The following is a 57,671-nucleotide window of genomic DNA, read 5'->3' as shown; positions in this document are numbered from 1 at the left end:
AACACGGGAAATCTCGTCGTCTATTGTGTTTTGAATTTGTTGGCTGACGCTATCGTCGTTTGCCCACCCTACGGCCATAAGCCCTCCTCGTTACTTGAATGAGAAAATCTACTTACCGTGGTAAGATGGATGATTATATCGATTACAAATAACAAGATAATTAAGGTAAATACGAAAACACTATTACGTTTTAGTAATAATTACTCTGTAATCGATTATTCGGCGCTCTCATGGAAAAGCAATGCAAGGTTACTCATACTCCCTTCCTTGCATTCAAAATACTGTGTTTGCTCAGGCTCTCTCAAGGTAACACTGAGTATCCTCTCTACCTTACCAAACTCCTCGCTAAAGTACTCACTGACTAATATGACGAGCTCACCAATACTAAATTCCAGTGACTTCTCATCTACCAACGCTCGATGGTAATGTTTGATACGATAATCTTGAGGTTTAATGCGCAGTAAAACTGGGCTTTGATTCACAATGAACTTATTAAAGATAAGCCCACCTTTGCCTTGCTCTATCGAAATACTAAAATTCATAGTTTTGTTTACTGAACATTCAAAGACTTTTCTGGGCGAGGTGCTAGCAACGGCAACCGTGCTCATCATGGCAACACTTAAGCCCCAAGTGGCCACAAATCGTTTCATTACCATTCAGCCAACACTTTAAATAGCGCTTGTTCAGACATACGGGTTAATACATATCCGTGTGAAGATGAATATGAGCCACTGAGTACACTATTCTCTTTCTCAATGACGATATCCTCGATGCCGTCAGCGTTGTAATCACCTTTTGCTACAATCGTAATGACTTGAAAGCCATCGGTCGCGTCAAAGTACTCTGCTCTCACTTCACTGGAGACATGAGTTCTTTGGATATGGTCTGCTTCATCCCACGTTGATAGTGTCTTTGCTTTCTCAGCACTTTCGTTAGAAATAACAAAAGCAAGCGCACTTGGAGTCAAACTAGGAAAGCCATCATCTAACTTAAATTTCGATATATATGAGCGCTTGGAGGCGGTTAACTTTGCCATCTCACTCCATGTTTGGCACTGAGTTAAATACGCCTTATACGCGCCGTATTCATAAGCTTTAGCCGCAATAAAGCCCGCAGAGCTTGCAGTAGCTAAGTCTTTGCAATTAGACACCGATTCCGTGTCACCAGACGCACTTGCCAACTCAAGCCCGTATCCCCAGTCGAGTGAATTACGAAGCTGCATATTTTCTTTGGAAGGTTGCGCTAATTCGCGTGCAAAAAAGCGGTCGGTTCGCTCACTATCTAAGTATTGAGGCTGGATAAATTTACTTGCGATAGTACTCTCACTAACAAGTAAGGTAAGCGCAAAAGTTACGAGAAATGAAAGATGATTTACTGGCATAACGTATAACAACAAGGGCAAATGAAGCCATTAGCTTGTCACGTGAGAAACTGCTTAGAAAAATATCATTTATCTCCTACTGCCAGATTCTGGGCGAGCTCGTCACTAATGCGTGTGCAAACTACATAACAACGTATTTTCACTCGACGCAGATAACAAAAAACCCAGCACTAAGGCTGGGTTTTGGTGTTCTAGTGGTTAATGAATTAACCGATGTGCGTTGCGCCTGCCATGTACTTCTGAAGTACTGTAGGGATTGCAATGCGGCCGTCTGCTTCTTGGTTGTTTTCTAGGATAGCAACCATTGTACGACCTACAGCAAGACCAGAACCGTTTAGCGTGTGTACAAGCTCAGGTTTCTTCTCGCCTTTACGACGGAAACGCGCTTGCATACGACGAGCTTGGAAATCCCACATGTTAGAACATGAGGAGATTTCACGGTAAGTTTCTTGCGCAGGAACCCAAACTTCTAGGTCGTAAGTCTTACGAGCGCCGAAGCCCATGTCACCTGTACATAGAACCACTTTACGGTAAGGAAGCTCTAGAAGTTGTAGAACTTTCTCAGCGTGACCTGTTAGCTCTTCTAGTGCGTTCATTGAATCTTCTGGCTTAGTGATTTGTACTAGTTCAACTTTGTCGAACTGGTGCATACGAATCAGACCACGAGTATCACGACCGTAAGAACCTGCTTCTGAACGGAAACATGGCGTGTGAGCTGTCATCTTAATTGGTAGATCCGCTTCGTCAGAAATCGTGTCACGAACTAGGTTCGTTACAGGTACTTCTGCAGTAGGGATTAGAGACAATTTACGTGGCTCTTCGTCGTTTACTTTTTCCGCTAGAGGCTCTGTGTGGAAAAGGTCTTTACCGAACTTAGGAAGCTGACCAGTACCGAATAGGCTGTCAGAGTTTACTAGGTAAGGTACGTACATTTCTGTGTAGCCGTGCTCTTCAGTGTGAAGATCTAGCATAAACTGAGCGATTGCACGGTGTAGACGAGCGAATTGGCCTTTCATCACGATGAAACGTGCGCCAGTGATCTTAACTGCACTTGCGAAGTCTAGACCGTCGCCCATTTCGCCTAGGTCAACGTGATCTTTCAGTTCGAAGTCGTAAGACTTTGGCTCACCCCAACGAGAGATTTCAACGTTGTCGTTTTCATCTTTGCCATCTGGCACTTCGTCTGCTGGGATGTTTGGTACAGAAAGCGTGAATTCGTCTAGTTGAGCCATTACTTGCTCAAGTTCAACTTTCTTCGCATCAAGATCGCTACCTAGCGTACCGATTTGTTTCTTGATCTCTTCTGCGCCTTCTTTGTCGCCAGCCGCCATTTTTTGGCCGATTTGCTTGGAGATGGAGTTACGCGTGGATTGTAAATTTTCTACTTCTACTTGAATGGACTTACGTTGTTCTTCAAGTTTACGAATAGTATCTACGTCTAGCTTAAAGCCACGACGCGCCAGTTTAGCAGCTGTTTCATCCAGCTCTGTACGAAGTAATTTAGAATCCAGCATTGTTAATCCTATGCTTTTTGTTGTGAAATCACGCGCACTTTCCAAGCGTACGCGTTAAAAAAATTTACTGCACAAATGTATCCAAAAACGCCTACTTTTCATAGCGCTTTTGTGGGCTATTTGCGTCTAAAGTAGCCAAGTAATCTAACTTTTCGCCGATTTTGGTCTCTAGACCACGATTTGTAGGCTGATAGTACCTACGATCGCCCATTTCAGGTGGCAAATATTGCTCACCCGCAGCGTAAGCGCCAGGCTCATCGTGAGCATAACGATAATCTGCACCGTAACCCATGTCTTTCATCAAACTGGTTGGTGCATTTCGAAGGTGATGCGGCACTTCATATTCAGGTAAGTTATGAGCGTCCGTGAGCGCTTGTTTCCACGCCACGTATACCGCATTACTTTTTGGCGCACACGCTAAGTACACGATCGCCTGTGCAATCGCACGTTCACCTTCTGCTGGACCAACGCGCGTAAAACAGTCCCACGCGGAGAGTGCCACTTGCATGGCTCTAGGGTCCGCATTGCCGACATCTTCCGATGCTATCGCAAGTAATCGACGGGCAATGTAAAGAGGATCACATCCCGCTGCAATCATACGTGCAGCCCAGTAAAGCGCCGCATCTGGGTTAGAGCCACGAATTGATTTGTGGACCGCAGAGATTAAGTCATACCAGATATCACCTTTGTTATCGAAGCGAGAGACTTTCTCCCCTGCCACTTCAGCCAGCAACTTAAGCGTGATCTCTTTTTCACCTTGCGCATTGTCTTCTGCCATGTCGTAGAGCAGCTCAAGATAATTGAGAGACATGCGAGCATCACCGTTTACCAGTTCTGCTAGGCGGTCTAATACGTTATCAGCGAAGTGTGCAGGTGTGTTACCCAAGCCACGTTCTTTATCGCTGATCGCTTGGTTCAGCGCCAGTGAGATTTCATCTTTATCGAGAGACGTCAGCTTGTAGACACGTGCACGTGACAGCAATGCGTTGTTTAACTCAAACGATGGGTTTTCTGTCGTCGCACCAATAAAGGTAACCGTGCCATCTTCGATATGCGGCAAAAACGCATCTTGTTGAGATTTGTTGAAGCGATGCACCTCATCCACAAATAAGATGGTGCGGCGGCCCGCCATTTTGTTCTCACGTGCTTTCTCGATTGCAGCACGGATTTCTTTCACACCAGACGTTACCGCAGACACACGCTCTACTTCAGCATTGGCATAGTTTGCAGCCACTTCCGCTAATGTCGTTTTGCCTGTGCCTGGTGGTCCCCAAAGGATCATAGAGTGAATGTGACCCGCCTCTAGCGCACGGCGCAGTGGCTTACCAGGGCCTAAAATGTGCTGCTGTCCAATGTATTGCTCGATTGTTTCCGGTCTCATACGAGCAGCAAGGGGACGAAAATCTTCGTCCCCCGAGAAATCTAATGTGTAATTACTCACTACCAATTAATTCCTTTGGTCATCCACTTCCACACCTTTTGGAATTGTGAATGTGAATCTGTCTGCTTTTGGTTTACCCAGCTTCACGTTGTTAAAGGTGAACAAACCTTTTTGACCGTCTTGCTCAACCACGTTGAAGCCTTTCACGACACCTTTGGCATCAATATTAATCTGGAATTGACCTTGTGTGGAGTCTACTGCGGTAGGAATGAGAGTGAACTGGTCACCTTTTTGAGATATTTTGTAGTTATTCCAATCACTTGCTCGGTTACGCGTTAGCAAAACAAATGGCGTTTGCTCTGTTGCTTGCTCTTGCCAGTAGATGCTCACTTGCTCGATGAATGGGCTGTAGTACCACAATGTCTTACCGTCAGAGACCAATAGGTTCTCATCAGGGAATGTTGTGCTCCAACGGAACAGGCTTGGGCGGGCAATTTCAACCGTACCTTCTCCTTCCATAACCGTTTCGCCTTCAGGGCTGATAACCTGCTGAGAGAAATCTGCACTAAAGCCATCATTCATAGAAAGGCGTTTGTTTAATTCATCTTTAGGAGATGCTGCGTGTGCAGTAGAGAAGAGGGAAAAGCTTAAAACAAGCGCGGAGAAAAGTTTCGCTGAAAATAGTTTTTTCATTCAGATACCTATTATTAGAACCACTCACCTCAGTTGGACTGAGGTGAGTAACACAAGTTCATTAATCTTTTGGTGGCGCAGGTGCCAGTACTTCACGGTTACCGTTATGACCCGGAGCACTTACGATGCCCTGCGCTTCAAGCTGCTCTACAATACGGGCGGCACGGTTGTAACCTATCTTAAATCGGCGCTGAACACCGGAAACCGAACCTCGACGTGATTGAACCACGTGCTCAACAACTTGATCGAAGAGCGGGTCTACATCTTCATCCGCTTCCATTTGCTCACCTGGCAATAGACTTTCTGGAGTTTGATCTCCACTGATGATCTCTTCAATGTAGTTCGGTTTACCACGCGCTTTCCAGTTGTTTACAACAGCATGAACATCATCATCTGATGCAAATGCACCGTGAACACGAGTTGTATGACTTGACCCCGGCGGTAGATACAACATATCACCCATACCAAGTAGTGATTCTGCGCCGCCTTGATCTAGGATTGTACGAGAGTCCGTTTTAGTCGATACCGTAAACGCAACACGAGTTGGAATGTTCGCTTTAATTAGACCGGTAATAACATCAACCGATGGACGCTGAGTCGCAAGAATTAAGTGAATACCTGCCGCACGCGCTTTTTGCGCCAAGCGAGCAATCAGTTCTTCAACTTTCTTACCTACCACCATCATTAGGTCAGCAAATTCGTCAACAACAACGACGATGTAAGGCAGCTTTTCTAGCAATGGCGGTTCAGTATCCATGCTGTCGCCTTCCTGCCAGAACGGGTCATGGATTGGGTGGCCCGCTTCTGCTGCCATCTTCAATTTTTCGTTGAAGCCCTTCACATTACGTACACCTAATGCCGACATCAATTTGTAACGACGTTCCATCTCGCCCACACACCAACGTAGAGCATTTGATGCGTCTTTCATATCAGTCACAACTTCAGAAAGAAGATGAGGGATACCTTCATAAATAGAAAGCTCTAGCATTTTCGGGTCAATCATGATGAAGCGTACATCTTCTGGACCTGCTTTATACAGCATGCTCAAAATCATCACGTTCACACCCACCGACTTACCAGAACCTGTTGTACCTGCTACTAGCACGTGAGGCATCTTCGCAAGATCGGCCACCACGGCTTCACCCGCAATGTCTTGACCTAACACAACCGTTGTTGGTGACGTTGCTTGCTCAAACTGAGGGCTACTGATGACATCAGATAAATAGACCGTCTGACGACTCATGTTTGGCAGTTCCAAACCGATGTAAGGCTTGCCAGGGATTACTTCCACGACACGTACCGCCATCGCAGACAATGCACGCGCTAAGTCAGTTGAAAGACCAGAAATACGACTTACTTTCACCCCCGGCGCCAAATCAAGCTCAAAACGAGTGATCACTGGACCAGGATAAATACCAACCACATCGGCTTTGATTTTGTAGTCAGCGAGTTTGCTCTCTACCAATCGAGCGACCTGCTCTAACGCATCACGGTCGATAAAGTTTTCACGTTTTTCTGGATGATAAAGCAACTCGAGCGTTGGGAGTGGCTCTTCCGGAACTGGCAAGTTTTCTTCTTTCTGTACCAAAAATGGGTTCTGTGTTGCAGCGACTTTGGCTTGCGCATTGGAAACCATATCTTGGAATGCGGTAACGTCTTGGTCGTTGTCTTGGACCTCTTCTACCTCCACTTTTTGAGGTGCAGGTTCAAATGTTGTTGAAGGTGTTGCAACTTGCTGATGAGGCGTTGTTGGCTGTACTTGCTGCGCAGGCTGAGACTCCACTTCGTCTTCATCATCTAACACATCAAAGTCAGAGATCGTAGGCTCAATATGTTGGCTCGATTCCGTTTGCGCCGTGATGCTATCTAACACAGCAGAATCAATTGCAGGCTCTTCATGTACAGGATGCTCAATACTTGGCTGCTGTACTTGCTCTGCTTCAAATTGTTCGTACTCCGCATAATCTGGTTCAACACTGATCGGTTCTTCTGTAGCTGTATGTTGCTCTACATAGGAAGAGTAAGTGTCTGCAAATGATGGGGCTGCCTGCTCTTCAGTTCCCCAGTCATCTGCTTGTTGCGCCGCTGCTTCAAGCTCTTCTATCGTAACATTCAGTTGCTCGGTGCGTTCCAAGAGCGGATCAACGTTATCAGTGTTAACCGTATGGATAGGTTGTATTTGAGGCTCAGGTTCAGAATAAACTGGCGCAGCATTAACCGTAGCCTTGCGTTGTGGTGGCGTTGGTTCTACCATCGCCTGTTCCGCAGGCTTATCAGGTTTAGCTTGCGGCATATAAATAGGATACTCATGCGCTGGCGCCGACTCTTTCGGTTCATCGACATCGTACGCCGTTAAATGAGGAAGCGGCTCATCATCAATTTCATGGTCTACATTATGTTTAGGCGTAGAGACTTTATCTTCTACAAACTCATCAAGCTGAGGTTCTAAAACTTCCTGCTCTGAACCTCTTGCCTTATTTGCAAGCGCGGCGATTAGTGCTAATGCACGATCACCAAGCCATTCCACGATGTTAAGCCATGAGATGCCAGTGAAGAGCGTAAAGCCCGCTCCCCACAAGAACAGCAGTACCAATGTGGTACCGAGTACATTTAATGTAGGTAAAGCGAGGCTAGACAACACATCCCCGACCACACCTCCGGATGAAAAATACCAAATGTCATCAAAATTAATATCGGCAAGACCGCAACTGGTCATAATAAGGACGACAAGACCGAGCAGCCTTGTACCCCATAGCATGAAATCAATGGGCTCATCTTCTCCTCGTTTACGGCAAATCACCCATGCAGCCGCCGCTAGCAAGAAAGGGATTGGGTAAGCGAGAGAGCCAAATGTGAAGAATAGAGTATCGGCTAGCCAAGCGCCGAAAAGGCCACCAGCATTATCGATATCCCCTCCCCATGCGGTTTGGGACCAAGAAGGATCGGCCGGACTGAAGGTAAATAGTGCAACCGCAAGCAATACCGAGCTAAGAACGCCAACGATAAAGCAGCACTCTTTTAAGCGTTGGAAGCCATTTAAGCGTGAAGACTGGGGCTCTTCACTGGTTTTGATAATGGTTTCGACTTTCTTTGCGTTCTCTTTGAACATAAATCAACTTGAATATGGAAATGAAATAGGAAATTGCAAAACATTCCGAGCGGCATCAAGCCGCTCGGTAAATTGATTTAACCATATCAAGGAGAAAAACCCAATTACTCTCTGGCGAAAGCGGAAGCATATACCGCTTTCTTTGCAAGAAATTAACGAGTTTTGATCACAAGCTGGTTAGATTGTTTCACTTCTTCCATAACAACGTATGTGCGAGTGTCATTTACGCCAGGTAGACGTAGTAACGTATCGCCCAATAGTCGGCGGTAAGCACCCATATCTGATACACGGGTTTTAAGAAGATAGTCAAAGTCACCTGAAACAAGATGACACTCTTGTATGTCGTCTAGCTTTTGAACAGCTGAGTTAAACTGCTCAAACACATCCGGCGCACCACGGTTTAGCGTAATCTCAACGAATACTAATAGTGATGCATCCAGGAACTGCGGATTCAATAATGCAGTATACCCTGTGATATAACCCTGACGCTCTAAGCGACGTACACGCTCCAAACATGGCGTTGGAGAAAGTCCCACACGTTTTGAAAGCTCAACGTTTGAAATACGACCGTCTTTCTGCAGCTCATTAAGAATGTTGCGGTCGATACGGTCTAGTTCCTTGGACGGCTTTTTATAGTTGTCTGCCATTTTTTATTCCACCTTATTACTTCCTTGCAAAAAAATATACTACAACTTTTTAATATTTGGTGCCAAATTTTACAAATCTATAACTATACTAGTTATTAATTCGACAATAACACCCTACTAACAGTTAATACAACCATTATAGAAAGAGGATACAGGATGATCATTGGCGTACCTAAGGAAATCAAGAATCACGAATATCGTGTTGGTATGATCCCAGCTAGCGTGAGAGAACTCATCTCACATGGTCACCAAGTTTTAGTTGAGACCAATGCAGGTGCCGGCATTGGTTTTTCAGACGATGATTACATCGCTGTCGGCGCATCCATTCTCCCTCATGCTGCTGACGTATTTGCGCAAGCAGACATGATTGTAAAAGTAAAAGAACCCCAAGCAGTAGAGAGAGCAATGCTCCGCGAAGGGCAAATTTTATTTACTTATTTACACCTAGCACCAGATTTTCCACAAACTGATGAGCTAATCAAGAGCAAAGCTGTCTGTATAGCCTATGAGACTGTAACAGATAATATGGGTCGTTTGCCACTGTTAGCACCAATGTCAGAAGTGGCAGGTCGGATGTCTATCCAAGCTGGTGCGCAAACGTTGGAAAAATCGCACGGCGGTCGTGGTCTGCTCCTAGGCGGCGTACCTGGTGTTGAACCTGCAAAAGTCGTTATCGTTGGTGGTGGCGTTGTTGGTGCAAACGCTGCTCGTATGGCGGTTGGCCTTCGCGCTGACGTCACTATTCTAGACCGTAACGTAGACACACTTCGTAAGCTTGACGAAGAATTCCAAGGTCGCGCAAAAGTGGTTTATTCTACTGAAGACGCTATCGAGAAGCATGTTCTAGAAGCGGACCTTGTTATCGGTGCCGTTCTAATTCCTGGCGCAGCAGCACCTAAACTGGTCACTAAAGAGCACATTGCTAAGATGAAGCCTGGTGCAGCAGTGGTTGACGTGGCAATTGACCAAGGCGGTTGTTTCGAAACTTCACACGCGACAACTCACGCAGATCCAACTTACATCGTTGATGAAGTGGTTCACTACTGTGTAGCAAATATGCCTGGCGCAGTTGCTCGCACTTCAACATTTGCACTCAACAACGCTACGCTTCCATACATCGTGAAGTTAGCAAATAAAGGCTACCGCGAAGCACTTCTAGAAGACAAAGGCTTCCTTGAAGGTCTAAACGTTATTCACGGAAAAGTAACATGTAAAGAAGTAGCAGAAAGCTTTGACTTGGAATACGTTGAACCAACTCAAGCTATCGCTATGTTTAATTAATGACAAAATAAAACATAACTTGTCACGTTTTGTTTACAAAAGCCCACTCATAAGTGGGCTTTTTCATATAGAGCGTTTGGCTATAAAGAATAACTAAATCTTATATGCACAAATTAAAATATTTCTAGGTGTGACCGATTTAGGGCAAAACTCTGACAATCTAACACGGTAACCACGTTCTTCAAGATAAAGCACTTTGTCTAATGCGAGCCAGATCTCCAACGGACGTTGAAAAACAAGTTGCACTAAGCTCATTCTCTCCATTTGCCAGAAGCGTTGTTCGCTTAACTTTTCAAAATGAGAGAAATCGATTTCTTGAGGAAGAACAATGCCTTTTTGCTCCGCTGCCCAGCGACATAAAGATTCAAAACCATCACTTAATTGCGACTTACGGATACTCGGCACAGGCTGATACTCTGCCATTCCCAAAGCTTGTCGCGTGATCAAATCAAACCCAAGACGAAACATCATTTCCTGCTGACGATGACGACGCACGCGCTCTCCTCCTGTCACCGTTTGTTGTAATGGGATACGCAGTTCTTGCTTAGACAATGAGAGAGAAGAAGCCCTGCCCGATTCCGACATCGGCTGGTATTGTTCCGACTGAATCAAGTGGTAACAACAAGGTGATATGGTCATCGCAGCAATCCCATTTTCACTGCCGTACTGCATTAGACGAGCGTGAAGGTCACCGCATGCATGCAGTGCTACTGCGTGTTGCGTTGGCTTAAACACGGCTTTCGCTTTGCTATCAAACGCGTCGCCTTGAATAAACGTCATCTTCCAATGATGTTCATTGGCTGCTTGTTGCCCCGAATCGCACAGTGCTTGTTGGTATTCAAAGCTGGTTACAGGCTGATCGGTTTGCGTTGTCAGGATTCGCCCCAAGTAACCTTTACCTGAGCACCATTCTAGCCATTCTTCGCCACAGTGTTGTTGAATTGCAGCTTCACCCATCGAGCTAATTTGCTCCAACTTACGTCCCGGAATACCGTTATCTAAACCACGAGCGAGTTCCAAGCCGTTTAACGACAAAAGCTCTAAATGAGTCAGTTCTGCGAGTTGTTCAAGCTCAGGCAAAAACGGACTAAGTGCTTTTAACGCGAGTTCTGGTGCTGCTTTGTATTCTTCGATTTGAGAGGGAGTAAGAGACGCTAGCCATTGGCACAGTCGAGGATGTTGCTCCTGCCAAGGTAATGATGTGTGAATGCTGCTTTTAAAAGGCTCGAATCGCCACAAAGATTGGTTTTCGATTAAGCAGTCATTAATAAACTGAAATTGCGTTTTCATAGATCCCCCTACAACGAGCGCATTGTAGAGGGAATCGAAACATCAATGAAGTGTTATCTCACCGGAAGCTCGATGTCTTTAAACATCTCTTCGATTTCTGCATTAGACTTCAACGAAATCGCCTGCTCAACCACTGGACGCGTTAAGTGCGGTGCAAAACGCTCCATAAAATCGAACATGTAAGAGCGTAAGAATGTACCACGGCGGAAGCCGATGCTCGTGGTGCTCGCGCCAAACAAATGGCTCGCATCTATTGCAACCAAGTCACCGTCCTGCTCTTCATCCACAGCCATGCTTGCAATCACACCCACACCAATACCCATACGAACGTAAGTTTTAATGACGTCTGCATCAGTTGCCGTGAACACCACTCGCGGGGTTAAACCTTCGCGGTTGAATGCTGTATCCAGCTCTGAACGACCAGTAAAACCGAACACGTAAGTGACTAATGGGTAAGCGGCAAGATCACTGATCGTTACTTTGTCTTTCTTCGCTAGTGGGTGGTCTTTAGGCACAACTATTGAACGATTCCAGTGATAACAAGGCAGCATGATGGCATCTTGATATAAGTGAAGAGCTTCTGTCGCAATCGCAAAATTCGCAGTGCCTTTAGCTATCGCCTCAGACATTTGTGACGGTGTACCTTGGTGCATGTGTAACGACACTTTTGGATAACGAGAAGTAAAACCTTTGATGACATCTGGCAGTGCATAACGAGCCTGCGTATGTGTCGTGGTGATATTCAGCGTCCCCATTTCTGGATGGGTGTGCTCTCCAGCCACCGCTTTGATACTTTCTACACGAGCGAGAATTTCTTGAGAGATACGTACAATTTCTTCTCCAGCTGGCGTCACTTGCGTTAAGTGCTTACCGCTACGTTCAAAAATCTGAATACCTAACTCATCTTCCAGCAACCGAACCTGTTTACTAATACCTGGCTGAGAGGTATATAAGCTTTCCGCCGTTGCAGATACATTCAGATTATGGTTTACAACCTCAACAATATACTTCAGCTGCTGCAGTTTCATCGTAATCCCTTACTTATTCATGAGAGAGTTTATTGGCCACTCAAGCGAGCGATATAATAATTAGTTATAACGCGTTCAAATCGAAATGAACAGCAATTTCTAACTTATACCTCAATCACATACTAATAATCTTCAAGCAAGAAACAATATGCACAAAGTTGAGCCAATAAATGACCGAAGTTCTATGATGTGACTTCTATCAGTAACTAAAACGTGGGAGAGACAAAATAATCAAACAAATAAGGTGCCGAGTAAGATAAGATTCATGTATTCTTTAACGCTAGCCGCAGAAAAGTAAAGCAGACGCAAAGATATGAATATTGGTTTAATAATCGCTTTGGTAGCCATCCTACTGGTGTTAATCCTAGGCTATAACATTATGTTGCAATATAAGGTTAAAGTTGAAACCGCAAAAAGGCAGGAATCAGCGCGATATGTAGCCTTGATAGATGGTACTGAAGAGTTGATTGGTCATGCGCACCATATCCCTTTTAGTAAAGAGCTGTTGCTGTGTCTAAACAATCGTATTCTTGACGCGCTAGAGAGCATGCATGAGCTGGACCCGAAGAACAAGCAACTTGCTCAACGTATCGAAAATATGAAGCAGCAGATTACGCAGCTAAAAGAGAATGGTCCTACTGGCGAGAGTACCACTTTCAAGATGCCGAGTAGTGATAAACAAGCTATCGTCATGCTTAAGCTGGTTAAACGACTTCGCGACACTATCCGTAACGAGCACAACAAAGGCCGATTGGATACCCAGACTTACGTCACCGAAAATGCGCGCTTGGAAACGATGCAAATTCGCATCAACATTGAAAATGTCATCAAAAGAGCAAACGACTCTATCGCTCGTGGCCAACCAGGCACCGCGCTTCAACTGCTGCGTAAAGGTATCGATGCTTTGAGCACTAAGAGCGATCCTTATTCTATTCAAGCGAAACAAAAGCTTGAAGAGATGTTAGGTGACTTAGATAAAAAGCGCCAAGATAAAAGCGATGCCGAAATGCAGCAGATTGCTGACAAAGAGCGTGACAATGACATGGAAGCTCTCTTCGGCGAGAAGAAAAAGTGGTAACATTCCCTTCAGGTCAAAAAAGGCTGCAATTGCAGCCTTTTTTCTATCCGCAAGACAACGGATATGCCCAATAAAAATGTGAAGTACTAAAACTAAAATGATGAATCTAGACACCTATCAAGATCTTCTTGCTCCCATTAACCAATTTCTGCGATGCAGTACACCTGATGAATGGGTAGAGGAAGCAAAGAAACCAGAGAACCTTCAAACCATTTTGTTAGACCACCTACTGTGCGAACTAAAAGCTGGCCAATCTGCCATGTTTTTAATTCGTAAGTATGCCGTTGACCAATCCAGTTCACATGCTCTACTTGACTGGTTTAAGCCCTACGAAGATTTTGCTTACCGTAACGTAGGCTCATTGGAAACTTTAAAAGGCAAGAGCAATATTTCTAAGTCAATCATGGCTAAGTCCGACTCACCATACAGCCAAGATTTGATCGATAGGATGGTGCTTTTGATAAAAGAGGAGTTACACCACTTTTATCAAGTTTTAGAGATCATGGAAAGTCGTGGAATTGAGTACAAAAATATTCCAGCAAGTCGTTATGCTAAAGGACTGATTTCGCATATGAAGACTCATGAGCCGGAAACGCTGATCGATAAACTCATCATTGGTGCGTACATCGAAGCCCGATCTTGTGAGCGTTTTGCCAAACTAGCACCACATATGGATGACGATATCGCAAAGTTCTACATTTCTTTATTACGTTCAGAAGCACGCCATTACCAGGATTATCTTGTATTAGCGGAGCAAATCGCAGGCAAAGATATCAGCGAGCGCATCGCCTACTTTGGACGTATAGAGGCAGATTTAATTTCTACGCCAGATACAGATTTTAAGTTTCACAGTGGTATTCCAGCCTAGCGAGCATATTCTCCCAAGGTTGAGCATACTCTGAACTTATATAGACAGAGAATAAATAAGCCGGACATTTCGTCCGGCTTATTTATTGTAGCAATGAGGTTAGGAATAAAGCTGAAACACAACAACTAGAGCTGGAATGAACCCATTCGAGTTTTCAAGTTGTGCGCTAGGCTACTAATCTGCTGACAAGCCACAGCCGTTTGTGAAGCTCCCTCAGCCATCTCTGTTGAAGCACTATTAATATGCTCCACGCTGCGATTCAGCTCTTCGGATACAGAATTCTGCTCACTGCACGCCGTTGCGATTTGTGTACTCATTTGCGCTATGTTATCGACAGAATGTTCAATTTCTTTTATCTGGCTATCAGCATCATTAACTTGCTCAACACACTGAGAAATACCCTCCTGACAATCACGGCTTGAATGCCCTATTTTACTGCTGCTCTCTTGTAGTTGATTAACAATTTCCACAATTTGTGAAGTGGAGTCTTGAGTGCGTTGCGCCAGAGAACGAACCTCATCTGCCACAACAGCAAACCCACGTCCTTGTTCACCAGCCCGAGCGGCTTCAATTGCGGCGTTCAGTGCTAACAAGTTTGTTTGCTCGGCAATCCCGCGGATCACATCTACGACCACATTGATATTGTTTGAGCTCGATTCAAGCTCACGTGCCAGTTCATCTGATTCTTGGATCGTATGTGATACACGCTCAATTACTGCGATAGTTTGTTGTAACGTCACCGTTCCTTGCTTTGCCACTTCCGCAGCCGAATAAGCAGAGGTTGCGCCAACTTCGGTATTTTGTGCCACTTCACTTACAGCAGCTTGCATTTCTGTCATCGCAGAAGCCACCGAGCTAAGTTCAATTTGTTGATTTTGCATACCAGAAGCGGTCTGAGAAGAAATAGCACTCACTTCCTCTACTGCTGCCGTTAGCTGAATCGTTGAGTCATTAATCTCAGAAACCAACGAATGTAAGTTTGTTTGCATACCGACAAGCTCTTTGAGCAGCGTTCCTAACTCGTCTTTGCTCAATTCGCTTTCGTCGATTTGATTATTCAATTGACCCTTGGCGATTTTAGAAGCGAATTCCAATGCTCGATCAACAGGCCCGCAAATGACTCGAGAAAGCAACATGGCAGACATTACCATGACCAATGCGACGACGAGCGCACCAACAGCAGCGCTGTATTGTGTAAATGCCGCTTCACTTTGTACTTCTTCACCAATCAAATTCACCAACTCATCGTTCAACGCGAGGGTATCATCCAAGCTGCTCAACGCTTTTGAGTAGGTATCGAAACTCGATAAAATCACATCATTTGCACTTTCAGCATCGCCTTGGCTTAGCAATACGTTGTAAGTCTTCGTTTCTTTGATGTATTGATTCCAAGTTTCTTTAAAAACGCTAAAGGACTGCGTTTCACGCTTATTAAGGTCGAGCTTTTCGTATTCTGCAATACCAGCCTGCACATCAGAACGCCATTGGTCGAGGCCTTTTAACCACTCACCAATTTTGGGGTGATTTGCGTTTGGCAATAAAGAGAACTCATCTTTACGCACTTTAGTAATATCAACTTGGATACCTTTCAAAATCGCAACAGAAGGTAAACTTTTATCTGTTAACACTGAGATGTCTTTATTCAGTGTTAACAAACCTTGCACCAACATTACTGACACTAAACCAAACACGGCAAAAACGGTTAAATAACTAACCGATATTTTCTTTACGACACTTAAGTCTTTAATACGCATGCACTTTCTCCCCGCAGCCTTTCCAAACCTCTCACTTAAGTGAAAGCTTAACCTCTAAAACACACTGTTTTTTGCGCTCGATATCATTGAACGCTCTTATATACATCGGCTTGAGAGATCAAATCTTGACCAGTAATTGATAGTTTTATCACAAGCTATTTTAGAGATAGGCTCGTATGCTCCGTATTGTGTCTACATCTTTTCATGAGCGCTTCTCGGCGCAGATCCAAGATCTCATCGATGAGCTTTTCTTTCGCGTTTATCCCAAAATGCTGGGCATAATTTTTTACTTTTGCTATCTCATTAGGCTGCAAGCGGTACACCTCTTTCTTTAAACGCGCTTCTGCTTCACTTCTAATCAGACCTTGCTCTTGTAACAATTTAATGATGGTTTCATCGGTTGGATTTACTGCTCTAGCCATGGTGCTCCATCTATCAATTTGAGTTCTAGCCATATGGCTAGATGAATGACGCCGCACAACTTATAGAGCAAAGATGACAGCTTGATTGCAGTGAATGCAATTCGTTGACTGTTGGTATTATTTTTCCACCGCTTCAACGGCCACACACTCAATACCCCCATCCTAACCATTGAATAAAGATCACATTCTGATAACAATTTTCAGCGCTGGCTTAGATGTCATCCATATTTAACGTGCAAGTAACATTTATAAACAAGAATGATTGCTCTAGTTCAAATGATGGAAAAATAAGATGAAATTTTCGCAGTGGAGCCTTTTATTAAGTAGCTTGATAGCGTTACCCTGCATTGCAGATACCGACGTTTACCTAACGAATAACTCTGATCAACCGTTAACTATTCAAGTAAAACATGAAGGCAGTGATTTGCTTCAATACGGAGAAGAGTGGCAACAACATGTGCAGGTACTTGGTCCGTGGGAAACTAAATCTGTATTAAGCTTCAACCGCTGGGAGGGCGTGAAATCAAATCAAACTTACCGTTTTGAAACGGTGGTTTCTAGCCCCGAAGGTGAAAGCATAACACTCAATCAAATAATGGAAGGCCATTGGTACAATTCGACCATTGAATACGGCTTGTCCGCAGCCGATGTCGAGTTATCACTCAAAGATGATCGTAACATTCATCGTGCCAACACTAACGCTTTTGGTGCGAGAGAAACCGAACTGGCATTTAAGTCAGACAGTACCGCTCGATATGATGATCTTTACTACACCATCACGCCAAGCAAGGTAGCGGAGTCTGTCGACAACGAAGAACAAAACCTTAAGTTGATGACTTATAACATCTGGGCGTTGACGGCTATTGCATCGCACATTGGAGATCGTTACGAACTGATTCCTCAACATGTAAAAGGTTACGATGTTTTGGCGCTGCAAGAGGTGTTTGCCAGCGGCCGTGAAGCATTCTTACGTGAGTTAGCCAAGGAATATCCTTACCAAACAAAGATGTTAGATAAAGAAGGCGTTAATATTCATGATGGTGGCGTAATCATAGTTAGTCGCTACCCTATCGTGAACGAAGCGCAATATGTCTTTCCCGATTGCTCTGGTACAGACTGCTTTGCCGATAAAGGCGTAAATTATGCGGAAATAATTAAAGGTGGTCAGGCTTACCATGTGTTTGCTACCCATACCGCATCTTTCGATACAGACACCGCCCGTGAGTATCGTCAGCGCCAGTTCAAACAAATCCGCGCACTCGCCCAATCTCTTAAAATTCCTTCAAGCGAAACTGTGGTATACAGCGGCGACTTTAACGTCAACAAAAGAAAGTTCCCTGGTGACTACCAACAAATGATCGCTAACTTAAGTGCCATAGAGCCTCACTACTCTGGTTACACGGAGTCAACCTTTGATCCCCGTATCAATAACTTCGCAGGTGAAGCGTTATCAGGTGGCGAAAACGTGGAATACCTTGACTATGTTATGGTGAGTAGTGAATACGGGGTGAAATCATTCAATGACAACCGTGTAGACGTGCCGCGCACAACCGCAGAGAGTTTATGGAAACACTATAACCTTTCTGACCATTTCCCAGTAAGCGCAACAATCAAGCCATGAAGAAAATCGCTTTGATAATCATGTCCGCCATTATGGCGGGCATGATATTTTTAACTTTCAATCACGATGTTCAAAAAAAAGAGCTCGCTTCCTCTCCTTCCCCTAAGACAAAAAATCAGAGTGTCTCCAGTACATCACCACAAACAAGCAGCATCGTGCCCGATACGGATACTTCACCACAAACAGCTAACCTCCCTTCCACAGTTCAAATAACGACTGAGCGATTAACTCAACTCAAAGGCAGGAAACTTGTCGCTGAACTTGAGACGTTTTGGCATGAGTGTATGTTGAACCGTAGTTGTGAAGAGCAGATCGCCTTGTTTGAGGCGCATTTATCTTCAGCTCGATTCCAGCTTTTGGCGAACTACCCTCAGCTCAGCAGCCAATGGCAAGAGAGTGTAGGAAATTTGTTATTTGATAAGCAACAATCACTGGCGTCGCGTATTGCACAGCTGAAGAACGAAGCAAGAAGCATCTGGGGAGAATTGGCTGATGTTGTTTTCGCGGATGAGTTCGCGCTGTACGATTTCAACTTAGAAGCCCAAAAGCTGGACACTCAAAGCCCAGATAACTTTTTGCGAGCTTTCGAGCAACTCACCATTGACTGGCAAGAACATGCAGGTGCTATCGGGCTAACAAGCGACCAGGAAAAATATGAGCGTGCGGTCACCCTGATTCCTAATAGTATGAGCCTACCAGATCGCTTGGCGCTCATCGCAGAGCTAGAACGAACTTACTTAACGAAAGAAGAAAGTAAAAACATTCATGCTCGTCAGCAGCAAATTACAGAGCAAAAAAAACAAGTCAAAGATTACCAACAAGCATTACAACAACTTGAGTCCAAGCTAAGAACGCAAAGAGCTTCTAGCCATTCAAATTTGTCAGAACCGGAATGGCAAAGCTATTACCAACAAGAAGTCGCGGATTTTCGTCGTGAATTTTTTTCTTCTTAACAATGCGCTTTGACTGACTGGGAACTTAAAAAGGCACGTTGCTAACCAGCCGTCGTGCCTTATGTTCAACTCTCTACTTTTAATTCAGAACAAATTTAAACCAAATACATCTTTCACATCAAATAGCACTTTTTCGGTTTTCTCGCGAGAACGCTCACTACCTTGTTTTAAAATATCAATCAGCTGCGCTTTATCATTCAAATACATAGCGCGCTTTTCTCGAATAGGGCGAAGCATCTCTTGTAAGCATTCTTCTAACACTTTCTTGGTCAAACCATCACCTAACCCACCTCGTCGATAATGGTCTTTTAGCTGTTCGACATAATTTTTATCAGGATGAAAAGCATCGAGGTAGATGAATACAATATTCCCTTCGACTTGGCCTGGGTCCTCAATTTTCAGATGATTGGGATCGGTATACATAGATTTCACTGCCGCGGAAATCTCCTTTTCGGAGGCCCCTAAGTTGATTGCGTTCCCCATGCTTTTAGACATCTTATTTTTACCGTCAGTACTCGGCAAACGAGGTGCATCGCTAAGTAATGGACGGCATTCTCTAAGAACTTCTTTTCCACCCAGATGGTTTATTTTTCTCACGATTTCATTAGTTTGCTCTAACATCGGCAGTTGGTCATCACCCACTGGTACTAGCGTCGCATGAAACCCCGTAATATCAGCAGCTTGAGAAATTGGATACGTTAAAAAGCCTGCGGGAATAGAGCGTTCAAAACCTTTACTCTGAATCTCATTTTTAACCGTAGGGTTTCTCTCTAATCGTGCGATAGAAACAAGATTACTGTAATACATTGTCAACTCGGCTAACGCTGGAATTTGAGACTGCAACGTGATCGTAGTTTGAGCGGGGTTGATACCAACAGCCAAATAATCTGCAACGACATTGAGAATATTAGAGAATACCTTTGATGGGTTATGCGCGTTATCCGTCAGCCCTTGCATGTCCGCAACCAAGATCGTTTGCTCGTGCTCCGTTTGCAATTTGACTCGTTGTTGCAATGAACCAATATAGTGCCCGAGGTGTAATGGACCTGTTGCTCGATCTCCGGTAAGTATAATTTCACGCTGAGATGTATTTTTATGGCTATTCATATTTGTCTCCAAGTATTTAATAGATCGCTACTGGAGATAAAAAGATCAAACACTCTTAGCTACCATCCAGCAGCTTAAGAATGTAAGTATTCCGCGCCGCTCTATTTAGAGCGCCACCAAGAGAAGGTTGTTAATGAAGGGCGAACGTGTATTTTCATGTTTTTTAAACTAACAGCACACACCGCAGAACTCAATCTGTTTTGTACTGAATTAGTGTGAGTGTTCCAACAGCCAATTAAGAGGATTACATTGGTAAAGACATCGCAATGACCAAAACCGCACCAAATACCGAACCAGAGACAAACGCACACAGTACAGTTTTGTTGTGTTTCCTTTTCATTGATGAACTCCTATCCATAACTACGATGACCAGCCCTCACATCTAATACGCATGTGGATGCATCACGACAACGAGTTAACCAACATATCGCACGTAGGACCAGTACCGCTTTGTTAAATTGGGACCTCGTCCATAACTTGGAGTGTAAATGACTCCGGAACCTACAACAGAAGAAAATTTCATCACGTTACTGTCCTACCCTCCGGGTTTGTGGCTTAATAGGCAACAGGAACACTTTTTTCTTTTGCTGCGGATACTTACATGGAAGCTGTTTTACATCAGTTGCAATTCTCTTTGTCGATAACCGGACCTATCTGTTTGATGTTGGTACTTGGCGTTCTTTTTAAGCGCTTTGGTCTAATCAACGATAATTTTATCGAAGTAGGCTCTAAACTGGTGTTTCAAGTTACCTTGCCTGCAATGTTATTTGTCAGCATTGTGGCTTCAGAACACGACTTTTCCGCGGCAAGTGGATTCGTCAATTTCGGCGTCATCGCTAGTATTTCGTTTTTCATTTTCACCTACCTTTCCGTCAAACTTCTGTTCAAAGCATCGCCTGACCAAGGCGTTCTCATCCAAGGTGGGTTCCGAGCAAATACAGGTATTATTGGTATCGCTTACGTTGCCAATGCGTATGGTTCTCAAGGTGTGGCGCTAGCAGCGCTCTATGTCGCGGTCACCACATTTATTTATAACGTCCAAGCGGTAATTTGCTTATCGCCCAAGGGGGCAACGTCTGCCTCGCAAGCAGCAAAGATGATGGGCCGAACACTGACTAGGAATCCGCTCATAATCTCCATTGTTCTAGGAATGGCTTTTTATTTACTCGCTATTCCAGTACCGAATGTGGTTATTGACGCAGGAGACTACTTGTCCAAAATGACATTGCCTTTGGCGCTGTTGTGTACGGGTGGCTCACTTGACTTTAGCTTGATGAGAAAAGAGAAAGGTCCATCTTGGTTTGCGAGCAGTTACAAGCTCATCGTAGCGCCAGTCATCATCACCATGGGAGCTTACTTAGTAGGATTTCGAGGAATTGAGCTAGGTATTCTTTTCTTTATGAACGCCTCTCCAGTCGCTGCTGCCAGCTATGTCATGGCGCGTTCCATGGGAGGCAATGCCACGTTAGCTGCAAATATCATCGCACTCACTACGGTGCTTTCTACCGTGACCTGTACGTTGGGCATCCTATTTCTTAAGTTCTACAGCTTAATATAATTGGTCCGCGATAAAATAAAGACGCTAAACGGCATTGATGTCAGTTACTGGTCGTGATTCGCAAAAGTGAGCTTTCTTACCAGACGAAAAAATTCACTCGCTTCAGATTCCGACAAACAAGAAAAAAACTCTTTCTGTAAATTCGTCATGATTTGATGAACTTGCTTTAAGGCATTTGCTCCCTCTTTTGTCATGCTTAGCATTTTAAGGCGCTGATTCGATTTACTTTTAGAAACTTGAACAAACCCTCTCTTTTCCAGATTGTCCACCATCCGCTTTGCTACACTTCGCTCAGTTCGAACCGCATCAGCCAACGCTTGCTGGCTCATAGGTTGAAATTCTTCTAAAGCGGCCAGTGCACTTGCCATTTCTAGTGTCATCAAATTTTGCCGAGAGAGCTCGGCTTGGGCACGATTGCGGTACATGCGCTGCATCACACCGCAGACAAACGTAGGGCTTTGATCCAAAACGGAAATTGGGGAAATTTTCTGATCTTTCATCGTCGTTTTTCTTCTTTAGGCTTTCATTCGGCCGAAAAGGCTGTGCTGATACGGCACACAACACGCCGTCTTTCAGGCTCGCGTCATAGACGGTAACCACCAAGTGAAAACATAAAATAAAGAGCGCCGAAGCGCCCTTTAATCGTGTTAATTATCACTAGTATAACTCAGTTAAAACAACCAAGTCCTACTCGCTTTGCTGACTGGGTTTAGTGCTGGTCTCAGACAACTCTACCTCCGACTCTTTTCTCGCACGTCGATCAAACAATCGCTCAACCACTACAAAGAAGATTGGGACGAAGAATATACCCAATATCGTGGCACTGATCATGCCACCAAGTACGCCGGTACCCACTGCGTTTTGACCTGCCGATCCCACACCTGAACTGATAGCAAGTGGTACCACACCCAAACCAAAAGCAAGCGATGTCATGATAATTGGGCGCAGACGAACGCGAACAGCATGTAAGGTTGCTTCGATAAGCCCAGCGCCTTTCTCATAGTAGTCCTTTGCAAACTCAACAATCAGAATGGCGTTTTTGGTTGCCAAGCCGACCGTCGTTAATAAGCTCACCTGGAAGAACACATCGTTATCCATACTGCGCGTCATTACCGCAAGCACAGCACCAAGCACACCAAGAGGAACAACTAACACCACGGCGAAAGGTACTGACCAACTTTCATACAAAGCGGCAAGAACTAAGAATACGACGAGGATAGATAGCGCATATAGCATCGGCGCTTGGTTTCCGGAAAGGCGCTCTTCATACGAAATACCATTCCAGTTCACCGTGAAACCTTCTGGTAGCTTTTCTACCATTGCTTCAATTTCTTCCATGGCTTCACCAGTACTTACACCAGGAGCTGCACCGCCTTGAATATTCATTGCTGGCAAACCATCAAAGCGCTGCAAAAGAGGAGAACCATAGGTCCACTCGCCACTCGCAAAAGCAGAGAAAGGCACCATCTCTCCTTTAGCGTTGCGTACGTACCATGAATCGAAGTCTTTTGGCTGCATGCGGTATTCCGCATCACTTTGCACCATCACTTTCTTCACACGACCTCGGTCAATATAATCGTTAATGTAAGCCCCGCCCCATGCAGCTGACAGGATTTGGTTTACGTCATTGATACTGACATCCAAAGCACGAAGTTTGACGTGGTCAATGTTCACTTTGTACATTGGCGCATCTGCCTGACCGTTTGGACGAACACCAACAAGTTTCGGGTTTTGTGCTGCCATGCCCAGAAGTTGCCCTTGAGCCGCAACTAATGCATCGTGCCCTTTATTCAACGAGTCTTGGAGATAGAAATCGAAACCTGTCGAGTTACCTAGCTCTTGAATCGCTGGAGGGGCGAACGCAAACACCAAAGCTTCTTTAATGGTAGAGAAGTACCCCATCGCTCGACCAGTAATGGAAGCTGCATCGGCGCCTGGCGCTTCACGCTCAGACCAATCTTTCAGGCCGATAAATGCCATACCCATATTTTGGCCTTGGCCTGCGAAACTAAATCCAGCAACGGAGAAGACAGACTTTACATTATCTTTTTCGTCTACTAGGTAAAAGTCACGCATTTTCTCAAGTGTTTTTTCCGTCTGTTCTTGTGTTGAGTTAGGCGGCAAAATAGCCATTGAGAATACTGTGCCTTGGTCTTCATCTGGCAAAAATGACGTTGGAAGGTTCATAAATAACCAGCCAGCACCTGCACTCATTGCCAAAAATACAACCAACATGCGACCTGTGCGTTTTAGAAGTTTGGCAACGCCGGTTTCATAGCCTGCTGTCATCGCATCAAACTTGCGGTTAAACCAGCCAAAGAAGCCTTTCTTCTCTAGAAGCTCAGCATCGCCTTTTTTCAGCAACGTAGCACACAATGCTGGAGTCAGAATTATCGCAACCAAAACGGAAAGCGTCATAGCCGCCACAATAGTTATTGAAAACTGACGGTAAATAACCCCGGTAGAACCAGACATAAACGCCATAGGGACGAATACCGCTGAAAGCGTCAACCCCACACCAATCAGGGCACCAGTGATCTGCCCCATCGATTTTTTGGTCGCTTCTTTGGGCTCCAACCCATCTTCATGCATCACACGCTCGACGTTTTCCACCACAACGATGGCATCATCCACCAGCAAACCGATAGCCAGAACCATCGCGAACATGGTTAACGTGTTTACGCTAAATCCAGTCGCGTACAAAATAGCGAAGGTTCCGAGCAATACGACAGGCACTGCGATCGTTGGAATGATCGTCGCACGGAAGTTCTGCAAGAACAGGTACATGATTAAGAACACAAGAAGAATAGCTTCTAATAGCGTTTTAACCACTTCTTGAATCGAGGCTTTGACGAATGGCGTTGTTTCAAATGGGTACGCAATCTGCAACCCTTCTGGGAACGTTGCACTCAGTTGTTCTAAGCGCTCTTTTACCGCATTGGCTGTCTCAAGCGCGTTTGCGCCAGTACCTAATGAAATACCTAACCCCGACGCTGGGAAGCCATTATATTGGCCTCGAATATCATAACTTTCTGCACCACGCTCAACGCGAGCTACATCTTTCAAATAAACATTCGAACCACTGGCGTCGGACTTAAGAATGATGTCTTGGAACTCTTCTACACTGCTCAAACGACTTGCAGAAGAAATCGTAGCATTCAACAACTGACCTTCCTGCGCAGGTGCCGCACCCAGTTGACCTGAAGAAACTTGCGCGTTCTGTTCACTGATCGCGTTCGCTACATCGATTGCGGTCAAGTTGAACTGCGTAAGCTTAAATGGATCCAGCCAAACTCGCATCGCATACTGCGCACCAAACGCCTGCACTTGTCCTACGCCAGTTACACGACTTATCGGGTCTTGAATATTCGTTACAACAAAGTCGCCGATATCGTTTTCTGTAAAGTCAGGATCTTCAGAATAAACTGCGACAACCATGAGAAATGCCGTATTGGATTTATTGACGACAATACCTTGGTTTTGTACCTCCATCGGCAATGAAGTCAATGCCAATTGCAGTTTGTTCTGCACCTGTACTTGCGCGATATCAGGATCAGCTTCGCTATCAAACGTCAGGGTAATTGTCGCATTACCAAATGCATCACTGCTCGATGATAGGTAGCGAAGGTAATCTAATCCCGTCATGTTTTGCTCGATAACTTGCGTTACCGAGTCTTCAACGGTTTTTGCTGATGCACCTGGATAGCGAGCACTGATGGTGATCGTCGTCGGTGAAATCGTTGGGTATTGCGAGACGGGTAAATTGAATAATGACATTACCCCCGCCAACATCGTTAGAATCGCGAGAACCCAAGCAAATACCGGACGATCGATAAAAAATCGTGCCATGATTACTCCTGTTCACCGTTTTGGATAGTTACCGAACTGCCTGGCCCTACCTTTTGTAAACCGGCGGTAATGACTTTATCACCCGCGTTCAAACCATCAATAATGCGCCATTGGCTATTGATCGCTTCAGCAGTCTTCACTGGTTTCGCTTCCACTTTGTTCTCGCCATTAACCGTCATCACTGTCGCTTTACCTGTCGCATCACGAGATACCGTATTTTGTGGTATTAGAATCGCATCAGGGTCGACACCAGTAATGACCGTCGCACGAACAAACATTCCAGGTAGCAACAAACCGTCAGGGTTTGGGAATTCGGCACGAAGCGTCACGCTGCCCGTACTTTCGTTCACATTGACCTCAGTAAATTTCATTGTGCCTTTGTGTTCGTAAGTGCTGCCATCTTCAAGCATCAATGTAACTTGCGCAGAGTCATCTTCTTGCATATGGCCTTGGGAGAGTGATGCTTTCAAACGCAGCAGTTGCGCGGATGATTGCACAATATCAACATTGATAGGGTCAAGCTGCTGAATGGTCGCTAATTTGGCAGCTTGGTTAGCCGTAACCAACGCACCCGCTGTCACACTCGATTTACCGATCACCCCGCTAATCGGAGCTTTGACTTGCGTATAATCTAAGTTGATTTTTGCTGTGTTGATCTTGGCTTTTGCGACTAGGACCTGCGCTTTCGCTTCTTTGTATGCCGCTTCTGCTTCATCCAAGTCTTGTTGGCTGATGGATTTTTTGGTGATCAAGGTTCTGTAACGCTTCACCGTGGCATAGGTCGACTCTGCCGCAGCTTGCGCACGGATTAATTCCGCTTCAGCGCTCAGCAAATCCGCCTGAAATGACGAATCATCAATTTGATATAGCGACTGTCCTTGTTCAACAAATCCACCTTCAACAAAATTTCGTTCCGAAATAATGCCAGTAACTTGCGGACGAACTTCTGCTTCTTTGAATGCTCGGCTACGACCCGGCAGCTCTACTGTCAATGCTTGGCGCGTTGGCTGCACTGTTAACACTTCTACTTCGGTTGCGGGCGCAGGACCACCACCTTGGCTCGACCCTTCTTCGCTAGGTTGACATCCAACCACAAAAAGGCTCGACGCAATCAGCAGAGATAGCGTGGTTTTACGTCTCATGAATTTTTCTCTCTTATCTACCGACAAGCCTTCAAGATTCCTTATTAAAAGCTTCTAGAATGACTTAATAATGACTAACGGATGTATATCCAGAACAAATTAATTAGGATGATAAATACCCAGTGTTGTACATACAACAAAATTTACAGTTCTATACGCTTACGAAAAACGTTTATGGTAAAGGTGTTATGAAGTTCTCAAATTTGAAGATTTTGGGTTGGAAATCACATTTTCTTGTGTGCAATTGCAATGGTTAAAAAGCAGCAAAAGTGATGATAAAAGCATCATCACGCTGTACAGAGTTTGTTACCGCTGTCTAGGGTTATTTGCCCACTCTGGTATACGAACTAAAGTGAGAAAGGAATGTAAATATAGTCGAAATTTCACAAGTCAGGTTCGCCACTTATCTAAAAAATAACCCGCTAAGAAGCGGGTTATTTCGTCAGTGAGATTGCTGTTCTCAAGCTTATACTTTGAACTGACTGACCTGATGATCTAAACGTTGAGTTTGCTCTGACAACATGGCTAAAGAAGCTTGCGCTTGGTTTACGATTTCCACAATTGAAGTGCTACTGTCTGCAATGCCTTGTACGTTGCTATTTACTTCGTCACTTACTGTACTTTGCTGGCTCGCAGCCGTTGCAATGTGTGTATTCATCTCGTTCATACGTGAAATCGCGTTCAAGATTTCAGAAAGGGATTCACTCGCTCGGCCAGCGGACTTGATCGTTTCATCACTGCTATTTTGGCTACCGCGCATCACTTCTACAGCTTGTCCTGCACCAGATTGTAGCTTTTCAATCATGGTTTGGATTTCTCCCGTACTCTGTTGCGTACGACTGGCTAAAGAACGAACCTCGTCCGCTACCACAGCAAAGCCTCGCCCTTGCTCTCCAGCGCGAGCCGCTTCAATGGCTGCGTTAAGCGCTAATAAGTTTGTTTGCTCGGCAATACCACGAATTACATCCAGTACGGACGCAATGTTACTCACATCATGATCCAATGTGTTAATGACGTGGCTTGCGCTTTCGATTTCACTTGCGAGGCTACGAATTGAGCTAACCGTTTGATCCAAAATAACATTGGTATTGGTAAGTTCATCATTCGCTGTTTGGCTCGCAACCGCAGCTTCGTTAGCGCTATCGCTTACATTTCTGCTGGTGACTTGCATTTCATGCACTGCCGCCGCTACCGCCTCGCTATCTTTTTGCTGAGAAACGGTCGAGTTCGCGATGGTCGTGGTCAACGAGCTAAGATTTGCCATTTCGTTACGTAAGGTATTTGAGCTTTCAATTACCTGAGCGACTGTCACTTGAATTTTGGACACAAACTGGTTAAATGCGTCTGCTAAATTGCCAATTTCGTCTTGTGTTTTTACATCGATTCGCTGACTTAGATCACCTTCACCGGACGCAATTTCTGTCATCGCATTTTTAATATCATTGATAGGCTTCACAACCGTTTGTAACAACAAAAAAGCCATCGCGATAGCGGCAAAAATAACAATCACAATGCCAGCCTCAAGAATGAGTTCTGCTCTTGTTGCAGCCGCTGATATTTCGTCCTTCAATTGGTTTTGCTTTTCTTCTATTGCATCTTTTACAACGTTAAGCTGCGCTCTAACCTCGATAAATTGGTCTTCAAAGGTATGTTTGTGCTCATTATAGTAACCACGCCATTGAGATTGAGGTAAACGTAGCATCGCTTCATAACTTACTAACCATTTTTCACCCAAAGAGACAAGCGTTCGAACTTCATTACCATGTGTAGAAGGCATCACACCGGCTTGTGATAGCTCAATCATTTGTTCCATACGTGGCAGTGCTTTGTAGGCGTTGTCTTTGTATTCACCGATGTGATGATCAATATCGTTTTGAGTATCAGAAAGTGCAACACCTTGGATTGCAGATGTTGCTTGGTAAAGATCGCGATAAGCATCCTCAATCGTTAATAAGTTCGGCACGATCTGTTCGTTGAGTGTCTCACTCAATTCAGATTGCTTCCAACTTGTCATAACGTTTAATACAGAGCTCACAATAAACAATCCAATAATCAATGACAGCGGAATCACTATCTTCTGCTTGATCGTTAAGTTCTGGAACATGAATAGACTCTCTTTATTTATGGTATACAAACTGCCGGAAATTATATCAAACAAATAGAGTATACCATTAGGTAAAAGAGGCTATTCAACATGAAATCTAATGACTTTTTGACAAGGGTTCTAATTTCAACAATTAGTTGATTTTATACAAAATTTAACAAAGAGATCTTTTCAAAAGATGCAAATTAAAATGCTCTTTCAAAACGAAAAATATGTAACAGAAAGTGAATTAAAAGGGACCACATTTTGAAGAATAGATCGAATCAATGATTTACTGAGAACACATACAAAACACAGTTCTTGGATTGAGCACCACCGCGGAATATGCAAAGGTCCGAACATTTCTTCTAAAGCTCAAAAAAACCATTGTTTATCTGACGTATTTAAGGGTACTCCTTGATGATGTTAGTCGTGATGTTGGCAGACAGGATGCTTACAAGTTTTCGAAGTTAACCAGTAGCACAGTGAACGATTCAGATTTTCTTGAGCGCCAAGGCAATAAAAAAGTTTGCTATTTTCCTCTCAAGAGACGCATTAAAGAAAATAATGCAACCTAGTCACAAAGTCTTGCTACATCTTCAGAAAAGAATGATGTTGCTAAACAAATCTGGTGCAGCATACACATTGAAGCTAAACTCGTTTAAGGAACTTTTTCATATCAATATGAGAAAACATAGATTTCTCAAAGTTACACCGACCATTCAACGATTAAACTAATGTTAGCGTACCGGTACGTCCAAAAACTCCATGCATGAACCATTTGAAAGAGCCAAAATGTTCCAACCCAACTTCGCCTCAGTGGAGTGGCGAGTCGTTTCGCTCGCTCTCCTACTCTCTCTTCCTAACACAGCTCAAGCGGATCCACTAGATAAGGAAATTAGCAACCTTCTCCAACAACGTTTTTCTATCGCGGTTTTGCTGTCCGACACTGACGCAATTGCGTTTGGTATTGGCGACTTTGATCCGAATGCATTATTTGATACCGCCAACCCAGAGTTCGGGACTGACGAGTCAATCAATGAACGTCGAAGCAAATCCGTATATGTTCTCCCTTACACGACTAACTTTGACATAGAGGGCAGCGAGGACTTACATGAGCTGTCGTTTAAGGCATTTACGATACAAACAGAGAATGATCTCAAACTATTCGGCACAAGTAAGGATCTTCTCAAGGAAAGGACATACGGTGCATCGATTGGTTATGGGTACCTATACAAAGCAAATGAAAGCGTCACCCTTAGCACCAGAACGACGACTCACCTTATGCGTTATGAAAACTCATTCTCTACCGATAATAAACTTTCCTCCATCATTGGAAGAATCCTAGACGGCCGTGCCGTTAACGTTTCAGCATGGGCGGCAATAGTTCAACCATCCATTAAAGCCAAATACACGTCTCCCACAAGTTGGGGGAAATGGCATGCCAGTTCGACATTGAATTCATTCATTGGGCACAGCTGGGGAAGCGCAAATAACGGCAATATAGGCAACCCTAAAGGTTGGTACCTATCTAATGAAATCACCGGTTACTACAATATTTATCACGGTGAGCAAGCTTTATTTACTGGGATTAAAAGAGTCGACCTTTCGCATGATTTAAGCGACGAACTTGGAAGTCCGCATTACTACGAAGCTTCTATAGGATGGCTATTTTATGCACCAAAGCCCTTTGATTGGTTGGACAATTTCGGCATAGGCGTTAACTTCAACTACGGCTCGACTCTCAGAGGTGGCAGCATTCAACTTTACTACAACAAACAATAACGCTGTCAGTACAGGAACCAGTTGGTAGCATATATAACAAGAAGAACTAGAAGACACAAAAGGAATGGCAGAGTTAGCGTCTTCGCAAACTTTTTCATGAGACTTGGGTTATCAAACACCACACCTTCCGCTTCTCTTACCCTTCGCTCTTCGTCAAAATGCCATTTAATGGCTAAGTAGGCTCCTATCCCTAATACAATAAGCTTAAAAGCTCCAGCAAAGTAAGGAAAGAAATTAGCCCAACTGTCGTTCATTATCCATCTCCATCAAATTCAATATCAGCTTTGCGGTGGCAGAATCCAAGATTCATGTAGAATGCCCCCCTCAAAGTCAGACTCTCTGGCTAGCGCCAGTCTACTGCTCGAGATAGCTGTCCACAACTCTCTTTACCATATCGGCATTTATTAATTATTTAATAAATAATAAGAAAGACACTAGCACACTTGCTGAAAAGTAAGTGTCAGTTTGGATTGAAACTCATCAGGAATCGAAAATGGTCCGCAGTCGACTTGTTGATCTAGTGAAAGCCGAATTACCTAGCGCCAAATCGTTCGCTAGTATAAAAATGTAGCCTATCGCACTTCTGGTCGAGTGCTAACGAACTTATGATGCATATGTCATTAGCAGTGCAATTTTAAGTTTATCAATTAGCTAAAGTTTCCCACCTTAACTGCCAGTAAGTTTGCTGTGTTTGAGATGTTCTCGACATGACTAGTGTATAAATAGTATGGAGGTTCAAAGTGAAGGCAAGGCAATTTTCCTTACTAAAAATATTGTTTTTGTAATTTTATTTCAGGATTATCGAAACCATCATAAGGATAATTCGAACTAATCTTAATCCATGCTCCTTCAGTTACATTTGCTTTCTTTTACTCACTTCTCGCGACTATTAGTGGCATTTTGAGACAATTTCCTACACTCCTTTCTTTCCCTTAGTTGATATAAATCATGGTTAGAAGAAAACAGAATCACCTGTATTTCTCAATACATGAATCCAAACTGCCCGACTTTTCGTAACTAAATTACAGATAGACACGATTTTTAGTATGGCACGTTTTTGAGGAACCAAGATGTTAGATACCCTCATGCTGTCGCGGATCCAGTTCGCGGCCAATATCAGCTTTCACATTCTCTTCCCGACCATCACCATCGCGTTGGCATGGATGTTGGTGTTTTTCAAGTGGCGATATAACCGCACACAAGCCCCCGTATGGCTCGATGTTTATTACTTCTGGGTCAAGATATTCGCTCTCACTTTCGCCTTGGGTGTGGTATCCGGCATTACGATGAGTTTCCAGTTTGGTACCAACTGGCCAGGCTTTATGGAACGAGTCGGAAACGTAGCTGGACCATTGCTCGGATACGAAGTGATGACCGCCTTCTTTATGGAAGCCACCTTCCTGGGTGTAATGCTTTTTGGACGAGGACGAGTACCGGAATGGGTTCATACTCTCGCCACCGTTCTGGTTGCTGTTGGGACAAGTATGTCCGCATTTTGGATTCTGGTGCTTAACAGCTGGATGCACACACCAAGTGGCTATGAAGTGATTGACGGCATTGTTCATGTGACCAGTTGGAAAGAAGTCATTTTCAATCCTTCTTTACCGTACCGTCTTCTACACACGCTATTAGCATCGGCGCTGACTGCCAGCTTCTTGATTGCAGGTATCTCGGCTTATCAAATAATGAAAAAGCCAGATCACCGCTCAGCCAAACTTGGCTTAAAAGTCGCGTTGTTCGCGGCGGCTGGATTCATCCCGATTCAAATCTTTGTCGGAGACCTTCACGGGTTAAACACGCTTGAACATCAACCTGCAAAAATTGCAGCGATGGAAGGTGTGTGGGAGACCGAGCAAGGCGCACCTCTTCTACTATTTGCGATGCCAAATGAAGAAACTCGCAGCAATGATTTTGAAGTGGGCATCCCTAAGTTGGCGAGTTTGATTCTTACGCATGACTTAGATGGGGAAATCCAAGGACTTAACGAGTTTGCACCTGACCACCCGCCAGTGAAGCCCTTGTTCTTTGGCTTCCGCGTGATGGTTGGTGTTGGTGTCCTTATGTTGCTTGTTAGCTGGTATGGCGCGGTGAAGCTAGCACGTAAAAAAGCGCTACCTAAACCTTACCTGTACACGGTATTAGCCATGACGTTCTCTGGTTGGATAGCCACACTGGCGGGTTGGTATGTTACTGAGATTGGTCGACAACCTTGGTTGGTCAGCGGTGTATTGCGAACATCCGAAGCCGTCACCACGGTTGCGAGCAGTAGCGTGATGACTTCGCTCATTATGTACTTAGCCATTTATGCTGCATTGCTGGTTGCGTACATCCATACCCTATTCTATTTGGCGCGCAAAGACGTTGCAGCCCATGAAGTCCCACTGACACAACAAGAGGCCTAATCATGCTCGACTATCTACCAGAAATTTATCTTCTGCTGCTTGGCTTCTCGGTCTTTATGTATGCCGTGCTCGACGGCTACGATCTTGGCGTCGGTATCCTTTTACCGAGTGATAATGAAGCGCAACGTGACCGAATGATAGCGTCTATCGGCCCTTTCTGGGATGCGAATGAAACGTGGTTGGTGTTAGCCGTCGGTATTCTGCTGATTGCCTTTCCTACTGCTCATAGCTTGATTTTGACGGAACTTTATATGCCGACCGCGATTATGCTTATCGCACTGATCATGCGTGGTGTGGCGTTCGACTTCCGAGCCAAAGCGAACTCGGATCAGAAACCTCACTGGGATTGGTGCTTCAGAATTGGCTCGTTAGTCACCGCGCTAACCCAAGGCTACATGGTGGGTCGTTACATCATGGGATTTGAACAATCAACCGAAGCATTTGGCTTTGCTTGGTTAAGCGCACTTTGTGTAGCGGCGGCGTACGTTTACATCGGTGGCGCATGGTTAGTACTAAAAACGGAAGGTGATTTGCAAATACGCTCGGCCCGTTGGTCTCGCCGTGCTGGTTGGTTAGCAGCCTTAGGAATCTTGGTGGTTAGCGTTGTAAACCCAATTGTAAATCAACAAGTTGCCTTGCGTTGGTTCAGCTTCCCAGAAATCTTGTTGCTTGCCCCAGTTCCGTTAATTGTATTGGCAACCATCTTCCTAGTTGATCGCTATTTGCGTCAGGTTCCAATGGTGAATGATCTGGGTGTGCGCTGGCCTTTCTTTGGTGTCACTGTCATTTTCGCGTTGAGCTTTCTCGGGCTTGCGTATAGCTTCTTCCCAGAAGTTGTGCCGGGGTTGATGACCGCACAACAAGCGGCCTCCTCACCTGCGACATTAATAATCGTGGGCTACGGTGTGATGATTGTTATGCCGGTGATATTGCTTTACACCTTTGTGGTATACCGGATCTTCAAAGGCAAAGCGACAGAACTTAGCTACAAGTAGGAAAGGGAATTCCTCAACAAAGCGCCGCTGCTCATGCGGCGTTTTTTTTTGCAGTACTCAACGACTAAAGTATCTACCCAAGGCGACTGAGTGGGAACGCTGAGAGAATGTAGCGGCAGCCAGTAGTTTGTTCCTAACTAGAACGAGATAACCGTTTCTCAACTATAGCGATACAGGCACAAAAACAGAAAGAACATTTGATGTTACAAAAGGTAGACCGCCACTTTAAAACGCTTTGAGTATTTTTTTTGCGCTCAATGAGGTGCAAGTATACTTATGCTTTTTATGACTTGTGAACACTCAATTGCATGTTATGTTGCTGTTGAAATAGTACATGAAATAAGGACAAGAACATGAAGATACGATGCAAAACGACGCAAAGCATTGAAAAATTTAACCCAGATGACCTCAATCCAAACACAGATCTCTTTGTTATGATTGCTGTTGTATTCGTGTTCATGGCTGTTTTGCTTAGCATCTAGTAGCACTACGTTCATTCTTGTGGCCGTATTCATACCTCATGTGATATGGGTGCTAAATTCTAGATTAAAGTGGATAGGCTAACCCGCACCAATCAGATTATGGCTGCCTCTGTATAGCTTCTTCAATTTTGGCGTTGTATAGAGGTGAGATGTGAATAGTTGGCTTGTAGATAGAATGGCGCTTGCACCTTGAGCACTCTTGTGTACTTTCAATGACGCATTACTTTAATGTAGATACGAAAAAAGGCCTGACAAATCAGACCTTTTAGAATGTGGCGGTGAGTGAGAGATTCGAACTCTCGATACGTTGCCGTATACACACTTTCCAGGCGTGCTCCTTCAGCCACTCGGACAACTCACCGAATCAAATTTTGGTTAGCATCATTGGCTAACGAGGCGCTAATTTAATGATTATGTGCCTGATGGTCAAGGCTAAACATAAAAAAAAGCGCCCTTTTCGAATCGATTGCTCACTAAGTAACTAAATTGAGCAAAACTGGGGCATTTACATGCTTTGAGAATAACCGGGAACACGGAACCAACGGCGGCACATGTCCAAGAAGTACCCATACAACACACCCATGCCACAAGAAATAACAGCGTTACTTGCCACTGCGGTCACAATTTGATCTGTAGACGCGCCAACCGCGAATAAGATACCCGCATAAACTGGAGATTGAAATAGTACATAAGCGACCAGATCAGAGATGTTTTTCATAAAGGAAGACGGTGACACCCTACTACCTTGATGCAGCACCCAATCACGAAAAACCCCATACGGCCAAGCAATGGCGATATTCACTGGAATCGATAGCGTACGCGATGCTAGAGATTGCTCAAATGTCATCCCTGAAATCAAAATCTCGACAATCATCCCTGTGATAAAGCAAAAAACAACCATAGCAAAGGTATCCGCTGCGGCGTGACGAATACAAAATGGTCCACGAGACTTCATTTACAAAACCCTTAAAATCAAACACTGCAATTAATAAAAACAATAAAACTATTAACCACTAAAAAGACACCAAGCCAGTTAATGATGCAATTAGAACACACAAAAACTAGCTTATGGTTCCGTATTTAAAATTAAGTTGTAAATTTATAACCAACTTTTAAAGTAAAAGTAGTTTTTTTCACCAATGACGAGTAAAAACGCCTAAAATTACGTAAAAATGGTACAAAAAAACGGATTTCACTTACATAAAAAGGGGTTACGATAATTATTTTGACGTAAAGTTAGAACAAAACTCGGACTGTAAATAGTCATTCCTATAGCTTATGCTACCAAGCTGCGAAAATTCAGAGTATTACCGATATAATCACAGTAGTAGGTCTCGCTGCTTTACTCGTAAAAGTAAAACTGCAAGCCTGTTCATTGCAGGTTAGAAGAGTTTGTGACGACGCTGGATGACGTATGAATAGTAAGAACAGTTCACAGTTGCGCGATATTGATTCAGTTATGGTGAGGCCAGCAAAATCGTTAATGTATCGATATCATCTTGGTCTGGGGATTGCTGACGCTTTAAGTTACTTCTTATCCGTTCGGCGACTGAAGAAACGTCGTCACTGAGTTCAAGGGGAGCCTCCGCAATGATCGCTGAAATAGCCTCAAGTGCTTCATTAAGATGTCCATTATCTAGAGCGACATAGAAGTTGAGTAACCACTTTTCAGCATTAAAGCTATCTGCTGCATTTCCATCAAAGTCCGATTGGTACTGATATAACTGTGTCGCATGAAGATACAGTGCATCATTTAATTCAGACTCCACTATTGGTTTCGCTATTATGTGATCTGCTCCTACATTAATCATACGCTCTTGTGTTTCTTTGAACACATCCGCTGTACAGCCAAAAATCAGTACCGACTTAGCAGGTGAACTCATTGCTCGAATGGCTGATATGGCCCCAACGCCATCTAGAACAGGCATATGATTATCCATCAGTATCAAATCAAATGGTTTGATCGCAACCTCATCGACTGCAAGCTGACCATTTTCGACACTTGTGCACTCAAAGCCCTTGGCTCGGAGGAAAGTTTCCATAATGATCGCATTTGTTCGGTTGTCTTCAACAATGAGTGCTTTCAACCCTTTACAGTTCAATTTATGTGTATTGATTGACTCTACTTTACCTGGCTTGCAAGGTGTAAGGGCAATTTCGACAGTAAAAGTCGTTCCAGCGTCCTCCTGACTCTCTACAACCACTTGCCCACCCATATGTTCCGCGATTTCTTTGACTATTGCTAAACCAAGCCCTGTACCACCAAACCGTCTAGTCGTTGATGACTCCGCTTGCTCAAAAGGACGAAAAATGCGTTTTTGTGCCTCTTTTGAAATACCAATCCCTGTATCTTTTACCTTTAGTATCAGCTTGGTGCCAGCCTTACTCGATTTCTCGGCTAGCTCTACCTCTACTATGCCACGATCGGTGAACTTAACAGCGTTATTGAGTAGATTGAACAGTACTTGACGTAAACGGGCTTTGTCATTGTTGTACCAACGACCCGTTGGTAAATGCGAGACGACTCTAAAGCGAAGACCTTTTTCTGCACACAGCGTTTGATAAACACTCTTGATACTGCCGATAATCGACTCAATTGGGAAAGGCTTATTTTCAAACTCAACATGCCCTTGTTCAATTTTTGAGTAATCTAAAATCTCATTGAGTAATGTCATCATGTGATCACCTGAATCATAAAGTGTTCTCAGGTGCTTACGCTGCTCATCGGTAAGTGGTGTTTTTAACAGTATCTGGGCAGTTCCTAGTACACCGTTCATTGGTGTGCGAATCTCGTGGGACAATGTGGCTAAGAATGCCGTTTTAGCGTTTGTCGAAGCCTGAGCTTTTATTCTCTCCTGCTCTAAATAGATCGTCTTTTCATTGAACTTCTCGATAAGCTGTCCGATTTCGTCATCGCTATCATAGTCAATATCTATGATCCCACCAGTTTTCGAGTCATCAATCTTAGCGGCAATGCGAACAATTGGTTCAACAATATAGCGATTCAGTAAGTAGTAACCGACCAAGACACACAAGAGCAAAAATGGAATGATCCTCCCCTCAACGCTCATCACTTGTTCAAACACTTGATCAGCGACTTTAGCTTTTGCGTTGACAACTTCCATGCGCCAATCGAACTCTCCGAAATCAAGCTCGCTGACATAAATTTCGTCCGTCAGTTGAAAGTTGTGTTCAATAATCACGTTTGAGTCAGCATCGCGAACCACTACCCCCAAAGAATGCTGGTTCGTGTGCTCTCGAATAAACTGAAAAAGTGCATCAAGTGATAGGTCTACCGTTACAACTCCAGCGAATCGACCGTTTTGGTAGTACGGAGAAGACGCGGTAATCATCTGGACCTGAGTAAAGGTATCGATGTAAACCGTAGACCAACTAACAGAACCTACCGGAGCATCGGCGGCAGCGACATACCAGGGTTCATTATCATAACCGCCAGATTCGGGGTTATTGTAGGAGTGAATTTGGTCAATACCACTATCACTGTTTTTATTGAAGAATAGACTTCTATATCTCCATTGTTCTGCTTTGAGCTCGGGTTTAGGCCATACGCCACCACTAACAAGCATCTTGTCACTCAATTGAAGAATATGTGGAATTATTGTGTTGAGAGATTGAATATTTTCAGTCCCTTGGGCTAGCCCTACTAAGCTGCTCAATACACCTGTAGAACTGAGGAGGGGCTCTTTTATCTCAAGAGCCAGGAGTTGGGTACGTAACTCTAGGTTTTGCTCTAGCTTTTGTCTAACCGGTGGCTCAACAACCAAATAGGCGACAGAACCGATAGTGGCGATAAAGAAGCACAGGTAAAGTGTTAGGGCGAGAATGCTTTTTTTTCTAAGTGATGAGCGAATTTCCATAGATGTGTGAATCATTCCCTAATATCGATTTATCACTAATTGATTGGTAAGATGAGCGCAATCAACCAGCCCATTAACAAATGGTATTCTATTTTGAAACTACAAGACATCCTTTCTCTCCCAGAACTTGACGGTAAACTACTAAACCTAGCAAAAACTCAAGGCTTTGTAACAGCGATGGCTGCAGCGCCAAACGTAATAATGCCTCAAGAGTGGTTGCCATTCTTATGGGGTGGAGAAGAAACAGCGCCATTTACTGACGGTGAGCAACTAGAGCAGTACATTGACGAGATTGTACAAATGTGGAACCAAACTCGTCCCGCTCTCCTAGAAGGCACTTGGCAGTGGCCTGCAGGGTGCGCGCTAGATGAGCAAGACATTGTAACAAGTCAGGCTCGCGATTTCTGTGAAGGTGTATTACAAGGCTGGCAACTTGCGCGTGATGACTGGGAAACGTTGATGCCTGAGGATAGCGAAGATAATGCCCTACTCGGTGGTGTTTTACTTTCTCTTACTATGCTTTACGACCCAGAAACAACCATTGAAACATTGGCCGAACAAGGTATGGAAGGCTTAGAGCAGTTTGAAGAGATCTTCAATGCAATGCCAGTGATGTTATGTGGTCTTACCCAGCGCGGTGTTGCATTAGCTGAAGAACAATAGGCGCAACGCTGTCGACCATCAAGATTGAACGGCTGAATAGACAAAAAGCTCTCCAAATGGAGAGCTTTTTTGATCATGTTAAAATTACATGTGGAATATACCGCGCCATATCTTGAGTCACTAAGCTACTGTCTTCCCTAATCGAAATACCGGCAGCTCTATCATTGACCAACCAACTGCCAATTAACGTATGGTTTTGCCCAAACTTAGGTAGTGGATGGTATTGCTGGACGATATTGAATTTAGATTCATAAGGCCCTGACGTTTTAACAAAACGTTTTCCATCGATGACGATCTCGATGTTCGCGCCCTCTCGAGAAAATAGTGGCTTGATGACATAATCTCTCATAGTGTTCGCTTTTGAATCGTTAGCAAAATAAGCGGGCAAAAGGTTCGGGTGGTTAGGAAAACGCTCCCACAATAACGGTAAAAGTGCTTTATTGGATAGTATCGACTTCCACATCGGTTCTAACCAGTTTACGTTTGCAGTCGCTAAGTACTTCGCATATTCCTCTTCAAACATAAACTCCCAAGGGTAAAGCTTAAACATCCAACGAATCGCTCTGTCGTCAGCATCCACAAACAGACCATCTTCCGTCACTCCAATATCTTCGACATGCACGAATGCCGTTGCTAACCCTGCCTCTCGCGCGCAATCCTCTAAATACTGGACAGTCCCTTTATCTTCTTCAGTGTACTTGCAGCAGCTAAAGTGAAGTGTTTGTCCTGGTTGGTATTTTGCTATTTCGGCAAAGCGCTCGATCAAAAAGTCTTGAAGAATATTGAATTGATCCGCGCTCTGGTGAACTCGACCTTTATTTACAACATCTTCTAGCCACACCCACTGCCAAAAGCCAGTTTCAAACAAGCTGGTTGGCGTATCCGCATTGTTTTCCAGTAATTTTGCTGGCGAGGTCCCGTTGTACGCGAAATCCAGCCGCGAATAAAGCGAAGGTTCGCTTCGTCTCCATGAAGAAGCGACCTGCTCCCACATAGATTCAGGGATCGCACATTGCGTCAGCAACCGCTCACTCCGAACGACTTCATCCACAATAGCCAGGCACATCTGATGCAGCTCTTCAGTGGGCGCTTCTATATCGCGCTCAATTTGCTCCAGCGTGAATTGATAGTAAGCACTCTCATCCCAATACGGTTGGTCATACATGGTATGGAAACCAAAACCAAACTGGCGTGCTAATTCACGCCAGTTTTCGCGCTCTTGTATTTCTCGTCGAAACATAGTGCTTTTTAACCGCCTCGACTGACCGACACCGCTTTACCAAACCCGCCTCGAGACATCGCCCTGCCAATGGTGCCGCCACCACGTTTATTAAGGCTATTCGTCGCAACTTTGGTCGGCTGATTTCGGTAGGAGCCAAAGAATTGTCCTGCTCCATTATAGAATTTGGATTTATAACGGTACATCGGCTCTGAGTAATAGCTCTTGTTATAACCTTTCAACCCGCTTAATGAGCGACTGTAAAAAAAACCGCCAAAGTTAGGTACATAAGCTCGGGAACTGGAACTGTAGTAACAATCATCCTCGTAGAAATCATTCTCGCATTCGAACTCGCTGCGGTAGCGAGGGGCATTTTGTTCGGCACGAGCTAAAGCTTCTTGGTATGCAATGTCACACTGTTCACTAAACTCAGGCGAGTTAGATTTACACTCATCAGCATCAGAAAAAATGTACCCTTCTGTTTTTGACTCGTACGTAGCAAAGAAGAAAATACCACCAAAGGCAGCAAAGGGAAGAATTTTCCCAAGCTTTAAGCTTTTGTCCATGGAAGAACGTTTAACGTTAGAACTCCGCTTCATCGTTCCTCCTAGTAAGTCATGCAAGCGGCATTCAATACGCCGACCGAAACAGAAACTGCGGCTAATACAATACCGGCTGGCAGTTCATCTTTTTCGATACGCTCTGCCACTTTCGGAAGTAAAATAAAGCGTACAATTGCAAATGCGATAATTTGAGCAAGCATTGCAACAACGCCCCACACCATAAAATCGACGATATTGACCGAGTTTTTTGCCGCCCCCGAAATCGCGAGACAATAACCAAGGAAGGCCCCACTTAGCGCAATCGCTGCTGCTGTATTTTGTTTTTCTTTGATCAGATGCCACTCATCGTATGGCGTCAACTTGACGTAGATGAACTTAAACGCCAATACAAAAATAATAGAAACAGAGAAATAGAGTAAAAAGTTTGGGAAGCCTGCTAACAGGCCGGCAATCATGTGCATTATTGTTCCTTGTTCATTTCTTTCCAGGCAAAATCTTCAATACGTTCATCTGCAATGTAAAACAGCTTGGTACTCGCGGGTACTTCAGCATCTAAATCTGGGTTGAGTTGAATACCATCGCCAATATCAAAAGCAATCAGCGTGGCATGATGGCGTCTTTTGAGAAAAACGAAGAGATTCTCAATAGTGGTGGCAGACTGACCCTCGGGATAAATAACTGAGTATTGCGTCATACCTCGTGTTGAAGCCAAAAGCTCCTGATGAAGCGCACTTGAGCCCGGGTCAACCGCCGCTTTTGCCAACATTTCTGCGCCAACAGCAGGTATGCATTCCGCTTTCGGGCAATGCTGACTTAGAAGTCGGCCTAGCGCTTCATCTTTAAAGTAAGCGACCAAATGAGCGGAAGGGTTTACAGATGCGCAGTATAGAGCGGCTGACAAGGTAATGTCGTCCGAGAGATTATCCACAATAATGCAAGCGGCTTCGGCAATATTGGCGTTTTTCATTTCTTGCGAATCGGTATAACTGGTCACTTTGATAAAACTGATTTCGCCAGGTAACGGGTTCTCTATTTCTGAACGGCTGCATAAAACAATCGGACGCTTTCCCTCTTCTTCATGTTGTAACATGCGAATAAGGTGCATCGTTCTCGATCCATTCCAGCCCAACAATACAATATGGTTTTCCACTCTTACTCTCCGTTTTCCTAAAATACCCGCTCGCCAATAGTCCATCGCTGCTCCAGCGACACGCCCCAATAATGCGGCGAATAAGCTCAAACCGCCGGGGATTACAAATAGTACGACAACCCATTTACCCAAATCTGTTACTGGAGAATGGTCGCCATAACCCACCGTACTCGCCGTAACCATGAGGTAATAGATAAAGTTAGCGAAACTGTCTGTTAATACGGTTTCACCAGCGAGAACCAGCAGCCACCATGAAAGGCTCACATATAAGCCACTAAAGATGAGAAGGCTTCGGTTGCTCAATTTAAAAAGGTGGGAACTAAGCCACTTTTTAACTACTAACCACACCGCCATAAATTTATGACCTCGATATTCATTGATTGCATCAATAGTAACTCATTGATAGTAAGACACAAAAAAACCAGCCATATTCGGCTGGTTTTTGAGATTTACTTTCAGTTACGCCTACTTTTTAAGCATTACCTTTCACTTGCATATTTAGCTGCTCAGCAAAATCTAGCATGCGGTTCAGTGGGATAAGGGATTTAACACGCAGTTCTTCGTCAACAAAAATCTCGTGCTCTTTACCACCTTCACTAAGCGCTTTCTCAATTGCTTTCAAACCGTTCATTGCCATCCAAGGACAGTGTGCACAGCTGCGGCATGTTGCGCCTGCACCTGCGGTTGGTGCTTCGATAAGTTCTTTTTCTGGCACTAGTTGCTGCATTTTAAAGAAAATACCTTTGTCTGTCGCAACGATCATTTGTTTGTGAGGAAGCGCTTTCGCTGCTTTGATCAGCTGACTCGTTGATCCAACGGCATCGGCAAGTTCTACGACGCTTGCTGGAGACTCAGGGTGAACCAAAATAGCCGCATCTGGATACACGCTCTTCATTTTTCGTAGCGCATCAGCAGAGAACTCATCATGAACCACACACTCCCCCTGCCAAAGCAGCATATCTGCGCCAGTTTTGTTAGCGATGTACGATCCTAGGTGACGGTCTGGTCCCCAAATAATTGGCTTATCTTCAGCGTCTAAGTGTTCCACGATTTCAAGCGCAATGCTCGATGTAACGACCCAGTCGGCACGGGCTTTAACCGCTGCTGAAGTATTTGCGTAAACTACAACCGTATGATCAGGGTGAGCATCACAAAACTCGCTGAACTTATCCGCAGGACAGCCAAGGTCGAGCGAACATTCCGCTTCCAACGTTGGCATTAGAATGCGCTTTTCTGGTGTCAGAATTTTGGCCGACTCGCCCATAAAGCGAACACCACCAATAATCAATGTACTTGCAGGGTGACGATTACCAAACTTCGCCATTTCCAACGAATCACCAACAAACCCGCCAGTGTCTTCAGCTAGGGCTTGAATCTCAGGGTCGGTATAGTAGTGCGCGATAAGTACCGCATCTTTTTCTTTGAGTAACTTTTTAATACGCTCAATGTAAGATGCTTTTTCTTCTTCGCTTAATGGAACTGGTTTCGGTGGGAATGGGTAAACAGTGTCGATTTTATCTAATATATGGCTCATTGCTCTTGCTCTACGCAACTTCCTTTAATCCGAGTATTGTAACCTCGTTAATTTTCAAAAACCAACTTGTCGCGGGGATTTCTAGCGGTCTAGCCGTATATCTTTGTTACAGGTAGCATTTCCGAGTAGCGAAATTCGGTGCAACATAAGGTCAGAGGCTCTGCATCATTGCTATCGACTTAGCCGTTCTGCACCAACAGAAAATGGAAAAGAAAAAGGAAGCCGAAGCTTCCTTTTCAAAACATAACGTCTTACAGCTTAGAGCTGGCAAGTTTTGCAGATGCACTACCTGGGTATTCATCAACCACTTGTTGGTAGTACTTTTTCGCTTGAGCTGCATTGTTATTACGCTCAGCGATTTCGCCTAACTTAAGCAACGCATCGGCTCGCTTATTGGAGTCTTTATAAGACACAACAGCGGCAAAACTTTTCACTGCATCCTCATCCTGCTTTTTAGCGAAGTACAACTGACCTAGCCAGTAGTGAGAATTCGCTGAATATGTAGAATCAGGATAATCTTTCTGGAACTGCTGGAACGCTGCAATTGCGCCAGTGTAGTCACGTTTCTTGAGGATGAGGTCGACTGCATTTTGGTATGCCGTTTGCTCATCAACATTTGGTGTGTACTGACCACCTGTTTTAGCCGGTTTCGCTTCTTGCGCAGGCGCGGATTTTATCTCTCCACGAACACGATCCAGCTCGACAAACAACTCTCGTTGACGTTGCAACATTTGCTTCATTTCGTAGCTATTTCGCTCTAATTGACCACGTAATTCACTGATCTCTTGTGACATTTGGTCAATTTGCTGTTGCATTTGGAGCTGAACGCGATTGCGGTTTTGTAGCAAGCGCTCTAGACGCTCTACTTCCGTTTCAGATGAACGGCTCTTAGAGACGGATGATGTGCTGTTGAGATCGGATACTGGAGCTGGTGCAGCGAACGCAAAGTTCGCTGCACTTGCCAGTAACGTAAGCGCAACAGCGCGCTTAGTGTTACTGAACATGAGGATTACCTCGAATTAGTATACTAGAACCGCGCGACGGTTTTTAGCGTAAACTTCATCTGATTGACCTAGAAGAAGTGGCTTCTCTTCACCGTAGCTAACGATTGAGATTTGGTCAGCTTGAACACCTAGTGCTTGTAGGTAGTTCGCTACTGCTTGTGCACGACGCTCACCTAGAGCGATGTTGTACTCAGGAGTACCACGCTCATCAGCGTGACCTTCGATAGTTACGTTAAGTGCTGGGTTCTTGCTTAGGTAAGAAGCGTGAGCCGCTAGCATCTCTTCGTAATCTGCTGCAATTGTTGAGTTGTCAAAAGCAAAGTAGATTGTTTGAGTTTCACGTAGCGCTTGCTCTTTTAGCTCTTGCTCTGTCAACTGACCGCTTTGATCAATTGGCGTAGCTACTGTTGTTTCCACTGCGCCATTGTTGTTTGTTGCTGCACCAGTGTTAGAAGCAGCGTCGTCGCTTGAACTACACGCTGTAACAGCCATTACAGGAAGCGCGATTAGTAGCCCTTTTAGAACCTTGTTCAGTTGCATCTTATTTTCCTTTATTAATCAAACTTATTACTACAAAAACGGTGACCATGCAGGCGCTCGAACACGCCCATTTGTTGCCGGTAATCTAGCTTTGAATCGACCATCAATTGACACCATCGATAGTACGTTTTTCTTGTTGTAAATCGAGCTATACACAACCATGCCACCGTTTGGGGCAATACTAGGAGACTCATCAAGCAAGGTCTTAGTTAAGACTTGAAGAGCACCAGTTTCCAAATCTTGTTTCGCCAAATTAAATCCTGCGTTGCTGCGGTTCACCATAACTAGGAATCGCCCATCAGGAGTAATCTGACCACCCAAATTTTGGCTGCCTTGCCAAGTCAAACGGTCAATAGAACCGCTGCCCAAATTTACTTGATAAATCTGTGGTTTACCACCCCTATCCGATGTGAAAATCAACGATTTTCCATCCGGATGCCAGAACGGTTCCGTATTATTTGATCTGCCACGCGTAATTTGCGTCAGCTTACGAGTGTTAAGGTCAAACGTATAAACATGAAGCGAGCCTGTTTTAGAAAGAACAATCGCTAACTTATTGCCATCTGGCGAAAATCTTGGCGCACCATTGTGACGTGGGTATGAAGTAATTTTCTCACGTTCACCGGTGTAGATGTTCATGATGAAGATTTCTGCTTGGCCATTTTGGAAGCTAACATATGCAAGCTTTTTACCATCGGGGGACCACGCTGGTGACATTAATGGTTGTTTAGAGCGTAAAACCAGACGCTCATTGTAGCCATCGTAATCAGCGACTCGAAGTTGGTAAGGGAAACGGTCTTTATCGTTCACTACCACATATGCGATACGAGTCATGAAAGCGCCACGGTCGCCAGTTAACTGCTCATACACCAAATCAGAGATACGGTGAGCGTACTCACGCATACGAGGCCCTTGAACAGTGGCTACTTTATTGAACAGCACATGATCTTTTGACAGGACTAATTCACCGTCACTACCAAGCGCCTTACTCTTCCCACCTGTTAACTGACCACGCACAATATCAACAAGTTGATAGTTGATAACGTAGTCACCTTGGTCGTTTTGCTTGATTGAACCAGTCAATAGCGCATCCACACCTAAATTGGTCCAAGCATCAAAATTAACTTCTGATTCACTGAACGGTGTTTGTGGCATTTTGCTCGTTGGAACTGGGCTGAATTTACCACTACGTTGTAAATCCGAGGCGATAACAGCAGAAACATCCGTTGGAAGCGCTTGTGTGCCCTCCCACTTAAACGGAACAACAGCAATTGGTCGTGCTGAATCAATACCATCGGTAATGACCAACTCTAATGCGGCATTCGCCACATTTGTCATACTGCTAAACAGTACAAACATTCCTAGTAAAAGGCGTCTAATCACGTCTTATTCCTTATTCTAGTATTCAACGGTTAAGTTGATATCTCTAACTTTATCAATAACATCTCTATCTTTAGGCATCGGAAAGTTGCCAACTTGGGCTACTGCACTTTTGGCTGCACTACAAAGACGAGAGTCACCGTTTAACACAGTAACATTACTCACAATACCATCAGTCCCAGTTGGAACTAGCTTCACATTAAGCCTACACGACTTTCCCACAAGATAATCGTCCTTAATGATACGACTCTCTATCAATTGTTTGTAAATTGCACCATAGCGGTCAACTTCAGATTGCACATGTTGATTTTTCGCTTGCTGATTCTGTTCTGACTCACTCTCGAGACCCGCAAAAATATCATCTAACGCGGCTTCTTGAGCTTTACGCTCACGCTCGGCACGCTCAGCTGCTTCTCTCGCTTTACGCTCTCGCTCCGCTGCCTCTTTTGCCGCTTTCTCTTTTGCAATGCGCTCTTGTTCAGCTTTTTCAGCAGCTTCACGCTCACGACGTGCTTTTTCTTCCGCTTCTTTTGCTGCTTTTTCACGAGCCAAACGTTCTTGCTCAGCTTTTGCTATAGCCGCTTCTTTTGCTAAACGCTCCTGCTCAGCTTTACGCACGGCTTCTTCTTTTGCCTTGCGCTCTTTTTCTAGCTTAGCAGCTCGCTCTTTTTCTTTGCGAACACGTTCTTCTTCCTGCTTGCGCTCTTGCTCTTTTTTCTTACGTGCAGCTTCTGCTTCTCGTGCCGCTTGAGCATCTTTCGCTTGCTGCTCTTTCAACTTGCGAATTTGCTCTTCTTCAGCTTTGCGGTTTTTTTCTAGCTGCTCTGCTTCGCGTCTCAGTTTATCAAGACGCTCTTGTTCTTTTTTCGCTGCCTTTTCGCGTTGCTGGCGAATTTCTTTCGCTTGTTGCTGCACAAGTTTTGGATCGATGACAACAGCTTGAACCATTTGCCCTGTAGGCTCTGGTTTAGACATGTTGAAGTCCGTCCCCCAAAGCAGGGCTGCAACTAGAATTGCATGCAAACCAACCGATATTGCTATCGGTTTGGCGTATTGGTTGGGTTTCTTCTTGTGATCTTTCATAGATAATTGATGTCTATTCCCTGATATCGGTCATTAGACCTACCTTAGGGATACCAGCTCGACTTAGTTCATCTAGCAATAGAACAACATCGGCATATGGTGTTGCCGCGTCGCCACCTACCGCAACTGGTGAATCCGGCTTAACCTCTCGCTCCGCTTTCACTCGCACAATAACATCTTGCAACGACAAACCTCGCTGAACTTCTTCATCATTTACGCTTAGGCCTAAATTACCCTCGCTATCAATTTCGATGATAATAAAGCTACTGTCAGTCTCGCCAGCAAGGTCTTGCATAGATTCTGCGGTCGATGTTTTCGGAAGATCAACGTCGACGCCTTGAGTCACAAATGGAGCGGTCGCCATAAAAATGATCAACAGTACGAGCATTACGTCGATATACGGAACAACGTTGATCTCCGCTGTCATTTTTCGCTTTTTAGGTTGATAACCCGCCATGCTTTATTCCTTATCCGCGCTGTCTCGGCCAGCCATCGCTTGACGATGAAGGATGCTGTGGAATTCTTCAGAAAATGTTGCGTAAGTGTGCTCTAGTTTACTCACTTTATTGCTTAGGCGGTTGTACGCCATTACTGCCGGAATAGCCGCAAATAGCCCCATCGCTGTCGCGATAAGTGCCTCGGCGATACCCGGTGCAACCATAGACAACGTAGCTTGCTTTACTTCACCCAGCGCAATAAAGGCGTGCATGATGCCCCAAACGGTACCAAATAGGCCGATATAAGGGCTTATAGAACCGACTGTTGCCAAAAACGGTAAGCTTGTTTCTAGCTCATCTACTTCACGAGAAACAGCAACGCGCATTGCGCGGCCAGTGCCTTCCATGATGTAAGCTGGTGAATTTGCGTTGCTCTTACGTAGGCGAGCAAACTCTGTAAAACCTGCGTAGAAGATTTCTTCTGTGCCTTCAATTTCGTCTTTACGCGCTTTTACTTTTTGGTAAAGCTGAGAAAGATCAGTACCCGACCAAAATTTGTCTTCAAACTGCTCTGCATTTTTTGATGCTTGAGAAAGCACTTTGCTGCGCTTGATGATCATTGCCCATGACACAATTGACATGCCAAGCAACGTCAGCATCACAAGCTTTACCAACAGACTGGCCTGAAGAAAGAGATCTAAAATGGAAATATCAGCAGTCACTATTTGTTAGCTCCGAATTTATAAAGGTTGGAATAGCTATTGGTTTCATTTTCTTATTATCGATACATGCTACCTTAACCGAGGCCTTGCACAATATCTTGCCTTGATCATTGACCAACTCTTGACAGAATTGCAGAGAAGCACGTTTTATTTCTGACACTCGGGTTACGACTGTCAGATGCTCGTCCAGCCTAGCCCCTTGGTTGAAATCGATATCCATGTGTCGGACAACAAAGCCGATATTTTGTTCCAGTAACACATGTTGAGAAATGCCTTTAGCACGTAACATCTCTGTCCGTGCGCGCTCAAAGAATTTTAGATAATTAGAATGATATACAACACCGCCCGCATCAGTGTCTTCATAGTACACGGTGATCGGCCAGTGAAAGAGATTTGATGTGCCTTGCAAGGGAGTACCAATATATTCAATTCTTTAAAGTAATTACTATAACTGAAGCGACAGCAATTGGTACCGAGCTAAGGAAATATTTTTGAAATTTGTAGAAAAAATAAAAGCTAGGCGAGATACCTAGCTTTTATTCGATGATTTAGTAACCGACTTTATTACAGCATATTTCAGCCTAAATGAAATAAAGTGCCGTTAGATAAATTAAGATAGCTAACGAGAAATAAGGACTAAACAAAACTTGCCAGTACCAGTTTCTTGGCTTGAAGCCCACCCCATACACCATGCTTGAACATACAGACCAAATCAGTGCTGGTGCGATGATTGAGTTAAAACCACCAATTGCTTGATGGTAAGCTTCAGGGTCCCACATCACCAATCCTACGTGCATAAAGCCAAGGATGAGAGATAAGACTCGTAGCAGAGTCTTATCCATTGGTGCGTGAAGTTTCGCTACCTTATCAGCGAGGTTACTCACTGTCTTTATCCATCATTTCTGAGTGCTCTAGCCAAAGAGCGTTGATGATACCGAATGCACAAGCAAGTAGTACACCTAGAATCCATGCGAAATACCACATAGTAAATGCTCCTTAGTAAAGTGAGTTTTTGTTGTCTTCAATGTACTGGTCATCAAGGCGACCAAACATCTTGTAGTAAGTCCAAGATGTGTAGCCAAGGATGATTGGCACCATAACAAACGCAACGCCTGTCATTAGGTTCAGAGTCAGCTCAGATGACGTTGCATCCCACATTGTTAAGCTGTGGCTTGGCATTAAGTCTGAAGGCATGATGAATGGGAACATCGCAAAACCTGCAGTAAAGATAACACCAGCAACACCCAAGCTTGAAGTAATGAACGAAATCGCACATTTTTCAAGACGAGATGCCAATACAGCGAGAAGCGGCATTGCAACACCTAGTACAGGAGCAGCCCATAGTAATGGGTAGTTTTCAAAATTCTTCATCCACGCACCAGCTTCACGGATAACCTCTTTGTTTAGAGGGTTAGAAGCTGCGTTAGTGTCGATACCGCCAACAATGACGTAGCCATCGATATTTTGGATCCAGAAACCAGCCGCTACAAACGCAGCAACCGTCAGTAAACCAGCCAACTGAGCAACGTTGCGCGCACGCACATGCACTTCGCCTGTTGTTTTCATTTGTAGCCAAGTAGAACCTTGCATCAAAATCATGAACAAGCTTACTAGACCACACAACAGTGCAAATGGGTTTAGTAGACCAAAGAATGAGCCATGGTATGTTGGCATCAAGAACTCACTCAATTGGAATGGTACACCTTGTAGAAGGTTGCCAAACGCTACACCAAAGATGATTGGCGGAACAAAACCACTGATTGAGATACAGATATCCCAGCTATTGCGCCATTTTGGATCTTCGATTTTAGAGCGGTAGTCTAGGCCAAGAGGACGAAGCCATAGCGCTGCTAGTGTCAAAATCATCGCTAAGTAGAAGCCTGAAAATGACGTTGCGTAAACCAAAGGCCAAGCTGCGAACAGTGCACCACCAGCAGTGATAAGCCAAACTTGGTTACCATCCCAGTGAGGAGCAATTGAGTTAATCATGACACGGCGTTGCGTGTCGTTTTTACCGATGATAGGTACAAGCGCGCCTACACCCATATCGAAGCCGTCTGTTACTGCAAAACCAACTAGTAGAACACCGATTAGTACCCACCAGATGAGTCGCAAGATTTCGTAATCAAACATCTTGTTATCTCCTTACCTTACGCTTCTACTTGGCGACTAACTTTGTCTTCAACAGAGTCAGCATTTTGCTCGAAGTGGTAGCGACCCGTTTTCAGGCTACTTGGGCCTTTACGAGCGAATTTCAACATTAGGTAAACTTCTGCAATCAGGAATACCGTGTATAGCGCCAGAATTGCGAAGAGTGAAGTCCAGATTTCACCTGCAGTTAGCGCAGAAGCTGCAACATGCACTGGTAGAATTTCACCTACAGCCCAAGGCTGACGGCCGTACTCAGCGACAAACCAACCCGCTTCAATTGCAATCCAAGGTAGTGGAATGCTAAATAGTGCAGCTTTTAGAATCCATTGTTTCTGTTCAATCTTCTGACGACACGTTTGGATAAACGCCGCACCAAAGACAAACAACATGATGAAGCCACAAGCAACCATGATACGGAATGACCAGAATAGCGGCCATACTGTTGGGATTGAGTCGTCCGCAGCAGCTTGGATTTGCTCTTCTGTTGCATCAACAACATTGTCTGTGTAGCGTTTTAGAAGTAGACCGTAACCTAGGTCACCTTTCACTTCATCAAACGCAGTCATGTTTTCTTCTGACTTGTCGCCCGCACGAAGCTTCTCTAGAAGTTCATAAGCGTACATGCCGTCACGAATACGATCGACGTGTTCATCACGTAAATCACGAAGACCTGTTACTTGCTCATCAAAAGAGCGTGTCGCGATAATACCCATTACGTAAGGGATCTTAATTGCGTAATCGGTATGCATCGTTTCCTGGTTAGGAACACCAAATAACGTAAATGCGGCAGGTGCAGGTTCAGTGTGCCACTCTGCTTCAATTGCAGCGAGTTTCACTTTTTGAACTTCACCAAGCTCGTAGCCAGATTCATCACCAAGAACGATGGTAGATAAGATAGCTGCAATACCGAAAGAAGCAGCAATAGCAAACGAACGACGAGCAAACGCAATGTCACGACCTTTTAATAGGTAGTATGAACTGATGCCTAGAATAAACATTGCGCCACAAGTGTAACCAGAAGCAACCGTATGCACGAACTTAACCTGAGCAACTGGGTTTAGTACAACCTCAGAGAAGCTCACCATTTCCATTCGCATGGTTTCGAAGTTGAAATCTGCGCCTACTGGGTTTTGCATCCAGCCGTTTGCGATAAGAATCCAAAGAGCAGAGAAGTTAGAGCCTAGTGCCACAAGCCAGGTAACCGCTAAGTGTTGGCGTTTAGATAGACGATCCCACCCGAAGAAGAATAGACCAACAAAAGTTGACTCCAGGAAGAATGCGACAAGTGCTTCGATCGCTAGCGGTGCACCGAAGATATCACCTACATAGTGGGAGTAGTAAGACCAGTTCGTACCAAACTGGAACTCCATGGTAAGGCCTGTCGCCACACCAAGTGCAAAGTTAATACCGAATAGCTTACCCCAGAACTTGGTCATGTCCTTATAGATTTGCTTGTTCGTCATTACGTACATCGATTCCATAATGGCCAGAAGGAAGGCCATACCAAGGGTCAATGGTACGAATAGGAAGTGATACATCGCTGTCAGTGCAAACTGCAACCGCGATAGATCAACTACGTCAATCATGGTAACTCCTATGTGTCGGCTGAATGACACTCTCTACATATTGCAATCCATATTCAGGTGTTATTTACACTTGAAAAATGTTGAATTATCACAACTCATTGTTGCAAAAATGTGCTTCATTGGTTAGTTAATTGTTAAGCATCAGCTAATATAGCTGGGGCTAATATTACTTGTAAAAACAGATTGTTTCAAAAGGTTTATAGCCGTAACGCGCTTTGATATACATCAATGTTTATGCGCGGAATTTGCACAAAAATCCATCACATTGATCTAGATCAACCAGTATTGGATACGGATGTTAAGAGAGAGTAATCAGGAGAGAAATTAACCAGTTGCAAGCAAACATCGAGTTAACAATCAATGCTTTTTACTTACTAAACCAGTATGAGAAAAAATTCAAAAAATGTGAGTTTGGTCAACTTTAATGAAGCGCTGGGCAACAAAGGCCCAGCGAGGGAATCTTATTTTTCAATTCCGAAATGCAAATACGCACGATCTGTCGCGATTCTTCCACGCGGAGTGCGTTGTAAATAACCTTGCTGAATAAGATAAGGTTCAAGAACGTCTTCAATAGTGTCCTTTTCTTCACCTATCGCCGCTGCCATGTTGTCGAGCCCGACCGGACCACCACCAAATTTTTCCATAATCGCGAGTAGTAGCTTACGGTCCATGTAATCGAAGCCTTCGGCGTCCACATCAAGCATATTCAACGCCTTATCGGCAACATCGGCACAAATGTGACCATTGCCTTTTACTTCCGCATAATCACGAACACGGCGTAGCAAACGGTTAGCAATACGTGGCGTGCCACGCGCACGTCTTGCCACTTCCAATGCACCTTCAGGCTCCATTGATAAACCTAAACAATCCGCGCTTCGCTGCACGATATCTTGGAGGTCTTTTATCTTATAAAACTCAAGGCGCTGAGTAATACCAAAGCGGTCGCGCAATGGTGACGTTAAAGAGCCCGCTCGGGTCGTCGCACCAATTAACGTAAACGGTGGTAAATCGATCTTAATAGAACGAGCGGCCGGACCTTCACCGATCATAATATCCAGTTGATAATCTTCCATCGCCGGATATAGCACCTCTTCAACCATTGGACTCAAGCGGTGAATCTCATCGATGAACAACACATCGTTTTCTTCAAGGTTGGTTAACAGCGCGGCCAAATCGCCTGCTTTCTCAAGTACAGGGCCTGAAGTAGTGCGAATGTTCACTTCCATTTCATTGGCAACGATATTCGCAAGTGTGGTTTTACCCAAACCTGGGGGACCAAAAATCAAAAGGTGATCAAGTGCTTCGCTACGTAACTGAGCAGCTTTAATGAAGATCTCCATTTGGTCACGGACATGGTCCTGACCTTGGTAATCCGCTAATTTTTTTGGCCGAATAGCACGATCAATGACATCTTCATCACGAAAGGCAGGGTTTTCTGGCGCGATTAAACGATCGGCTTCAATCATCTTTTTACCTTGAAAAATGGTTACCTGAGAGAATAATGCCGCTCGTTTAACAGCAAGTGGCATATTTCTATATCTCGTCATCCTGTACAGCGACGAAGGAGCGTGATACAGGATCTTCTATCCGAGCGATTTATGGTCAAATTGTTTCATTAACCGCTCAGCGTGCTGCTATTAGATTCCCAGTCTCGCCAGGCTCGCTGGAATGACACAAAAAACATCGTTAAGCGATTGGCATTAACCTTAGAGAATGAGTTATCTTGAACAAATGTTCACTGTGCAACCAGCGTTACACCATTGATTTTAGAGCTTCACGGATCATTTGCTCACTGCTCATGTCCGGTTTAGCGATCTGAGATACCACTTTCGACGCTTGAGTCGGCTTGTAACCTAGAGCTAGAAGCGCACTGATTGCCTCTTCTTCCGCGTTGTTGGATGTCGCACTAGAATCCGCAGGAGCAGCATCCGTAAATGGTGTAAATAGATCGCCTGCGCCCCACCCTTTCAAGCGGTCTTTCATTTCAACAACCAATCGCTCTGCGGTTTTCTTGCCAACGCCTGGAAGCTTAACCAGCGTAGAAACGTCTTCATGTTCCACACAAGTAACAAATTGCGTTGCTGTCATACCAGAGAGAATACCAAGACCGAGTTTAGGACCAACGCCATTGGCTTTGATCACTTCACGGAAAAGTGCTCGTTCTTTTACTGTGTTGAAACCGTATAGCAATTGCGCATCTTCACGGACAACAAAGTGAGTATAAATAATGGCTTCTTCGCCAACATTTGGCAGTTCGTAAAAACAGCTCATTGGCATCTGGACTTCATAGCCAATGCCATTAACTTCAATTAATACTTCAGGTGGTTGTTTTTCAATCAGTATGCCACGAAGACGTCCAATCACTATAAATACTCTTTGGAAATGAATTTGCGACAGGATAATAAAGAACTGGATAGACATCCAGTTAATTTTAACGGTAGCGCCCTTTTCTGGCACTGGTTGCTTTGCCCGCTAACGCAACGAGAGTCTTGTTAGTATTGGCATGACAAATCGCCACACCTAAAGCATCGGCTGCATCCGCTTGAGGCTTGGCGGGCAATTTAAGCATCTGCTGAACCATATGCTGAACTTGCGCTTTGTCCGCGCCACCAGTGCCGACGACAGCTTGCTTAATAAGACGAGCCGCGTATTCAAATACCGGCAACTCCGCATTCACCGCAGCAACAATTGCACTGCCACGAGCTTGGCCAAGTTTTAGCGCTGAATCCGCGTTTTTGGCCATAAACACTTGCTCGATCGCGAAAACGTCCGGTTGAAACTGGGTAATGATTTCCGTGACGCCTGCATAAATCTGTTTAAGCCGACCCGGAAGTTCTTTTTCTGAAGTACGAATGCAGCCACTACCAAGGTATTGCAAGTGGCGCCCATTTTGACGAATGACCCCATAGCCGGTAATGCGCGAACCTGGGTCAATGCCCAAAATAATTGACATGAATGTTCCTAAAAATGAGGCCTAATTCGGCCTCAGTCTTTTTATTATTACTTGCTAACTTCGGAGCAAATACCGCTCCCGACACCTTGAGTTTAATCTAGCGTAGCCGCAACGTCGTCAGAGATATCACCATTGTGATAAACCTCTTGAACGTCGTCCAGATCTTCCAAAGCGTCAATCAAACGAAGTAGTTTTGGCGCAGTATCCGCGTCCAAATCTGCTTTCGTAGATGGGATCAGCGACACCTCAGCGTTCTCTGCCTCAAACCCTGCGGCATCAAGAGCATCTTTTACGAGTCCAAAATCGCCTGGGGCCGTGTAGACATCAATCGAGCCATCTTCTGCCGTTTCAATGTCATCAGCACCACTTTCTAATGCTACTTCCATTACCGCATCCTCATCTAAACCTGGGCCATATGAAATCACGCCTTTCTTGTCGAAAAGATAGTTGACGCTACCATCCGTCCCCAGATTACCGCCTGACTTTGAGAATGCATGGCGCACGCCAGATACCGTACGATTTCGGTTATCCGTCATACATTCGACCATGACCGCCGTACCACCTGGACCATAACCTTCATAGATCACGGTTTCCATGTTGTCGTCGCCTTCACCACCAGCACCTCGGCTGACAGCGCGGTTGACAGTGTCACGTGTCATGTTGTTAGACAGTGCTTTATCAATTGCTGCTCGCAAACGTGGGTTATTTTCTGGCTCACCGCCCCCCTCTTTTGCCGCAACAACGATTTCACGAATTAATTTAGTAAAGATTTTGCCGCGCTTCGCATCTTGCGCTGCTTTACGGTGACGAATATTCGCCCATTTACTATGACCAGCCATAATTCACCTTTTAATGTATTTTGACGCTTAATAACAAAAACATGTTCTAAAAAGCGTTGCTTGGGAAATTGCTTTGGAAGTTTCTTGGGTTTATTTAAACAAAAACTCCCGCAGTTGCGGGAGTTTTCTTCAAATGTTGTGCGCTTATTCTGCGTCTTTTTCTTTCGCTGCAGTTACTGCGATTGCTAGCTCTTCTAGCGCTGCTGGGTTCGCAATACTTGGTGCGTCTGTTAGTAGACACGCCGCTGCTGTTGTTTTAGGGAACGCGATAACATCACGGATGTTCTCTGTGCCACATAGCAGCATTACTAGACGGTCTAGACCAAATGCAAGACCAGCATGTGGAGGCGTACCGAATTTCAGCGCATCAAGCAGGAAGCCGAACTTAAGCTGTTGCTCTTCAGGTGTGATACCTAGAATATCAAATACGGCTTCTTGCATATCTGCGTTGTGGATACGAACAGAGCCGCCGCCCACTTCGTAGCCATTTAGAACCATATCGTAAGCGTTAGAATTTGCCGCAGCAGGGTTTGCTTTTAGCTCTTCTGCAGTCACACCTAGAGGCGATGTGAATGGGTGGTGCATCGCGTGTAGGTTGCCTTCGTCATCTTCTTCGAACATTGGGAAGTCAACAACCCATAGTGGAGCCCATGCAGACTCATCCGTTAGCTCTAGGTCTTTACCTAGTTTCAAACGTAGCGCACCCATTGCTTCTGCAACGATACCCGCTTTATCAGCGCCAAATAGGATAATGTCACCAGATTCCGCTTGAGTACGATCTAGAATGCCGTTGATCACGTCTTCATTTAGGAACTTAGCGACTGGAGATTGGATACCTTCCATGCCCGCTGCACGGTCATTAACCTTCATCCAAGCTAGACCTTTCGCACCGTAGATGCCAACGAATTCACCGTAGCCATCAATTTGCTTACGAGTCAGAGAAGCGCCACCTGGAACGCGAATAACGGCAACGCGGCCTTTTTCATCGTTTGCTGGACCTGAGAATACTTTGAACTCAACGTCTTTCACTAGGTCAGCAACGTCTACTAGTTCCAGTGGGTTACGTAGGTCTGGCTTGTCAGAACCGAAACGACGAATCGCTTCGCTGAACGGCATTACTGGGAATTCACCTAGGTCAACGTTTAGTAGCTCTTGCCACATTTCACGAACCATTTTCTCAGTCGTTGCACGAACTTGGTCAGCCGTCATGAATGACGTTTCGATATCGATCTGAGTGAATTCTGGTTGACGGTCAGCACGCAAGTCTTCATCACGGAAACACTTAACGATTTGGTAGTAACGGTCAAAACCAGACATCATTAGAAGTTGTTTGAATAGCTGTGGAGACTGAGGAAGCGCGTAGAAGCTGCCTTTGTGAACACGGCTAGGTACTAGGTAGTCACGAGCGCCTTCTGGAGTCGCTTTTGTTAGGACTGGTGTTTCGATGTCTAGGAAACCGTTGTCATCTAGGAAACGACGAACAAAGCTAGACGCTTTAGCTCGTAGCTTGATGCGGTCGCTCATTTCTGGACGACGTAGATCTAGG

The 57,671-nt window shown here is 44.6% G+C and carries 52 protein-coding genes and 1 tRNA gene (2 of these 53 cut by a window edge); 11 read left to right on the top strand and 42 right to left on the bottom strand.

Annotation, left to right across the window (positions count from 1 at the left end):
* The 8 genes from R7Q48_RS09550 to lrp form a co-directional block, all read right to left on the bottom strand.
* Nucleotides 1-78 carry the 5' end (the start) of a DksA/TraR family C4-type zinc finger protein gene (locus R7Q48_RS09550; protein ID WP_005437185.1) on the bottom strand. The gene continues 189 nt to the left of window position 1, outside the view, so only the first 78 of its 267 coding nucleotides appear in the window; its start codon is at nucleotides 76-78; its stop codon lies beyond the left edge, outside the window.
* Between the two features lie 137 nt (nucleotides 79-215).
* On the bottom strand, nucleotides 216-656 hold the full coding sequence (locus R7Q48_RS09545; RefSeq protein WP_256902838.1) for a hypothetical protein: 441 nt from the start codon (nucleotides 654-656) through the stop codon (nucleotides 216-218).
* The gene (locus R7Q48_RS09540; protein WP_256902837.1) at nucleotides 650-1,381 is read right to left on the bottom strand and encodes an ATPase; all 732 of its coding nucleotides are present in this window, start codon (nucleotides 1,379-1,381) and stop codon (nucleotides 650-652) included. The genes R7Q48_RS09545 and R7Q48_RS09540 overlap by 7 nt, the downstream gene beginning before the upstream one ends.
* Nucleotides 1,382-1,587: 206 nt before the next feature.
* Complete coding sequence (serS, locus tag R7Q48_RS09535; RefSeq protein WP_005378225.1) at nucleotides 1,588-2,895, bottom strand: serine--tRNA ligase; 1,308 nt, start codon at nucleotides 2,893-2,895, stop codon at nucleotides 1,588-1,590.
* Nucleotides 2,896-2,986: 91 nt separating this feature from the next.
* Nucleotides 2,987-4,342 (bottom strand): replication-associated recombination protein A, encoded by a 1,356-nt coding sequence (locus R7Q48_RS09530; RefSeq protein ID WP_242531367.1) that lies wholly within the window; start codon nucleotides 4,340-4,342, stop codon nucleotides 2,987-2,989.
* Nucleotides 4,343-4,969 carry an outer membrane lipoprotein chaperone LolA gene (gene lolA / locus R7Q48_RS09525; protein WP_005388103.1) on the bottom strand — a complete coding sequence of 209 codons (627 nt, stop codon included), beginning with the start codon at nucleotides 4,967-4,969 and terminating at the stop codon, nucleotides 4,343-4,345. It lies immediately after the preceding gene.
* Between the two features lie 61 nt (nucleotides 4,970-5,030).
* The gene (locus R7Q48_RS09520) at nucleotides 5,031-8,078 is read right to left on the bottom strand and encodes a DNA translocase FtsK 4TM domain-containing protein (RefSeq protein WP_054576392.1); all 3,048 of its coding nucleotides are present in this window, start codon (nucleotides 8,076-8,078) and stop codon (nucleotides 5,031-5,033) included.
* 152 nt (nucleotides 8,079-8,230) lie between these two features.
* Nucleotides 8,231-8,725 (bottom strand): leucine-responsive transcriptional regulator Lrp, encoded by a 495-nt coding sequence (gene lrp / locus R7Q48_RS09515; protein WP_005378234.1) that lies wholly within the window; start codon nucleotides 8,723-8,725, stop codon nucleotides 8,231-8,233.
* 156 nt (nucleotides 8,726-8,881) lie between these two features.
* Here lrp and ald point away from each other — a divergent pair, with 156 nt between their 5' ends.
* Complete coding sequence (gene ald / locus R7Q48_RS09510; RefSeq protein WP_005378241.1) at nucleotides 8,882-10,006, top strand: alanine dehydrogenase; 1,125 nt, start codon at nucleotides 8,882-8,884, stop codon at nucleotides 10,004-10,006.
* A gap of 93 nt (nucleotides 10,007-10,099) precedes the next feature.
* Here ald and R7Q48_RS09505 read toward each other — a convergent pair whose 3' ends face one another.
* Nucleotides 10,100-11,296, bottom strand: a complete 1,197-nt coding sequence (locus tag R7Q48_RS09505) for a methyltransferase (protein ID WP_017634951.1) — start codon at nucleotides 11,294-11,296, stop codon at nucleotides 10,100-10,102.
* A 53-nt stretch (nucleotides 11,297-11,349) separates the two neighbouring features.
* The gene (gene cysB, locus R7Q48_RS09500; RefSeq protein ID WP_005388967.1) at nucleotides 11,350-12,324 is read right to left on the bottom strand and encodes an HTH-type transcriptional regulator CysB; all 975 of its coding nucleotides are present in this window, start codon (nucleotides 12,322-12,324) and stop codon (nucleotides 11,350-11,352) included.
* 313 nt (nucleotides 12,325-12,637) lie between these two features.
* Here cysB and R7Q48_RS09495 point away from each other — a divergent pair, with 313 nt between their 5' ends.
* Nucleotides 12,638-13,402: a hypothetical protein gene (locus R7Q48_RS09495; protein WP_005378247.1), complete on the top strand. Its 765-nt coding sequence runs from the start codon at nucleotides 12,638-12,640 to the stop codon at nucleotides 13,400-13,402.
* Between the two features lie 97 nt (nucleotides 13,403-13,499).
* The gene (miaE, locus tag R7Q48_RS09490; protein WP_256902836.1) at nucleotides 13,500-14,270 is read left to right on the top strand and encodes a tRNA isopentenyl-2-thiomethyl-A-37 hydroxylase MiaE; all 771 of its coding nucleotides are present in this window, start codon (nucleotides 13,500-13,502) and stop codon (nucleotides 14,268-14,270) included.
* A 125-nt stretch (nucleotides 14,271-14,395) separates the two neighbouring features.
* On the opposite strand, the gene R7Q48_RS09485 is transcribed toward miaE, so the two are convergent.
* Nucleotides 14,396-16,024 carry a methyl-accepting chemotaxis protein gene (locus R7Q48_RS09485; RefSeq protein ID WP_017634953.1) on the bottom strand — a complete coding sequence of 543 codons (1,629 nt, stop codon included), beginning with the start codon at nucleotides 16,022-16,024 and terminating at the stop codon, nucleotides 14,396-14,398.
* Nucleotides 16,025-16,179: 155 nt separating this feature from the next.
* Entirely contained in the window at nucleotides 16,180-16,446 is a 267-nt protein-coding gene (locus R7Q48_RS09480) for a hypothetical protein (protein ID WP_005388970.1), read from the bottom strand.
* 292 nt (nucleotides 16,447-16,738) lie between these two features.
* Between R7Q48_RS09480 and R7Q48_RS09475 the strand changes: the two genes are divergently transcribed.
* Both R7Q48_RS09475 and R7Q48_RS09470 read left to right on the top strand, forming a co-directional pair.
* Complete coding sequence (locus R7Q48_RS09475; RefSeq protein WP_238844149.1) at nucleotides 16,739-18,067, top strand: sphingomyelin phosphodiesterase; 1,329 nt, start codon at nucleotides 16,739-16,741, stop codon at nucleotides 18,065-18,067.
* Nucleotides 18,064-19,020 (top strand): hypothetical protein, encoded by a 957-nt coding sequence (locus R7Q48_RS09470; protein ID WP_047100813.1) that lies wholly within the window; start codon nucleotides 18,064-18,066, stop codon nucleotides 19,018-19,020. The genes R7Q48_RS09475 and R7Q48_RS09470 overlap by 4 nt, the downstream gene beginning before the upstream one ends.
* Before the next feature lie 84 nt (nucleotides 19,021-19,104).
* Here the strand turns inward: R7Q48_RS09470 and trpS are convergent, their stop codons facing one another.
* Nucleotides 19,105-20,127, bottom strand: a complete 1,023-nt coding sequence (gene trpS, locus R7Q48_RS09465) for a tryptophan--tRNA ligase (protein WP_115385859.1) — start codon at nucleotides 20,125-20,127, stop codon at nucleotides 19,105-19,107.
* A gap of 601 nt (nucleotides 20,128-20,728) precedes the next feature.
* On the opposite strand from trpS, the gene R7Q48_RS09460 reads away from it, so the two are divergent.
* On the top strand, nucleotides 20,729-21,685 hold the full coding sequence (locus R7Q48_RS09460) for an AEC family transporter (protein ID WP_025766898.1): 957 nt from the start codon (nucleotides 20,729-20,731) through the stop codon (nucleotides 21,683-21,685).
* 44 nt (nucleotides 21,686-21,729) lie between these two features.
* On the opposite strand, the gene R7Q48_RS09455 is transcribed toward R7Q48_RS09460, so the two are convergent.
* The 4 genes from R7Q48_RS09455 to R7Q48_RS09440 form a co-directional block, all read right to left on the bottom strand.
* Nucleotides 21,730-22,185: a MarR family winged helix-turn-helix transcriptional regulator gene (locus R7Q48_RS09455; RefSeq protein WP_318132265.1), complete on the bottom strand. Its 456-nt coding sequence runs from the start codon at nucleotides 22,183-22,185 to the stop codon at nucleotides 21,730-21,732.
* Nucleotides 22,186-22,372: 187 nt separating this feature from the next.
* Nucleotides 22,373-25,534: an efflux RND transporter permease subunit gene (locus R7Q48_RS09450; RefSeq protein ID WP_256902835.1), complete on the bottom strand. Its 3,162-nt coding sequence runs from the start codon at nucleotides 25,532-25,534 to the stop codon at nucleotides 22,373-22,375.
* Between the two features lie 2 nt (nucleotides 25,535-25,536).
* Nucleotides 25,537-26,676: an efflux RND transporter periplasmic adaptor subunit gene (locus tag R7Q48_RS09445; protein ID WP_053349487.1), complete on the bottom strand. Its 1,140-nt coding sequence runs from the start codon at nucleotides 26,674-26,676 to the stop codon at nucleotides 25,537-25,539.
* Between the two features lie 466 nt (nucleotides 26,677-27,142).
* A complete protein-coding gene (locus tag R7Q48_RS09440) occupies nucleotides 27,143-28,780 on the bottom strand; it encodes a methyl-accepting chemotaxis protein (RefSeq protein ID WP_167415113.1) in 1,638 nt (545 codons plus the stop codon).
* Between the two features lie 774 nt (nucleotides 28,781-29,554).
* Between R7Q48_RS09440 and R7Q48_RS09435 the strand changes: the two genes are divergently transcribed.
* The gene (locus tag R7Q48_RS09435) at nucleotides 29,555-30,544 is read left to right on the top strand and encodes a Solitary outer membrane autotransporter beta-barrel domain (protein ID WP_256902834.1); all 990 of its coding nucleotides are present in this window, start codon (nucleotides 29,555-29,557) and stop codon (nucleotides 30,542-30,544) included.
* A gap of 5 nt (nucleotides 30,545-30,549) precedes the next feature.
* On the opposite strand, the gene R7Q48_RS09430 is transcribed toward R7Q48_RS09435, so the two are convergent.
* Nucleotides 30,550-30,798, bottom strand: a complete 249-nt coding sequence (locus R7Q48_RS09430) for a hypothetical protein (protein ID WP_005378271.1) — start codon at nucleotides 30,796-30,798, stop codon at nucleotides 30,550-30,552.
* 816 nt (nucleotides 30,799-31,614) lie between these two features.
* Between R7Q48_RS09430 and R7Q48_RS09425 the strand changes: the two genes are divergently transcribed.
* The 3 genes from R7Q48_RS09425 to R7Q48_RS09415 all read left to right on the top strand — a co-directional run bounded on the left by R7Q48_RS09425 (nucleotide 31,615) and on the right by R7Q48_RS09415 (nucleotide 34,423).
* Nucleotides 31,615-32,946 (top strand): cytochrome ubiquinol oxidase subunit I, encoded by a 1,332-nt coding sequence (locus tag R7Q48_RS09425; RefSeq protein ID WP_005388402.1) that lies wholly within the window; start codon nucleotides 31,615-31,617, stop codon nucleotides 32,944-32,946.
* Nucleotides 32,947-32,948: 2 nt separating this feature from the next.
* Complete coding sequence (locus R7Q48_RS09420) at nucleotides 32,949-33,941, top strand: cytochrome d ubiquinol oxidase subunit II (RefSeq protein WP_256902833.1); 993 nt, start codon at nucleotides 32,949-32,951, stop codon at nucleotides 33,939-33,941.
* Between the two features lie 353 nt (nucleotides 33,942-34,294).
* Complete coding sequence (locus R7Q48_RS09415) at nucleotides 34,295-34,423, top strand: hypothetical protein (RefSeq protein ID WP_256902832.1); 129 nt, start codon at nucleotides 34,295-34,297, stop codon at nucleotides 34,421-34,423.
* Between the two features lie 273 nt (nucleotides 34,424-34,696).
* On the opposite strand, the gene R7Q48_RS09410 is transcribed toward R7Q48_RS09415, so the two are convergent.
* From R7Q48_RS09410 to R7Q48_RS09400, 3 genes are all read right to left on the bottom strand, one after another.
* Nucleotides 34,697-34,784 (bottom strand) — tRNA-Ser (locus R7Q48_RS09410).
* 144 nt (nucleotides 34,785-34,928) lie between these two features.
* Nucleotides 34,929-35,378, bottom strand: coding sequence for an L-alanine exporter AlaE (locus R7Q48_RS09405; protein ID WP_256902831.1), 450 nt, complete (start codon nucleotides 35,376-35,378; stop codon nucleotides 34,929-34,931).
* Nucleotides 35,379-35,880: 502 nt separating this feature from the next.
* Entirely contained in the window at nucleotides 35,881-38,301 is a 2,421-nt protein-coding gene (locus tag R7Q48_RS09400; RefSeq protein WP_167415677.1) for a hybrid sensor histidine kinase/response regulator, read from the bottom strand.
* A 51-nt stretch (nucleotides 38,302-38,352) separates the two neighbouring features.
* Here R7Q48_RS09400 and R7Q48_RS09395 point away from each other — a divergent pair, with 51 nt between their 5' ends.
* Nucleotides 38,353-38,964 carry a YecA family protein gene (locus tag R7Q48_RS09395; protein WP_318132264.1) on the top strand — a complete coding sequence of 204 codons (612 nt, stop codon included), beginning with the start codon at nucleotides 38,353-38,355 and terminating at the stop codon, nucleotides 38,962-38,964.
* A gap of 73 nt (nucleotides 38,965-39,037) precedes the next feature.
* Here the strand turns inward: R7Q48_RS09395 and R7Q48_RS09390 are convergent, their stop codons facing one another.
* From R7Q48_RS09390 to aspS, 21 genes are all read right to left on the bottom strand, one after another.
* The gene (locus R7Q48_RS09390; RefSeq protein WP_005378279.1) at nucleotides 39,038-40,204 is read right to left on the bottom strand and encodes a glutathionylspermidine synthase family protein; all 1,167 of its coding nucleotides are present in this window, start codon (nucleotides 40,202-40,204) and stop codon (nucleotides 39,038-39,040) included.
* Between the two features lie 8 nt (nucleotides 40,205-40,212).
* A complete protein-coding gene (locus tag R7Q48_RS09385) occupies nucleotides 40,213-40,782 on the bottom strand; it encodes a DUF1190 domain-containing protein (RefSeq protein ID WP_025766906.1) in 570 nt (189 codons plus the stop codon).
* Nucleotides 40,783-40,790: 8 nt separating this feature from the next.
* Nucleotides 40,791-41,207 carry a DUF350 domain-containing protein gene (locus R7Q48_RS09380; RefSeq protein WP_005378281.1) on the bottom strand — a complete coding sequence of 139 codons (417 nt, stop codon included), beginning with the start codon at nucleotides 41,205-41,207 and terminating at the stop codon, nucleotides 40,791-40,793.
* Entirely contained in the window at nucleotides 41,207-42,250 is a 1,044-nt protein-coding gene (locus R7Q48_RS09375) for a potassium channel family protein (protein WP_005378282.1), read from the bottom strand. Before R7Q48_RS09375 ends, R7Q48_RS09380 begins: the two co-directional genes overlap by 1 nt.
* A gap of 118 nt (nucleotides 42,251-42,368) precedes the next feature.
* Nucleotides 42,369-43,430: a quinolinate synthase NadA gene (gene nadA, locus R7Q48_RS09370; protein ID WP_005378284.1), complete on the bottom strand. Its 1,062-nt coding sequence runs from the start codon at nucleotides 43,428-43,430 to the stop codon at nucleotides 42,369-42,371.
* Nucleotides 43,431-43,681: 251 nt separating this feature from the next.
* Complete coding sequence (gene ybgF / locus R7Q48_RS09365) at nucleotides 43,682-44,434, bottom strand: tol-pal system protein YbgF (RefSeq protein WP_005387926.1); 753 nt, start codon at nucleotides 44,432-44,434, stop codon at nucleotides 43,682-43,684.
* A 15-nt stretch (nucleotides 44,435-44,449) separates the two neighbouring features.
* Entirely contained in the window at nucleotides 44,450-44,974 is a 525-nt protein-coding gene (pal, locus tag R7Q48_RS09360) for a peptidoglycan-associated lipoprotein Pal (protein ID WP_005378293.1), read from the bottom strand.
* Nucleotides 44,975-45,004: 30 nt separating this feature from the next.
* Nucleotides 45,005-46,357 (bottom strand): Tol-Pal system beta propeller repeat protein TolB, encoded by a 1,353-nt coding sequence (gene tolB / locus R7Q48_RS09355; protein ID WP_005387925.1) that lies wholly within the window; start codon nucleotides 46,355-46,357, stop codon nucleotides 45,005-45,007.
* A gap of 15 nt (nucleotides 46,358-46,372) precedes the next feature.
* Nucleotides 46,373-47,437 carry a cell envelope integrity protein TolA gene (gene tolA, locus R7Q48_RS09350; RefSeq protein ID WP_053303231.1) on the bottom strand — a complete coding sequence of 355 codons (1,065 nt, stop codon included), beginning with the start codon at nucleotides 47,435-47,437 and terminating at the stop codon, nucleotides 46,373-46,375.
* 13 nt (nucleotides 47,438-47,450) lie between these two features.
* Nucleotides 47,451-47,894 (bottom strand): ExbD/TolR family protein, encoded by a 444-nt coding sequence (locus R7Q48_RS09345; protein ID WP_005378298.1) that lies wholly within the window; start codon nucleotides 47,892-47,894, stop codon nucleotides 47,451-47,453.
* Between the two features lie 3 nt (nucleotides 47,895-47,897).
* A complete protein-coding gene (gene tolQ, locus R7Q48_RS09340) occupies nucleotides 47,898-48,596 on the bottom strand; it encodes a protein TolQ (protein WP_005378301.1) in 699 nt (232 codons plus the stop codon).
* Entirely contained in the window at nucleotides 48,586-49,005 is a 420-nt protein-coding gene (gene ybgC, locus R7Q48_RS09335) for a tol-pal system-associated acyl-CoA thioesterase (RefSeq protein WP_017820044.1), read from the bottom strand. The genes tolQ and ybgC overlap by 11 nt, the downstream gene beginning before the upstream one ends.
* A 172-nt stretch (nucleotides 49,006-49,177) precedes the next feature.
* Complete coding sequence (ybgE, locus tag R7Q48_RS09330; protein ID WP_005378304.1) at nucleotides 49,178-49,480, bottom strand: cyd operon protein YbgE; 303 nt, start codon at nucleotides 49,478-49,480, stop codon at nucleotides 49,178-49,180.
* Entirely contained in the window at nucleotides 49,473-49,580 is a 108-nt protein-coding gene (gene cydX / locus R7Q48_RS09325) for a cytochrome bd-I oxidase subunit CydX (protein WP_000270284.1), read from the bottom strand. The genes ybgE and cydX overlap by 8 nt, the downstream gene beginning before the upstream one ends.
* 12 nt (nucleotides 49,581-49,592) lie before the next feature.
* The gene (gene cydB / locus R7Q48_RS09320; RefSeq protein ID WP_005387923.1) at nucleotides 49,593-50,729 is read right to left on the bottom strand and encodes a cytochrome d ubiquinol oxidase subunit II; all 1,137 of its coding nucleotides are present in this window, start codon (nucleotides 50,727-50,729) and stop codon (nucleotides 49,593-49,595) included.
* A gap of 17 nt (nucleotides 50,730-50,746) precedes the next feature.
* Nucleotides 50,747-52,333: a cytochrome ubiquinol oxidase subunit I gene (cydA, locus tag R7Q48_RS09315; RefSeq protein WP_005378311.1), complete on the bottom strand. Its 1,587-nt coding sequence runs from the start codon at nucleotides 52,331-52,333 to the stop codon at nucleotides 50,747-50,749.
* A gap of 461 nt (nucleotides 52,334-52,794) precedes the next feature.
* Entirely contained in the window at nucleotides 52,795-53,799 is a 1,005-nt protein-coding gene (ruvB, locus tag R7Q48_RS09310) for a Holliday junction branch migration DNA helicase RuvB (protein WP_005378312.1), read from the bottom strand.
* 286 nt (nucleotides 53,800-54,085) lie between these two features.
* Nucleotides 54,086-54,697, bottom strand: coding sequence for a Holliday junction branch migration protein RuvA (ruvA, locus tag R7Q48_RS09305; RefSeq protein WP_017820041.1), 612 nt, complete (start codon nucleotides 54,695-54,697; stop codon nucleotides 54,086-54,088).
* A gap of 67 nt (nucleotides 54,698-54,764) precedes the next feature.
* Complete coding sequence (gene ruvC, locus R7Q48_RS09300) at nucleotides 54,765-55,286, bottom strand: crossover junction endodeoxyribonuclease RuvC (protein WP_005387909.1); 522 nt, start codon at nucleotides 55,284-55,286, stop codon at nucleotides 54,765-54,767.
* Between the two features lie 92 nt (nucleotides 55,287-55,378).
* Nucleotides 55,379-56,125, bottom strand: a complete 747-nt coding sequence (locus R7Q48_RS09295; protein WP_005378402.1) for a YebC/PmpR family DNA-binding transcriptional regulator — start codon at nucleotides 56,123-56,125, stop codon at nucleotides 55,379-55,381.
* Between the two features lie 144 nt (nucleotides 56,126-56,269).
* A protein-coding gene (gene aspS / locus R7Q48_RS09290) for an aspartate--tRNA ligase (RefSeq protein ID WP_005378401.1) crosses the window boundary here: on the bottom strand, nucleotides 56,270-57,671 show its 3' portion. The gene runs 377 nt beyond the window's last position; 1,402 of the gene's 1,779 nt are visible here — the last part of the coding sequence; its start codon lies off the right edge, out of view; its stop codon occupies nucleotides 56,270-56,272.

This window comes from Vibrio sp. 378 (assembly GCF_033339435.1).
Note: the sequence above shows the minus strand (reverse complement) of the source record. Positions and strands in the feature narration are given on the sequence as shown.

What these genes read in the sequence shown, in the direction of transcription:
- R7Q48_RS09405 (WP_256902831.1), bottom strand. Translation starts at nt 35,378, where the DNA reads ATGAAGTCTCGTGGACCATTTTGTATTCGTCACGCCGCAGCGGATACC.
- R7Q48_RS09440 (WP_167415113.1), bottom strand. Translation starts at nt 28,780, where the DNA reads ATGTTCCAGAACTTAACGATCAAGCAGAAGATAGTGATTCCGCTGTCA.
- R7Q48_RS09390 (WP_005378279.1), bottom strand. Translation starts at nt 40,204, where the DNA reads ATGTTTCGACGAGAAATACAAGAGCGCGAAAACTGGCGTGAATTAGCA.
- R7Q48_RS09445 (WP_053349487.1), bottom strand. Translation starts at nt 26,676, where the DNA reads ATGAGACGTAAAACCACGCTATCTCTGCTGATTGCGTCGAGCCTTTTT.
- trpS (WP_115385859.1), bottom strand. Translation starts at nt 20,127, where the DNA reads ATGAATAGCCATAAAAATACATCTCAGCGTGAAATTATACTTACCGGA.
- miaE (WP_256902836.1), top strand. Translation starts at nt 13,500, where the DNA reads ATGATGAATCTAGACACCTATCAAGATCTTCTTGCTCCCATTAACCAA.
- R7Q48_RS09540 (WP_256902837.1), bottom strand. Translation starts at nt 1,381, where the DNA reads ATGCCAGTAAATCATCTTTCATTTCTCGTAACTTTTGCGCTTACCTTA.
- R7Q48_RS09400 (WP_167415677.1), bottom strand. Translation starts at nt 38,301, where the DNA reads ATGGAAATTCGCTCATCACTTAGAAAAAAAAGCATTCTCGCCCTAACA.
- R7Q48_RS09420 (WP_256902833.1), top strand. Translation starts at nt 32,949, where the DNA reads ATGCTCGACTATCTACCAGAAATTTATCTTCTGCTGCTTGGCTTCTCG.
- cydA (WP_005378311.1), bottom strand. Translation starts at nt 52,333, where the DNA reads ATGATTGACGTAGTTGATCTATCGCGGTTGCAGTTTGCACTGACAGCG.
- ruvB (WP_005378312.1), bottom strand. Translation starts at nt 53,799, where the DNA reads ATGATTGAAGCCGATCGTTTAATCGCGCCAGAAAACCCTGCCTTTCGT.
- lrp (WP_005378234.1), bottom strand. Translation starts at nt 8,725, where the DNA reads ATGGCAGACAACTATAAAAAGCCGTCCAAGGAACTAGACCGTATCGAC.
- R7Q48_RS09485 (WP_017634953.1), bottom strand. Translation starts at nt 16,024, where the DNA reads ATGCGTATTAAAGACTTAAGTGTCGTAAAGAAAATATCGGTTAGTTAT.
- R7Q48_RS09495 (WP_005378247.1), top strand. Translation starts at nt 12,638, where the DNA reads ATGAATATTGGTTTAATAATCGCTTTGGTAGCCATCCTACTGGTGTTA.
- R7Q48_RS09545 (WP_256902838.1), bottom strand. Translation starts at nt 656, where the DNA reads ATGGTAATGAAACGATTTGTGGCCACTTGGGGCTTAAGTGTTGCCATG.
- serS (WP_005378225.1), bottom strand. Translation starts at nt 2,895, where the DNA reads ATGCTGGATTCTAAATTACTTCGTACAGAGCTGGATGAAACAGCTGCT.
- R7Q48_RS09385 (WP_025766906.1), bottom strand. Translation starts at nt 40,782, where the DNA reads ATGAAGCGGAGTTCTAACGTTAAACGTTCTTCCATGGACAAAAGCTTA.
- R7Q48_RS09295 (WP_005378402.1), bottom strand. Translation starts at nt 56,125, where the DNA reads ATGGCTGGTCATAGTAAATGGGCGAATATTCGTCACCGTAAAGCAGCG.
- nadA (WP_005378284.1), bottom strand. Translation starts at nt 43,430, where the DNA reads ATGAGCCATATATTAGATAAAATCGACACTGTTTACCCATTCCCACCG.
- ybgF (WP_005387926.1), bottom strand. Translation starts at nt 44,434, where the DNA reads ATGTTCAGTAACACTAAGCGCGCTGTTGCGCTTACGTTACTGGCAAGT.
- R7Q48_RS09470 (WP_047100813.1), top strand. Translation starts at nt 18,064, where the DNA reads ATGAAGAAAATCGCTTTGATAATCATGTCCGCCATTATGGCGGGCATG.
- R7Q48_RS09415 (WP_256902832.1), top strand. Translation starts at nt 34,295, where the DNA reads ATGAAGATACGATGCAAAACGACGCAAAGCATTGAAAAATTTAACCCA.
- R7Q48_RS09395 (WP_318132264.1), top strand. Translation starts at nt 38,353, where the DNA reads ATGAGCGCAATCAACCAGCCCATTAACAAATGGTATTCTATTTTGAAA.
- R7Q48_RS09450 (WP_256902835.1), bottom strand. Translation starts at nt 25,534, where the DNA reads ATGGCACGATTTTTTATCGATCGTCCGGTATTTGCTTGGGTTCTCGCG.
- cydX (WP_000270284.1), bottom strand. Translation starts at nt 49,580, where the DNA reads ATGTGGTATTTCGCATGGATTCTAGGTGTACTACTTGCTTGTGCATTC.
- R7Q48_RS09505 (WP_017634951.1), bottom strand. Translation starts at nt 11,296, where the DNA reads ATGAAAACGCAATTTCAGTTTATTAATGACTGCTTAATCGAAAACCAA.
- R7Q48_RS09460 (WP_025766898.1), top strand. Translation starts at nt 20,729, where the DNA reads ATGGAAGCTGTTTTACATCAGTTGCAATTCTCTTTGTCGATAACCGGA.
- cysB (WP_005388967.1), bottom strand. Translation starts at nt 12,324, where the DNA reads ATGAAACTGCAGCAGCTGAAGTATATTGTTGAGGTTGTAAACCATAAT.
- R7Q48_RS09430 (WP_005378271.1), bottom strand. Translation starts at nt 30,798, where the DNA reads ATGAACGACAGTTGGGCTAATTTCTTTCCTTACTTTGCTGGAGCTTTT.
- R7Q48_RS09435 (WP_256902834.1), top strand. Translation starts at nt 29,555, where the DNA reads ATGTTCCAACCCAACTTCGCCTCAGTGGAGTGGCGAGTCGTTTCGCTC.
- ald (WP_005378241.1), top strand. Translation starts at nt 8,882, where the DNA reads ATGATCATTGGCGTACCTAAGGAAATCAAGAATCACGAATATCGTGTT.
- cydB (WP_005387923.1), bottom strand. Translation starts at nt 50,729, where the DNA reads ATGTTTGATTACGAAATCTTGCGACTCATCTGGTGGGTACTAATCGGT.
- R7Q48_RS09345 (WP_005378298.1), bottom strand. Translation starts at nt 47,894, where the DNA reads ATGGCGGGTTATCAACCTAAAAAGCGAAAAATGACAGCGGAGATCAAC.
- ruvC (WP_005387909.1), bottom strand. Translation starts at nt 55,286, where the DNA reads ATGTCAATTATTTTGGGCATTGACCCAGGTTCGCGCATTACCGGCTAT.
- R7Q48_RS09375 (WP_005378282.1), bottom strand. Translation starts at nt 42,250, where the DNA reads ATGGCGGTGTGGTTAGTAGTTAAAAAGTGGCTTAGTTCCCACCTTTTT.
- R7Q48_RS09475 (WP_238844149.1), top strand. Translation starts at nt 16,739, where the DNA reads ATGAAATTTTCGCAGTGGAGCCTTTTATTAAGTAGCTTGATAGCGTTA.
- R7Q48_RS09455 (WP_318132265.1), bottom strand. Translation starts at nt 22,185, where the DNA reads ATGAAAGATCAGAAAATTTCCCCAATTTCCGTTTTGGATCAAAGCCCT.
- R7Q48_RS09480 (WP_005388970.1), bottom strand. Translation starts at nt 16,446, where the DNA reads ATGGCTAGAGCAGTAAATCCAACCGATGAAACCATCATTAAATTGTTA.
- R7Q48_RS09520 (WP_054576392.1), bottom strand. Translation starts at nt 8,078, where the DNA reads ATGTTCAAAGAGAACGCAAAGAAAGTCGAAACCATTATCAAAACCAGT.
- tolA (WP_053303231.1), bottom strand. Translation starts at nt 47,437, where the DNA reads ATGAAAGATCACAAGAAGAAACCCAACCAATACGCCAAACCGATAGCA.
- R7Q48_RS09425 (WP_005388402.1), top strand. Translation starts at nt 31,615, where the DNA reads ATGTTAGATACCCTCATGCTGTCGCGGATCCAGTTCGCGGCCAATATC.
- lolA (WP_005388103.1), bottom strand. Translation starts at nt 4,969, where the DNA reads ATGAAAAAACTATTTTCAGCGAAACTTTTCTCCGCGCTTGTTTTAAGC.
- R7Q48_RS09380 (WP_005378281.1), bottom strand. Translation starts at nt 41,207, where the DNA reads ATGCACATGATTGCCGGCCTGTTAGCAGGCTTCCCAAACTTTTTACTC.
- pal (WP_005378293.1), bottom strand. Translation starts at nt 44,974, where the DNA reads ATGCAACTGAACAAGGTTCTAAAAGGGCTACTAATCGCGCTTCCTGTA.